This is a genomic window from Kitasatospora sp. NPDC087861, assembly GCF_044742585.1.
GTDB lineage: Bacteria > Actinomycetota > Actinomycetes > Streptomycetales > Streptomycetaceae > Kitasatospora.
This window is the reverse complement of sequence record NZ_JBIUUS010000002.1, coordinates 1-54,624: the sequence shown is the minus strand read 5'-3', so window position 1 is coordinate 54,624 and position 54,624 is coordinate 1. Positions and strand designations below refer to the sequence as shown.

Here is a 54,624-nt window from a genome sequence, read left to right as displayed (position 1 = left end):
CGTCGACCGTCCGGACGGCGCCGAAGCGGTCGTCGTCGAGGTCCACCTGGATGTCGTAACGCTGCTCGAACTCGGCGATGAGCCAGGTGAGTTCGAGCGAGCCGAGATCCTCGGGCAGGGTGTCGGCGGCGCGCTGCCCGAACGCCGCCAGCATCGCGCGGACCTCGGCCCGGTCGGGGAGGTCGGCGCCGGTCACGCCGCGCTGCCGGCGGGGGTGACGGCTGCGATCCGCTTGACGACGTCGGCGGTGAACTCGTCGAGCGTCATCAGCGCGGTGGTCTCCATCTCGTCCAGGTCGAACTTGATCCCGAACTCGTCCTCGACCTGCACCGACAGCTCGGCCAGCGCGAGCGATTCGAGGTCCAGCCCGGCCGGGCCGAGGTCGGTGTCCCCGGTGACCTCGGAGACGTCGTACTGCATCTCGGTCAGCGAGGCGAGGACGAACTCGCGGATGCGGTCCTGCATGGTGGTGGCTCCTTGTCGGGCGTGAACGTCGGGGCGCGAACGTCGGGGTGCGCGCGGTGGATCAGAGCGCGGCGGCCGTGGTGGTGGTGCGCAGGGCGGCCGGGTCGCGCAGGAGTTTTCCGGTGGCGGTACGGGGCAGGCGGGGCAGCAGGGCGAGCCGTCGCGGCCGCTTGTAGGCGGCGAGCCGGCGGGCCAGCCCGTCCTGGACGCGTGCCAGGTCGGCGTCGGGTTCGGTGGCCAGGTAGGCCTCGATCGCGCCGTCCTCGAAGACCACCACGGCCTCGCGGACCTCGGGCAGCGCGGTGAGCGCCTGCTCGACCTCGGTGAGGTCGACCTTGAGGCCGCCGATCGAGACCTGGGAGTCCAGCCGGCCGAGGACGCTGACCCGGCCGGTGGCCTGGTCGAGTTCGGCCGCGTCGCGGGTGTGCAGCCAACCGTCCGACCAGCGGGTCGGGTCGTCCAGCCCGGGGTACGGCGAGGCCGCCGCGCCGATCTGCAGCTCGCCCGCGACCAGCCGCAGCCGCATCCCGTGGACGGGTCGCTTGGCCGGGTGGAGCGCGCCGGACAGATCGGTGGCGATGACCCCGGTCTCGGTCATCCCGTACATGGTGCCGAGCGGGACGCCGTAGCGGTCGGTGAACAGCGCGGGCAGGCCCGGGCGGACCAGCTCGCCCGCCACGATCATCCGCCGCAGCTGCGGCAGCGCCGGGGGAGCGACGGCGCCGGCCAGCAGCTCGGCATGGAAGGGCACCCCGATGACGGTGGTCGGCCGGTCGCCGGCGGCGACCGCGGCGAGGATGCCCGCCGCCGTCATCCGCTCGGGCACGGTGAGCGCGACGCGGGCGTGCAGACTGTTGAGCAGTCCGCCGACCAGGCCGAGCACGTGCACGACCGAGGACAGCAGGACGACCCGCTCGCCCTCGCCGGGGAAATCCATCAGCCTGCGGTAGCAGTCGAGTTCGCGCAGCAGGTCGGCGGCCGTACGGGCGATGACCTTGGCCGGTCCGGTGGATCCGGAACTGAGCTGGATCAGCGCGTGCCCGGTGCGGGCCGGGAGCCCGTCCGGCAGTCGGACGGCCACCGGCTCCACCTCGGAGAAGCCGCGCAGAGCCGCCGCGGTCCGGTGAGCGGAGCCTACCAGCACCTGCGGGGCCAGCCGCGCCACCGCCGAGTCGACCTCGTGGTCGGTCAACCGGTGGTCGAGCAGGGCCACTTGGGCGCCGAGCCGCCAGCACGCCAGCAGCACCGCGACGAACGCCACCGAGGGTGGCAGCCGCAGCGCCGCGGTGCCGCCGGGGCCGAGTCCGGCCGCGGCGAGGTGCGCGGCCTGCTCGTCGACCAGGGCGCGCAGGGCGTCCCGATCGATCGGTGCGCCGAGATGCAGGCACTCCTCGCCTCCGGGGCCGGCCAGCAGCGACCGGTCGACCCAGGCATCCGGGGCGTCGGCGTGCGGCGGTGAGGAAGGCGGAAGTGAAGAGGGGGAAAAGCCGGTCAACACCGCTCCACAGAAGTGAGGGGATTTGACATGAACGCCGTTCACAACCAAAACGGTCAATTCCGTTGCCAGACCCTTGCACAGACGTTTGGTCAAATCAAGGTCTATACCAATGTGGCTGTTGCTCCTACGCTGCCGAACCGGGGCAGGCCCACGCGTGGCCGCCCAGGAATCGAGGATGCCCGTGGGAGAACTCACGCTGGCCGGGATCGAGCGCGCCGCACGCGCGCAACTTCCCTCGGAAATCTGGGACTTCATCGAAGGCGGCAGCGGCGCGGAACGCACCATGGCGGCGAACCGTCAGATGTTCGCACGCTATGCACTGCGCCCGCGCACGATGGTCGACGTCTCGGCCTGCTCACCCGGGCGCACCCTGCTCGGCGCGCCGCTCGGCCTGCCGGTGGGGATCGCCCCGATGGCCTACCACCGACTGGTCGACCCGGAGGGCGAGACCGCCACCGCGCGCGCCGCCGGCCGGGCCGGGGCCCTGCTGGTCGCCGGGATGTTCGCCAGCCGCACCCTGGAGGAGATCGCGGCCGCCGCCACCGGCCCGCTCTGGCTCCAGCTGTACTGGCTGCGCGAGCGTGCCGCGCTCGCCGCCCTGGTCGAACGCGCCGAGGCGGCCGGCTACTCCGCGCTCGTCCTGACCGTGGACGCCCCCCGGATCGGCCGCCGCCTGCGCGACCTGCGCAACGGCTTCGCGATCCCGCCCGCCGTCCGCGCGGTCAACCTGGACCCGGCCCTGATGTCCGCCAGCCACCGTGTGACCAGCGGGGGTTCGGGCATCGCCGAGCACGCCCGCGAACAGTTCGACCCCACCCTGACCTGGTCCGACCTGGACTGGCTGCGTGCCCGCACCCGGCTGCCGCTGGTCCTCAAGGGCGTGCTGACCGCCGAGGACGCCCGCCTCGCCGCCCAGCACGGCGTCGACGCCGTGGTGGTCTCCAACCACGGCGGGCGGCAACTCGACGGCGCCCTGCCCTCCCTGGCCGCCCTGCCCGAGGTGGTCGACGCCGTACCCGCCGACCTGCCGGTCCTGCTCGACGGCGGGGTGCGCACCGGCGCCGACATCGCCGTCGCCCTCGCCCTCGGCGCCCGCGCCGTCCTGGTCGGCCGCCCGGTGTTCTGGGGCCTGGCCACCGAGGGGGAGGCCGGCGTGCACCGCGTCCTCGACCTGCTGCGCGAGGAACTGGAACACACCATGGCCCTGTTGGGCCGCCCCCGGCTCGCGGACCTGGACCGCACCGTCCTCGCCCCCTGGCCCGGTCCGGTCGGCTGAACCGCGCACCGCCCGCAGCACGTTCCACGTTCTAGATGGAGAACACCGGATGACCGAACAGAACGACCCCTTCCCCGGCTGGGACTGGGACGACCCCGACGGCCTCGCCACCCGCCTGGACGCCTTCAGCGCGCAGGTCGCCACCTGCGACACGCTCGAAGCGCACCCCGGCGGGCTGCCGCGCGACCACGCCGGATTCCGCGAACTCGGCCTCACCGGCATCGAGTTCGCCGCCTTCCGGACCGCGCACCCGGAGGGCCTCGGCACCGACCTCGCCACCCTGCAGGGCCCCGGGGCCGCCACCGAACCCGGCACCCTCTACCGGGTCGACGGCGACCGCTGGTTCACCCAGCTCGACATCGGCCGGCCGCTGCCCTTCGCCGACGCCAGCGTCGACTGGGTCTACGCCGAGCACCTGATCGAGCACGTCACCATGCCCGTCGCGGTCGGCTGGCTGCGCGAGGCCCGCCGCGTCCTGCGCCCCGGCGGCGTGCTGCGCCTGACCACCCCGGACCTGGCCCGCTACCTGGTCGGCTACGCCACCGGCGACAACTTCCTCGCCAAGCACCGCCGCCGCCTCTCCACGCTCGGCTTCGGCCCGCCGATGCCCGCCCGCCCGGCCTTCCTGGTCAACCAGATCTTCCGCCACTACGGGCACCAGTGGATCTACGACCTGGACGAGCTGCGGCACGTCCTCACCCTCGCCGGCTTCGAACCCGGGCAGATCCGCCACTGCGCCTACCGCCAGGGCGCCCGCCCCGACGTCGCCGACCTCGACACCGCGTTCCGCACCGACGAGACCGTCTACGTCGAAGCCGACCGCTGAGCCGGGGCCCGTCCGGCACGATCGGCCGGACGGGCCACCGGCCTCCGCCACCTCCGTACCGAACGGGACCACCCATGCCCCTGCACCCCCAGGCCGAGGCCCTGCGCGCCCGGCGCGCGAGCAGCGGCGCACCGCCGCTCTACACCCTCACCCTGGCCGAGGCCCGGGCCGCCGACCTCGCCGACATCCGCGCCGCGGCCGGCCGCCCCGAGCCGGTCGCCGCCGTCGAGGAGCACCGCATCCCCGGCCCCGGCGGCGAACTCGCCCTGCGGCTCTACCGGCCCGAACCGCCCGGCCGCCCACTGCCCGCCCTGCTCTACCTCTTCGGCGGCGGCTGGGCCCTCGGCTCGCCCGACACCAGCGACGCGATCTGCCGCCGGCTGACCAACGCGGTCGGCTGCGTCACCGCCTCCGTCGGCTACCGGCTCGCCCCCGAACACCCCTTCCCCGCCGCCGTCCACGACTGCCGCGCAGCGCTCTCCTGGCTCGCCGCACACGCGGGCGAGCTCGGCGTCGACCCCGACCGGCTCGCCGTCGGCGGCGACAGTGCCGGCGGCAACCTCACCGCCGCCCTCACCCTGATCGCCCGCGACGAGGACGGCCCGGCCCTGCGCCACCAGCTGCTCGTCTACCCCAACACCGACCACGGCGCCGACACCCCCTCGCTGCGCGAGCACGACGACCCGCTGCTCTTCAACCGTCGTTCGGTGGCCTGGTACTGGGGCCACTACCTGGCCGACCCCGCCGACGGCGCCCACCCGCACGCCTCCCCGCTGCGCGCCCCCGACCTGGCCGGCCTGCCGCCCGCGACCGTCATCACCGCCGAGTACGACCCGCTGCGCGACGAGGGCGAGCAGTACGCGGAGGCGCTGCGCGCGGCCGGCGTCCCGGTGGAGACCCGCCGCTACGCCGGGATGCCGCACGGCTTCTTCGCCATGACCGGCACCCTGGACGCGGCCGCCGACGCCCAGCGCCACGCCGCCGAGCGGCTGCGCGAGGCCCTGCGGTGAGCGCGCCCGAACCCCTGCCCCTGGCCGATCTGCACGCGAGCCTGGCCGACCCGCTGCTGGACGCGATGACCTTCCTCAACGAGGTCACCACCCGCTACCCCGACGCGGTCTCCTTCGCCCCCGGCCGCCCCTACGAGGGCTTCTTCGACCCCGAGGACGTCCCCGGCTACCTGGACACCTACCTCGCCCACCTGGCGGCGCGCGGCCACGACCGGGACGCCGTACGCACCGCGCTGTTCCAGTACGGCCCCACCAAGGGGATCATCGCCGACCTGGTCGCCCGCACCCTCGCCAACGACGAGGGCCTGGCCGTGGCCCCCGAGGCCCTGGTGCTCACCGTCGGTGCCCAGGAGGGCATGCTGCTCACCCTGCGCGCGCTGTGCGCCGGCCCGGACGACGTCCTGCTGGTCAGCTCGCCCTGCTACGTCGGCGTCACCGGCGCCGCCCGGCTGCTCGACCTGACCACCCTCCCGGTCCCCGAGGGCCCGGGAGGCGGCCCCGACCCGGAGGCCGTCCGCGCCGCCGCCCGGGCCGTCCGGGCCGAGGGCCGCCGCCCGCGCGCCCTCTACGTCGTCCCGGACTTCGCCAACCCCTCGGGCACCAGCATGCCCGTCGCCGCCCGCAGCCGGCTGCTGGACGCGGCCGCCGCGGAGGGCCTGCTCGTCATCGAGGACAACCCGTACGGCTTCTTCGCCCGCGACCCGGGGGAGCGGCCGACGCTCAAGGCGCTGGACCGCCGCCGCCAGGTGGTCTACCTGGGCTCCTTCGCCAAGACCTGCTTCCCCGGCGCCCGCCTCGGCTACGTCGTGGCCGACCAGGAGGTGGCCGCCCCCGGCGGGCGGCGCACCCTGCTGGCGGACGAACTGGCCAAGCTGAAGAGCATGACGACGGTCAACACGCCCGCGCTCAGCCAGGCCGTCATCGGCGGCATGCTGCTGCGCCACGACTGCCGGCTGCGGGAGGCCAACGCGCCTGCCACGACCCACTACGCGGCCGGCCTGGACACCCTGCTGCGCGAGTTGGACCGGCACTTCCCGGCCTCCGAGCGGCGCCGTCTGGGGGTGTCCTGGAACCGGCCCGAGGGCGGCTTCTTCGCGGTGCTGACCGTCCCGTTCGCCGCCGACGACGCGGCGATGGAGCGCTGCGCCCGCGGGTACGGGGTGCTGTGGACGCCGATGGCGCCGTTCTACCCGGCGGGCGGCGGCGAGCACCGGCTCCGGCTCTCGATCAGCTCTCTGACCCAGGATCAGATCATCGACGGGGTGGCCAAGTTGGCGGCCTTCATCACCGCCTGAGCGGCGCACGGCGCGGAGCGGAGGGGCCCGGCTCACGAGCCGGGCCCCTCCGCTCCGCGCCCGTGGTGCCTCAGCGCACCCGGGTGGAGAACAGCCGGGCGGACCAGTACACCGACAGGACCGTCATCACCACGACGACCAGCAGGCCCTGCCAGACCGAGCTGTCCCCGACATGGCCGGAGAACAGCGCGCGCATGCCCTCCACCGCCCAGTAGAAGGGGTTCCACCTGGCGGTCTGCTGCAGCCAGTGCGGCGCCAGGGTGAGCGGCAGCAGCACCCCCGACAGCAGCGCGATCGGCTGCGCGATGGTGTTCACCACCGGGGCCATCGCCGCGTCGGTCGGCACCATCAGCGCGATGCCGAAGGAGATCGCCGAGGTCATCAGCGCCAGCAGCCCGAGCAGCAGGTAGGCGAGCAGCAGGTTCAGCGGGCTCACCCGCAGACCGAACGGCAGCGCGATCAGGGTGATCAGGACGGCCTGCACCAGCAGCGCCACCATCTCCCGCAGCGCGCGCCCGAGCAGCAGCGCCAGCCGGCTCACCGGGGTCACCCGGGAGCGCTCGATGATGCCGGCCTTCAGTTCGCCGAGCAGGCTGAAACCGGTGAACAGCCCGCCGAAGATGCACAGCACCGCCAACAGGCCCGGCACGTACACCTGGTAGGCGTCGGCGTAGCTGCCGGCGCCGTCGGGTGCGAGCACCTTCTTCAACAGCGGGGCGAACAGCAGCAGGTAGAACACGGGCTGGATGATCCCGACGGCGATCCAGATCGGGGTGCGGATCATCAGCAGCACCTGGCGCTGGAAGACCAGCCAGGTGTCGCGGGCGAGCTTCATGGTCTCCCCAGGAGTGGGCGGGTCAGGACTGCTGGAGCGAGCGGCCGGTGCGGGCCAGGAACACGTCGTCCAGGCTGGGCCGTTGGAGCCGGACGGTGCCGGGTGTCACGCCCGCCCCGTCCAGGGCGCGCAGCAGCTGCGGGATGGCCGCCGCACCGTCCTCCAGGTAGAGCCGCAGTCCGTCCTCGCCCTGCACCTCCAGCCGGTGCAGGTACGGCTGCGGGCGCAGTACCTCGGCCGCCCGCTTCGCGACGCCCTCGCCGGGCTCCAGTCCGACCAGCACGACGTCGCCGGAGATCTCGCGTTTGAGCGCCTCGGGCGTGCCCTCGGCCACCACCTGGCCGTGGTCGACGATCGCCACCCGGTCGCAGAGGGCGTCGGCCTCGTCGAGGTAGTGCGTGGTGACGACGACGGTCATGCCCTCGGTGCGCAGCCGGCGGATCTCCTCCCACACGTACGCCCGGCTGGCCGGGTCCAGCCCGACCGTGGGCTCGTCCAGGAACAGCACCCGTGGCTCGTGGATGACGCCGAGCGCGATGTCCACCCGGCGGCGCTGGCCGCCGGAGTACGTGGCGCACGGACGGTCGCCGAAGTCGGCCAGGTCGAAGGCCTTGAGCGCGCCCTCGGCGGCCTGGACGGCCCGCGCCTTGGCGGCGCCGTACATCCGGGCCTGGAGGACCAGCTCCTCGCGTGCGCTGACGGTGTCGGTGGTGCCGCCGCCCTGGGCGACGTAGCCGATCCGGCGGCGCACGCCGGCCGGGTCGGTGAAGAGGTCGGCCCCGGCGATGCCGGCCCGCCCGCCGTCCGGGCGGATCAGGGTGGCCAGCATGCGCAGGGTGGTGGTCTTCCCGGCGCCGTTGGGCCCGAGGAAGCCGTAGATCTCTCCTGCGGAGACGGACAGGTCGATGCCGCGGACGGCGTCGACGGTGGGGCTCTCGCCGCTCTTGCGGGAGGTCTTCTTGCGATAGGACTTGCGCAGTCCCGTGGTCTCGATCAACCGAAACTCCCGTGCGGGGATGGGCTGCCACGGCACCTGGGAAGGCGGTGCTCGGCACCTGCGAAGGCGGTGCTGCGCGCCACCCTAGGGTGAACCCCGGCCCGGAAACAATGGCCTAGACCAATGGACGTGTGATCTTCCGGTCTGCTAAAGGGGGTCTGCTCGGCGGCCCGCCGTCAGGGCGTCCGGGCGGCCCGCGGCCAGCTCCTCCAGCCGGTCCGCCGCGGCCGCCGCCCCGCCGCCCGCGCGCAGTGCCTCGCCGACCCGGACCGCGGTGCGCCGGTACCCGGTTGTGTCCAGGACGGTCCGCAGGGCCTGGGCCAGCCGCTCCGGCGTGACCCGGGCGAACGGCACCCGCAGCCCCGCCCCGGCCGTCGCCACCTGCGCCGCGACGAACGGCTGGTCGTGCCGGATCGGCGCGGTCACCAGCGGCAGGCCGTGCGTCAGCGCCTCGCCCACGGTGTTCATCCCGCCGTGGCACAGCACCGCGTCCAGCGCGCCGCGCGCCATCAGCTCCAGCACCGGCGCCCGGTCCACCGCGACGGCCTGCGGCGGCAGTTCGGGCAGCAGCTCGCGCGGGGCGGCGAACACCGGCTGGACGTCGTCCCCGCACAGCTCCAGCGCCCGGGCGGCCCGGGCGTGGAAGTCCGCGCCCAGCTCGCCGGCCAGCGTGCCCATGGTGACCAGGACCCGCCGCCGCCCCGGCAGCAGCCGGTCCCACGGGAAGTGCGGATCGGCCGGTCGGGTGGCCGGCAGCACCGGGCCGACCAGCGCGTACTGCGGGGGCGGCGAGGCGTCGCCGGTCAGCGCGGGCCCGGTGGTCGCCAGCACCAGGGCGGGGGAGAAGCGCGGGTCCAGGTACTCCTGCCCGGGCAGCTTGGCGCGCTCCCACAACCCGCGCAGTAGCCCCGTCATCCAGGCCTCCACCTGCGGCAACGCCCGGTACGGGCGGCCCAGTTCCATCGCCCCGGGGGCGAAGCTCGCCCACGGCAGGCCGTGCCGGTGGGCGACCAGCGCGCCCGCCGGGGTGTGCTGGTCGACCAGCAGGACGTCCGGCCGGAACTCCCGCACGACCGCGTCCAGCGGCTTCGCGGTGAACCGCGCGTACGGGACGATGAAGCCCTCCCAGAGCGAGCGCAGCGCGGCGAGCCCGTGCCCGCCCTGCGCCCGGAACGCCCGGGTGCCGGTGCCGAGGACACGGGCCTCGGGGCCGAGCAGCGGGCGCAGCACCGACTCGGTTCCGGTCCAGGCGACCTCGTGTCCGCGCGCGGTCAGCTCGGCGGCGATGCCCGCCGCGGGGTTGACGTGGCCGGTCAACGGCGGCATCACCAACAGGAAACGGGTCATCGCGCATCCTCCTCGGGGAGCAGTTCCTGCAGGTCGGCGACGGTCAGCGACTCCAGCGCGGCCAGGTCCAGCCCGGTGCGCAGCCCGGCCAGGTCGGCCGTCGGGCCGAAGCGGACGCGCAGGTGCTCGGCGAGCGCGGCCAGTTCGCACTCGTCGAGCAGCAGGTCGCCGTCCAGCCGGGCGTCCGGGGTCAGCAGTTCGGCCCAGCCGGGCGGCGCCCCGGCGGCCTCGGCGATCAGCGCGACCAGCTCGGGGTGCAACGGCGCGGCGGGGTGGGGCGGTTCACGGTCGGACATCAGAAGGTCTCCCACCTGCTCGACGGCACGGGGGTGAACGCGTCGGCCCCGGAGGCGGATTCGTCGGCCTTGGAGGCGATCGCGACGGAGAGGGGCCCGAGATCACTTGTGCGACCAGGCGGGCGTCGGAATACTAGCCCGCGTGACAGCACTGGAGGCAGTGGCCGTTCACCTTCCCCCGCACGCCGTGCCCATCGAGGCGGTTGGTGAGCGGATCGGCCTGACCCCACGTCAACTTCGTCTCTTCCGCCGCTTCCACGGCCTGGACCAGCTGCGTCTGGATCCGACCGGGACGCTGCCCGACCTGCTGGAAGCCGCCCTCGACAACCTGCCCGAGCTGCGCGGACGCGAGCGGCACGTCCGTTACGTGATCCACGCGCGCAGCATGCCGGTGGCGGTGCCCTACCCGCTCAACCCGCTGCACGACCTGCTGGTCGGGCGCGGACTCGCGCACGCCAACGCCTTCACGGTGACCCACCACGCGTGCGCGGTGGGCCTGCTGGCCATCGACCTGGCCGGCCGGCTGCTCGCCGCCGACCCCGACCCGGAGGCGCTGGCGCTCGTCCTGGCGGGCGAGAAGACCTTCACCAAGGACGCCCAGGTGGTGCCCGAGACCGGGATCTTCGCCGAGGGCGCGGCCGCCTGCCTGGTGCGCGCCGACGGCGAGCGCCACCGGGTGCTCTCCTTCGCGGTGCGTCAGCGCCCGGAGTTCGACGGCCGGCTGGCCGAGGACGCGGACCTGCTGGCCCGCTACCAGCGCGAGTACCCGAACGTGATGGTGGAGGCGATCGAGGCCGCCCTGGCGGAGGCCGGTCTGGACCTCTCCGACCTGGCCGCGGTGCTTCCGCACAACGTCAACCAGGCGTCGTGGCGGATGATAGCGCGCCGGATCGGCTATCCGCTCGACAAGGTGGTGCTGGACAACGTGCTGTCGGTCGGGCACAGTTTCGCTGCAGACAGCCTCATCAATCTTCACACCGCCACCACGCGGGGGCTGCTCCGCCGCGGCGACCACTACCTGATCGCCGCCGCCGGTGTCGGAGCCACCTTCTCCGCGATGGCGGTCCGGTGCTGACGACCCGCCGGTAGCCTCGTCGGCCACTCCCAGGCCGGACCACTTTCACGCCAGACCACCTTCACGCCAGAACACTCTCCCACGTACGACGGGACGGGACACCCATGTCAGAACCTGTGGTCCAGACCACTGACCCCGAGCTGCGCGAGCGGATCCGCCACGGCATCGGCGAGCTGCTGCCCCGCGTCCTCAAGCGCGAACTGCCCGAGATCCCGGAGAACGCCTGCCTCTTCGACGACCTCGGCCTCACCTCCGCCGGCACCATCGAACTCATCCTGGAGCTGGAGGAGTCGCTCGACCTCCAGGTGGACGTCGAGCAGATCACCGAGGACGACCTGCGCTCGGTCGCCAACCTGGCCGACTACGTCGCCGGGCACGTCATCCCCGAGGACTGACCGGGTGGCCGACCACGGCCTGCGGATCACCCGGGCGATCTCGAGGTGCTTCGACGGCCGCTCGGAGGCCTCGCTCGACCCGGACCTGCGGGTGTTCGTCTCCGACCTGGTCCGTCCCTACGGCCTGCCGCTGCGCGAGGACCTGCTGCGCGAGGGTGTCGGCCACTCCTACGAGGAGCTGGCCGAGGGCCTGGTACGCGAGGCGCTCGTCGACGGTGAGTCCGTCGATCTGCTGATCCTGGCCTTCGACACCCCGGACGTCCGGCCCGGAGCGCCCTCCTCGCTGGCGCTCAGCCGGTCCTGTCCGGGCGCACCGCTCGCCTTCGCGGTCTGCGACCAGGGCTCCGCGGCGGCGTTCACCGCGCTGCGCCTCGCGGCGGACTACCACCGCACCGGGGCCTGCCGTCGGGCGGTCGTGGTGCTCGCCGAGCAGACCGCGCTGCACTACGAACCGGCCGGCCAGGTGGCGCTCCCGGAGCGGCACGGCGTGGTGGTGCTGGTCTGCGAGGAAGCCCCCGGTCCTACCATGACGGTCCATCACATCCCGGGTTCCGAGCCGCCGGACGTGGTACTGCGGATTCGGGCCGAGCAGCTCGGGCCCGACGCGGCGCTGGTGCTCGGCCCCGGGCTGGGCGGCGCCGAGGGCCCGGCGGCCCAGCCGTTCACCGGGGTCTGGGCGGAACTCGCCGAGCGGCTGCCCGCATGGCAGGCGCAGGGGCGCCCCGTGCTGGTCGCCGGGCTGGACCGCCGGCTCGGCGTGCTGAGCATGCTGACCCTCGCGTAATGGCAGTCGACGAGGGGCCAGTGCATGTCAACACTCCTTGATTGCGAGGATAGTGACGATCTATCAGCCTTCTTTTGGTCTGGACCAATGTGCGAGGCCGCTGATAGCGTCCTGATCACACCCCGCTGAGTCCTTCCCGGCGAGCCGAAAGGAGCGTACGACGTGATCCCGTACCGCGAGACGCAGACCAGCCGGCGGATCGAGGTCCGGTACGCGGCCCCGGGCGGCGGCTCCGGGACGCTCACGCTCGGCCAGGACAACATGATCCGGTGCATCCGGCGTGACGCCCCCGAGCAGATCAACAAGGAGTCCGTCTGGCCCGTCCCGGACGGCACCTCGGTGTCGGCCGGGCTGGCCGCTCTGCGCCTCCTCGTCGAACGGCACGAGTCGCTGCGCACCTCCTTCCCCGCGGGCCCTGGCGCGGACGGCTTCCCGGAGCGCCAAGTGGTGCACTCGGAGGGCCGGTTCACCGTCACCGTGGTCGAGGCCGGCGGCCGTAGCGAGGTCGAACTCGACCGGTTGGCGGCGGAGGTGGGCCAGGCCGACGTCACCGTGGCGTTCGACCTGGACGCCGCCCCACGGCTTCGCCTCACCCTGGTCGCCGACGGGGAGCGGCTGCTCCGGCTGGTCGTGGTGGTCTGCCACGCGGGAGCCGACGGCGCCGCCACCGCGGTGCTGATCCAGGACTGGTTGGCCCTCGCCGCCGGACAGGACCTCCCGCCGGTCACCGCCCCGACCCCGCTGCAGATCGCGGGCGCGGAACAGGGCGCGCAGGGTCGCCGCAAATCGGCCACCGCGCTGCGGCATTGGGGGCGCATCCTCGCCACCGGCCCGCAGGTGGTCTTCGCCGACTCGCGGATCACCGGCCCGCCGCGCGACCTCTCCGCCGTCCTCGTCCGCTCCCCGGCCGCCGCCGAGGATCTCGCCACCGTCTGCCGCCGCACCGGCGCGAGCCCGTCCGTCGTCCTGCTCGCCGCCTTCGCCGCCCTGGTCGCCCACCGGGCCGGCCGCACCGACCTGGTGATCTCCGCGCTCTCCGCGAACCGCCAGCGTGCCGCCCTGGTCGACCACGTCGGCACCCTCGCGCAGGACGCCCTGATCCTGCTCGACACCGGGGCGGCCGACCTCGACCAGCTGATCGGCCGAGCCAAGTCCGCCTCGCTGAGCGCCTACTGGCACAGCACCCTGGACGCCGAGCGGGTCTGGCGGATCATCGAGGACTGTGCCCACCTGCGCGGCAGCCGCTTCCCCCGCCAGGTCGTGGTCAACGACCTGAGCCTGACCATCCCCGCCGCCATCGCCGACGCCCAACCCGCCCCGGCCGCCGACCCGGAGCTGACCCGAGTGCCCGCCCCGCCGCTGGCGGTCCGGCTGATGTTCACCATCCTACGGATCAGCGGCAGCCTCGACTTCGCCCTCATCGCCTGCCCGCAGGTGCTCGACCCGGACGAGACCGACCGGTTCGCGCGGGCGCTGCTCGCCGTGCTCGCCGCCGCGGCCCGCAGGCCGGTTCCGCTTCGCGAACTGCCCGGACTCGCGGAGGTGCCGCCCCCCGAACGAAGCGGCGAGTGGCGGCTGATCGACGGCTCCTGGACCGATCTGGCGGCCGTCCGCACCCTGCTGGAGACCGCCCTCGGTGCCCGGGCGGACATCGAACTGTCCCTGGACGACGGAGTGTTGACCGCCCGGCTGGCCGCCCGGCCGATGGTCGGGGCGGACGGACTCACCCCGGCGGTCGCGCACCGCGCGGTGGTCGCCGAACTCTCCGGCCGCGACACGGCGATGGCCCCGCACCACTACATCGTCCGGCGCGCCGGCCCCGGGGCGGAGAGCGTCACCTTCGGCAGCGGCCGCGACCCGGAGATCGCCGCCCGGCAGGCCGTGCTCACCTGAAGGGCCGTGCTCACCTGAAGGACTGTGTTCACCTGAAGGACCGTGCTCACCTGAAGGGAGGAGCGTGGGCAGGCGCGGGTGGCATCACTCCAACGGGTCCTCGCCCTCCCCTCGAACGTCCCACGAACACGCGGACGTCGCGCCCGAGGTGAGCCCCCACGGGCTCGGCACCTCCTCCTCGTCCTCGTCCCCCTGCAACGGCAGCCGGTCGATCACCGCCACCAGCCGCGGCGGAAGTTGCGGCGCCAGCCCGTGGTGGACCCGGGACAGGATGTCGCGCCGCACGTCGTCCGGCAGCAGCGGCCTGCTCATCCGCAATGGCCGTGTCCCCGGAGGGCGTTCGGCCGACGCCAGTTGGTCGGACCAGGCCCGCCAGTAGTCCGCGTCGTCGTTCTCGCCGAGCTTCAGATGGTGCAGGTGCAGGCAGTACGCGGCCGTCCCGCACCCCGACCCCGCGGCGAAGCGCCACCAGAACTCCGCGCCCTCCTCCCGCCCGGTGGCGTACAGCAGCGCGGCGAACACCTCCGCCCCCTCGGGCTGGATCCGCCGGGCGTTCACCAGCAGGTCGAGCCCCCGGGAGGCGTCCGGCGCGCCCAGCACCAGGGCCACCACCAGGCCGAGTTCGAAGGCGGCCTGCTCGTGCTCCGACGACAGGTGCGTCGGCGCCGCCGTCAGCCGGGCCTGGCGCAGTGCGGCGATGCGTTCGGCGTGCGCGCGCTCCGGTCGGGGCACGTGGAACGCCGCGCGCCCCCGGTCGCTCCCGTGCGCCCCATCGTTCCCGTGCGCCCCATCGTTCGCGTTCGCCCCGTTGAGCGGGTCGGTCTCGTCGAGCGGGTCGGTCTCGGGGTGGGCCGTCACAGCTCACCCGTGTGGTCCGGCAGTTCGCCCACCCCGAGCCGGCGCGCCAACCGATCCCGCGCGTGCCGCAGGTTGGAGTGCACCGTCGCCACCGGCCGCCCCAGGTACGCCGCGATCACCTTGACGTGCAGGCCGAGCAGGTAGCGCAGGATGACCACGTCCCGCTGCCGGTCCGGCAGTTCGAGGATCGCCGCGTACAGTCGCACCTCGTCGGCCTCGCTGTGCAGCAGCCCGTTCGCCACCTGCTTGAACGCGCCGATCACGGCCGCGAAGGTGACGGCCTCCACGGCGACCGGCTCCTCGGCGGCCACCCAGTCGGAGACGTGCCTGCTCGCCAACCGCCAGGCGTACGCGGCCGGTTCCTCGAACCGCAGGACCTGCGGCCAGCAGCGGGCCAGGTCCGCCTTCACGGCCTCGACCACCAGCGCGGCGTCCGCCTGGCCGCCTATCCTGGTCAACGCGAGCGCGTACCAGGCGGGTTCATGCGTCTCGCAGAACGCCGCGTAGGCGAGGTCCCGCCGGAGGCCGAGGTCGCCGCCGAACCCCCGGTCCGCCCCCGCCGTTCCGGTGCGTTCCACCGCCGGCCCTTCCAGGTACCCGCGCACGGGGGCGCCCCTGTCGATCGTCATCGAGCCTGCTTTCCGTGGCCGCCGACTGCTCGCCGGGCCACCCGAGGGTCGGGTTGTCTGCGCCCATCCTCATTCCCTCAGGCCTGTCACTCCAGGCTGCAAGACGAATACAGATTGTCATCTCGTGGGATCTGCCGACTTGTTGTGGCGCGGTGACGGCGATGGGCGCACGGATACGCTGGGCACCGATCGGCAGGTGCCCGCGACGGCGAGGGGGAATGCGATGAGCCTCTACGACGGGGTCGACCTGCGGCTGAACATGCCGCACTCGGCCCGGATGTACGACTACTACCTCGGCGGCTTCACCAACTTCGCCGCCGACCGCGAGGCCGCCGGACACGCCCTCGCCGTCGCACCCTGGCTGCGCGCCGCGGCCCGCGCGAACCGCTCCTTCATCCATCGCTCCACCCGCACCCTCGCCCAGGCCGGCATCGACCAGTTCCTCGACATCGGCACCGGAATCCCCACCTCGCCCAACCTCCACGAGGTCGCCCAGGGCGTCGAGCCGCGTGCCCGCGTCGTCTACGCCGACAACGACCCGATCGTGCTCTCGCACGCCCAGGCCCTGCTCACCGGCACCCCCGAGGGCCGCACCGCCTACGTCGAGGCCGACGTCACCGACCCCGCCCGCCTGCTCGCCTCGTCCGGCGTGCGCGACACCATCGACCTCACCCGCCCCGTCGGGCTCTCCCTCAACGCCCTGCTCCACTTCGTCCCCGACGGCCACGGCGCCCACGAGATCGTCGAGCACCTCAAATCCGCCCTCGCCCCCGGCAGCGCCCTGGTGATGACCCACGTCACCCCCGAATTCGCTCCGGCGGAGATCGCCCGTCTGGTCCGCATCTACGAATCCGCCGGCACCGCCGCCCAGGCCCGCACCCTCCCCGAGTTCACCCGCTTCTTCGACGGCTGGACCCTCATCGCCCCCGGCATCGTCCCGACCCCCCACTGGCGTCCTGCCCCCGCCGACCCGCCCACCACCGCCTCCGACGCCTCCGCGTACGCCGCCGTGGCCCTCAAGCCCTGACGAGCCTGACCGCCTGCCGCGCGGCCAGGTAGCCGGCCGCCGCTCTCTGTCGGCGGGCCCTGGCCGGCGCCGAGCGCCCCCTCGTCACCGCCCTTCGGCAGGCCAGGGAAGCCGGCCCGTACGCTCTGCCGTCGGCGAAGCGGTCGTGCCGTCCCACCCGTGCGACGGCATCGTCCCGGGCACAGACTGGTGGGAGATCGATGCTTCCCGCGAGGCTGGGAGAGGCATGCTGCTGGGACTCACCACCGCGTTGGTCGCCACCGTCTGCTTCGGATTCGGGGCGGTGTTCCAGGCGCGTGGCGCGCGGTCGGCGCCGCGGGCGGACCGGGTGCGGGCGGGGCTGCTGGCGGCGCTGGTGCGGTCGTGGGAGTTCCTGCTCGGCACGGCGCTGGACATCGTCGGCTTCGGCTTGAGCATCGTGGCGCTGCGCAGTCTGCCCCTGTTCCTCGTGCAGGCCGTCACCAACGCGAGCCTGGCCGTGACGGCGCTGGCTGCCGTCTGGCTGCTCGGGGCGCGGCTGCGCCGGGGGGACGTGGCGGGGATCCTCGCCGTGGTGGTCGGTCTGACGCTGCTGGCGTTGGGTTCGGGCCGGGAGGGCCGCGAGTACGCCCCGGCGGTGTTCCACTGGGCGCTGCTCGCGACCACCGCCCTGATGCTGCTGCTCACCCTCGTCCTGGTGCGCCGTGCCGGCACTGTCGCGGCGGCCGGGCTGGGGCTGCTGGCGGGGGTGGGGTTCGGGGTGACGAGCCTGGCGGTGCGGGTGCTGGACGCGTCGAGCCCGGCGGCCGTGCTCACCGACCCGGCGGCCTACGCGCTCGCGGCCGGCGGCCTGGGCGGCTACCTCGCGTACGCGCTGGCCCTGCAGCGCGGCACGGTGACGGCCGCGACCGCCGCCGGGACGGTCGCCGAGACCTTCGGCCCGGCCCTGGTCGGGGTGGCGGCGCTCGGTGACGCGGCCCGGCCGGGCTTCGAGTGGTGCGCGCTGGTGGGGTTCGCGGTGGCGGTGGGCGGCACCTTCCTGCTGGCCCGGTTCGGCGAGCTGGAGGGGGAGTCCGCGGAGGCCGCCGCGGCCCTGTGCGCCGCGAACCCGTCCGGCGCGGATGCGTTCGGCGCGAACCCGGACGCCTCGGGCCCGGGCGCCTCGCACCCGGACGCCTCGAACCCGGCCACCTCGAACCCGGCCACCTCGAACCCGGCCACCTCGAACCCGGACACCGAGGCGGAGTCGGCTGCCCCGCCCCGGTAGCCCGGACGATGCCGCCGTGCGAAGGTGACTTGCCGGACAAAACGGACGGCGACACGCCCACGGAGCGGCAGGTGCGCGATGGCGGACGAAGCCCAGCCGGGCCCTCGACACTCGGGGCCCACCGACCGCCCGGTCGTGCTCGTCACCGGTGCCTCCTCCGGCATCGGCCTGGCCACGGCCACCCGCCTGGCCGACGCCGGCTGGCGGACCCTGCTCTCCGGCACCGACCAGGCCCGCCTCGACGAGGTCGCCGCCCGCACCGGCGGCCGCGCCCTGCCCGAGGACCTGAGCAAGCCGGACGGCCCGCGCCGCCTCGCCGAGGCGGCCCTCGCGGCGGCCGGCCGGGTGGACGCACTGGTCGCGAGCGCGGGCCTGGGCTGGCGCGGACCGTTCGTCGACACCCCCGCGGACGTCCTGGACCGGATGGTCGAGGTCAACTTCGCGGCCCCGCTGCGGCTGGTCCGCCTCCTCCTGCCGGGCATGCTGGAGCGCCGCCGCGGCCGGATCGTGCTGCTCGGCTCGATGGCCGGCCAGGTGGGCGTGCGCGACGAGTCGGGCTACGCGGCGACCAAGGGCGGGCTGGCGATGTTCGCGGAGAGCCTCTGGTACGAGCTGCGCGGCACCGGGGTCGGGGTGCGCCTGGTGCTGCCGGGCCCGGTGGACACCCCGTTCTTCGAACGGCGCGGGACGCCCTACCAGCGCGAGCGGCCGCGCCCCGTCCCGGCGGAGCGGGTCGCCGACACCGTGGTCGCGACCATCACCACTGAGCGCGACCGGCTGTACGTGCCGCACTGGCTCGGCCTCCCGGCCCGGATCCACGGCGTGGCGCCGGGCGTGTTCCGGCGGATGGCCGCTCGCTTCGGGTGAACACGGCCACCTGGGCGCTCACGGTGGCGGCCGCGGCCGAGTTCGCGCACCTGGCCCCCGCGGCGGTGCGCCTTCCGGTGCTGCGCCGCACGCTGGCCCGTCGGACGGCCGGCCTCGGCGCCGACCCGCACCACGTCGCGCTGACCTTCGACGACGGCCCCGATCCGCGCAGCACCCCGTACGTCCTGGACGCGTTGGACGGGCTCGGCGGTGTGCGCGCCACGTTCTTCCTGCTGGGCTCGATGCTGGAGCGCGCTCCCGCCCTCGGCCGGGAGCTGGTGCTGCGCGGGCACGAGGTGGCCGTCCACGGCTGGTACCACCGGCAGCAGTGGTACCCGGCCCCGGTCCGCGACCTGCGCGAGGTGCGCCGCACCACCGAGGCGGTGACCGAGCTGTGCGGGGCCCGCCCGCACTGGTACCGCCCGCCGTACGGCGTGCTGACCGCCGGCCCGGCCCTGGCCGCCCGCAGCCTGGGCCTGCGCAGCGTCCTGTGGACGGCCTGGGGCCGGGACTGGACGGCGGAGGCGACCGGTGCGTCCGTCTACGCGACCGCCCGCCCCGGCCTCACCGGCGGTGCGACCCTGCTCCTGCACGACTCCGACTGCACGTCGGCCCCCGACTCGTGGCGCGCCACCCTCGCCGCGCTTCCCCTGATCGCCGCCCACTGCCGCACCCGGGCCCTCACTCTCGGCCCGCTCCGCGACCACGCCGTCCCCTGGCCGTCCTGAACCCCCGGTCCGTCCGTTGCCGCGCCGCGCACCGCCGTAGCCCCCGCCCGATGCCCGCCGGCTACGCCAACCCCGCCTGCTCCAGGGCGCCGGTGAACCCGGTGCGCCAGCGCTCCGGGGTGGCGCCGGGGGAGGGCGCGGGCTCGGGGCGGGCGAGGGCGGCGAGGGCGTTGCGGACCACCTCGGCGGGGTGGGCGGAGGCGACGTCGGCGTGGCCGAGTTCCAGCTCGTGCTGGAGGTTGTCGCGGCCGTGGCCCTGGACGACGTCGAGCAGCAGCAGCCGCCGCCCGAGGGCGCGGGCCTCGCTGCAGGTGTCGCCGGAGCTGGTGACGACGAGGTCGGCGGCGGCCATCAGCGCGGGTATCCGGTCGGTGTGGCCGAAGGGGTGCAGTCGAGGCTCCCGGCGGGCGGCGGCCCGCAGCCTGCGTTCCAGTTCCCGGTTGCGCCCGGCGACGGCGAGCACGTGCGCCCCGGCGGCGGCGAGCGCGGCGGCGGTGCGGGCGAGCGGCCCGAGCCCCCAGGCGCCGGACATCAGCAGCACGCACGCGGCACCCGCCGGGACGCCCAGGTCGGCGCGAGCCTCGGCCCGGCCGGGCGGCCGGTAGAACGGCTCCCGCAGCGGCGCGGGCAGGACGGTGACGGCGGCGTCCGGCCGGTAGCGGCGGACGGCGCAGGCGGCGACCTCGGAGGTGACCAGGAAGAGGTCGGTGCCCTCCTGCACCCAGAGCCGGTGCGGCGTCACGTCGGTGCAGAACACGAAGTGCCGGAAGTCCCTGTTCGGCAGCCGGTTGACGGCCGAGGTGGCGGTGGCGAACACCGAGACCACCAGCTGCGGCCGCTGCGCCGCGACCAGCTCCCGCAGGGCCGGGACGAGCCGGGTACGGGCCGCCGCGTCGGCGAGCAGCGCGAGCCGGGCGCCCGGCCGCAACGCCGAGAAGTGGAAGGCGTCGTACACGCCGGGCAGGTCGAGCAGCCGCCGGAAGACGGCTTCCCCGGCGGCGCCCGAGCGCTGCCCGAGCAGCGCCATCGCGTCCACGGTGCCGGTGGTCCAGCCGCGGGCCCGCAGGGTGTCCGCGCAGGCCTGGGCCATCACGTCGTGGCCCTGGCCGAGGGAGCCGGAGACGAGCAGCGCGTGCGGCATCGGGCGGCCCGGTCAGGAGGCGGCGGGGGCGGCGGTGTCGGCCCGGTACCAGTCCGCGTACCGCCGCACGCCGTCCGTGAAGTTGGTGTGCGGAGACCAGCCGAGCAGCCGTTTGGCCTGGGCGCAGGAGATCCGCCGCCCGGCGTAGTCGGCTTTGCGGCCGTCGATGTGCTCGATGCTGACGGGCCCCAGCAGCGTGTCGACGGTGTCCGCGATGTCGCGCACCGAGACGGCGGTCGAGCCCTCCAGGGCGAAGGTCCGGTCCTCGGCGGCGGGGGAGAGGGCCCGGACGTGGGCGTCGGCGAGGTCCTCGACGTAGACGAAGTTGCGGCTCTGCCGGCCGTCGCCGGCGATGGTGATCGGCCGTCCGGCGAGCGCCGCCTGGACGAACCGGGCGACGACCAGTTCGTCCCGCATCCGGGGCCCGTACGGGATGCCGTAGCGCAGGATGGTGAAGTGCTGCCCGTACAGCTCGCGGTAGCTGTGCACCAGCAGCTCGGCGGCGAGCTTGGTGGCGACGTAGAGGTGGCCGCTGTGTTCCAGCTCGATCGGCACATGCTCGTCCAACTCCTGTTCCCCGCCGCCGAGTTGATCGTCGGTGAGGGCGGCGCCGTAGACCCAGACGGTGCTCGCCAGCACGGTGCGGCTCAGCCCGCTGCGCCGGGCGGCCTCCAGGACGGCCTCGGTGCCGTCGATGTTGGTCCGCACGGCCCGCACCGGGTCGGCGGAGACCTGTTCGACGTCGGCCATCGCGGCGAGGTGGTACACCACTTCGCTGCCGGCCAGCGCGGAGGTGAGCGCCGCCAGGTCGAGGACGTCGAGCCGGGCGTGCTCGGCGTCGGGGTTGAGGTACTTGTCGGTGGTGTCCACCGCGAGGACGTCGTGGCCGGCCGCGAGCAGGTGGTCCACGACGTGTGAGCCGATGAATCCGCATCCCCCGGTGACGGCTATCCGCACGTTCTCTCTCCTTGCCGAGCTCCTGCTCGTGCTTCTGGTCGAGCTTCCGGTGGTCGAGCTGCCGGTGGTCGTGCTTCCGGTCGTGCCTCCGGCCGGGCTGACCCGGTCGGGCGTGCCCGGCCGGGCGGACCCGGCTATCCGACGAGTCGCCGGTGCACCGCCGAGACGGCCTCGATGACCTGCTCCGTCTCGTCCTCGGTCATGTCGGAGTGCACCGGCAGGCAGACCTGCCGCGCGCAGACGTCCTCGGCGACCGGCAGTGCCTCGCGCCGGTAGGGGGCGAGGACGGGCTGCAGGTGCAGCGGCAGGTCGTACACCTCGCCGGACAGCCGCACGCCGTACTCCTCGGCGACCGCCCGCTTGAACGCGGCGCGCTCCACCCCGGGCGGCAGCAGCGCCAGGTACTTGTAGTAGTTGCTCCGGCAGCCGGGCGGTTCGAGCACCGGCTCCAGGCCGTCCAGCCCGGCCAGCGCCGCGTCGTAGCGGCGGGCGACGGCCCGGCGGGTCTCGATGAACTCCTTGAGCCGGCGCAGGTGCACGGCGCCGACGGCGGCGCTGAGCTCGCTCATCCGCCAGGCGTAGCCGAGCCGGACGTGGTGGTTGGTGGTGAAGGAGCCCTTGCCCTGGTCGCGGTAGGTGCGGGCCTCGTCGCGCAGCTCGGGCGACTCGGTGACGATCAGGCCGCCCTCGCCGCTGGTGATGACCTTGGTCGGGTAGAACGAGAAGGCCCCGGCCAGGCCGAACGTCCCGGCCGAGCGCCCGTCGAGGCTGCTGCCGTGGGCGTGCGCGGCGTCCTCGACCAGCGGGATGCCGCGGTCGTCGCAGATCGCGCGCAGCGCGCCGACCTGCGGGGTGACCAGGCCGCCGATGTGGACGAGTACGACGGCTGCGGTATCCGGGGTGAGGGCCGCCTCCATCGTCTCGGGGGAGAGCGCCAGGGTGTCCGGGTCGACGTCGGCGATCACCGGACGCCCGCCGGCGTGCAGCACGGCGCCGGCGGTCGCATAGAAGGTGACGGCCGGGACGACGACGTCGCGGCCCCGGACGTCGACGGTGCGCAGGATCACCTCCAGCGCCGCGGTGCCGCTGCTCACCGCGACGGCGTGCGAGGCGCCGTGCTCGGCGGCGAAGGCCTGCTCGAAGCGCTCGGTCCACGGGCCCAGGGTGAGCGCGCCGGTGGCGAGCATCTCCGTCACCGCGTCGGCGACGGCCGCGCGGTCGGATTCGTCGAACACGATGCGGGCGGCGGGAACGCCCATGGGCACCTCCGGCGGCGGGGCTGGGTCGGCGGCGATCGGGTCGGACCGGCCCGAACCATGCGAAAAGGGTCGGGCCCACGCTACGTCGCCCGGCAGCCCGCGGCCCGTCGTCGCCGCCCGCCCGGGTGACGGCGCCGGGCCCCGTCGAGCCTGCCGGGGCCGCCCGCGGAAGTACCCCGGGCTGCTCCCGCCGCAGGTCATGCGCTCCGCCGTTCGGGGGGGCCGTACTGCGTCCGCAGTACGCAAACGGCCTGCGCAGGGACGACGACGGAGCAGGGTCCGGCGATCAAGGATGGGTCATGCTGCGGGCGGTCCGCGTCGAAAGGCGCCGGCCCGGCCGCGGCGCGCACGCTGACCGAGATCCGAAGGAGTCCACTCTCCCGTGGCCACGTTCCTGTACCGCCTGGGCCGCTTGGCCTTCGCACGACGCCGGCTGGTGACCTTGCTCTGGGTCGCCGTGCTGGCCGTCTGCGGAGTCCTCGCGGCCAAGGCGCCCGCCGCACCCGACGACGGCTTCGCGATGCCCGGCACGGAGGCGCAGAAGGCCTTCGACCTGATGAACGAGCGCTTCCCCGGCGGCCACGCCGACGGCGCCTCGGCCCGCCTGGTGTTCGTCGCCCCGTCCGGGCAGAAGATCACCGCCGCGCCCAACGAGCAGGCGGTGGAGCGGACGGTCGCCGAACTCGCCCACGGCGAGGAGGTCACCGGCGCGGTCAGCCCGTTCAAGGCCGGCGCCGTTTCCAAGGACGGCACCACCGCGTACGCGACCGTCAGCTACTCCGTCAAGGCGGGCGAGCTGTCCAAGGGCGCCACCGACGCCCTGGAGCAGGCCGCCCAGCACGGGCGGGACGCCGGTCTGAAGGTCGAGGTCGGTGGCAACGCGCTGATGGCCAAGCCCGAGGCCGGCGGCAGCAGCGAGATGGTCGGCATGGCGCTGTCCGCGGTCGTCCTGGTGATCACCTTCGGCTCGCTCGTCGCCGCCGGGCTGCCGCTGCTCACCGCCGTGATCGGGGTCGGCCTCGGCATGGCCCTGATCACCGCGCTCGGCAGCACGCTCGGCCTGTCCTCCACCACCGGCACCCTCGCGATGATGCTCGGCCTCGCGGTCGGCATCGACTACGCCGTGTTCATCGTCTCCCGCTACCGGGCCGAGCTCGCCGAGGGCCGCACCCCGCAGGAGGCGGCCGGCCGGGCCGTCGGCACCGCCGGGTCCGCCGTGGTGTTCGCCGGGCTCACCGTGGTGATCGCCCTGGCCGGGCTCTCCGTGGTCGGCATCCCGATCCTCGCCAAGATGGGCATGGCGGCGGCCGGCACCGTGGTCATCGCCGTCCTGGTCGCGCTCACCCTGGTGCCCGCGCTGCTCGGCTTCATCGGTCGTCGGGTGCTGCCCCGCAAGGCCCGCAACGGCGCCGTCCAGCCGAAGAAGGAGAACGGCGGCTCCCGCTGGGCCCGGTTCGTGCTGCGCCGCCCGCTCGCCGTGCTGCTCGGCGCCGTGATCGGCCTCGGCGTGCTCGCGGCCCCCGCGCTCGACCTGCGGCTCGGCCTGCCCGGTGACGAGTCCAAGCCCACCTCCACCACCCAGCGCCGGGCCTACGACCTGCTGTCCGAGGGCTTCGGCCCCGGCTTCAACGGGCCGCTGACTGTCATGGTGGACGCCAAGGGCACGCCCGATCCGAAGGCCGCCGCGGGCGAGGTCGCCAAGACCGTCTCCGGGCTGCCCGGCGTGGTCTCCGTCACCCCGCCGATGTTCAACAAGGCGGGGGACACCGCCCTGCTGAACGCCGTCCCGGCCACCGGCCCGAGCGCCGCCGAGACCAAGGACCTGGTCCAGACGATCCGCGGCCACGCCGCCGGCCTCAAGACGGCCACCGGGGCGACGATCCTGGTCAGCGGCACGACGGCGATGAACATCGACGTCTCGCAGAAGCTCACCGACGCGCTGGTGCCCTACCTCGCCGTGGTCGTCGGCCTCGCCGTCGTCCTGCTGCTGGTGGTGTTCCGCTCCGTGCTCGTCCCGCTGAAGGCGGCGCTCGGCTTCCTGCTCTCGGTGGCCGCCGCGCTCGGCGCCGTGGTCGCGGTCTTCCAGTGGGGCTGGCTCGCCAACCTGATCGGCGTCGAACAGACCGGTCCGGTGATGAGCATGATGCCGATCTTCATGGTCGGCGTGGTCTTCGGCCTCGCCATGGACTACGAGGTGTTCCTGGTCACCCGGATCCGCGAGGGCTTCGTCCACGGCGAGCAGCCCCGCGAGGCCATCGTCACCGGCTTCCGGCACAACGCCCGGGTGGTCACGGCCGCCGCCTTCATCATGATCGCGGTCTTCGCGGGCTTCATCGGCATGGGCGAACCGATGATCAAGATGATGGGCCTGGGCCTCGCCGCGGCCGTCGCCTTCGACGCCTTCGTGGTCCGGATGACCATCGTGCCGGCCGTCCTCGCGCTGCTCGGCCGCCACGCCTGGTGGCTGCCGCGCTGGCTGGACCGGCTGATACCGGACATCGACGTCGAGGGCAGCAAGCTGCAGACCGCCGCCCCCGAACCGGCCCCGGTCCGGGAGTCAGTCGGCGTGTAAGGCCGGTCCCGCGGACCAGCCCGGGCCCGTCCCGATCCACGGGGCGGGCCCCGGCCCGGACACGGGTTCGAGCCCCTACCGTTACCGTTGCTGTCGGGGCCTGCCACGCGCACGGCGGCCCCGACCCGGCCCACCCCGCCCGGCAGGGCGCGGTTCGGCACGAACTGGCAGAACCCGGCGAGGGTGCCGCCAGGGCACCCCCGACCCGGAGAGCACCCCCATGACCGACACCTGGCAGCGGCTGCGCTGCGACCACCCCCGGCTGCTCGACGCCGTCGGTGGCGTCGTGCTGGTCGCGATGACCTTCGCCGGTGCCAACGTCGACCAGGCCGGCCACGTCATCCCCTTCCGGCTGCTCAGCGGCGCTATCGCGCTGGTCTCCGCCGTCGCCGTGTTCGCCCACCGCCGCTACCCGCGCCTGGTGGTCGTCATCACGCTGATCTGCACGATGGCACTCGTCGCCCTCACCCCCCGGCTCACCCCCGGGCTGGCCACCCCGCTGCTGCTCGCCCTCTACTTCCTCGCCGTCCGCACCGACCGCTCCACCGCCCTGCGCGCCTCGATCGCCTCCGCCGTCCTGCTCACCGGCACGTCGCTGATCGGCGACGGCGGCGGCCCGATCGGCGAACGGATCGGCGTCCTCGCCTGGGCCCTGCTGCCCGGCGCCCTCGGCGACTCCATCCGCAACCGCCGAGCCCACCTCGCGGCCATCGAGGAACGCGCCGAACGCGCCGAACGCACTCGCGAGGAGGAGGCCCGCCGCCGGGTCGCCGACGAGCGGATCCGGATCGCCCGCGACCTGCACGACGTCGTCGCCCACCACATCGCCCTCGCCAACGCCCAGGCCGGCATCGCCGTCTACCTCATGGACCGCCACCCCACCCAGGCCCGCGAGGTGCTCAGCCACATCACCGACGCCACCGGCTCCGCGCTCCAGGAGCTGCGCGCCACCGTCGGCCTGCTGCGCCGCGCCGAGGAGCCCGCCCCGCTCGAACCGACCCCCGGCCTCGACCGGCTCCCCGATCTGATCAACTCCTTCGAACGCACCGGCCTGCCGGTCCGGCTCACCGTCGAGGGCGAGGCCCGCGCGCTGTCGCCCGGCGTCGACCTCACCGCCTACCGGATCGTCCAGGAGTCCCTGACCAACGTGGCCAAGCACGCCCGCGGCGCCGACGCCGAGATCACCCTCGCCTACAGCGGCAGCCGGGTCGCCGTCAGCGTCGCCAACGGCCGCCCCCCGGCCGGCGCCCGCCCCCGACAGGCCCTTCTGCCCCACCCCGCCCCCGGCGAGGGCGGCTTCGGGCTGATCGGCATGCGCGAACGGGCCGGCGCGGTCGGCGGCCGGTTCACCGCCGACCGCCGCCCCGACGGGGGCTTCCTGGTCACGGCCGAACTTCCGCTGCGCACCGGCGCCCGAGACGACAAGGACCACGCTTGACTTCCTCCCCCGGCTGAAGGCCGGGGGCTGCCCGTTGTCCCGCTCCGCAGGAGTTTCGTTTCCTCCCCCGACTAAAGCCGAGGGTATCCACGAAAGGAATCCGATGACCATCCGGGTACTGCTCGCCGACGACCAGGCGCTGCTGCGCGGCGCCTTCCGGGTCCTGATCGACGCCGAGGACGACATGGAGGTGGTCGGCGAGGCCGCCGACGGCCGCCAGGCCGTCGAACTCGCCCGCGCCACCCGTCCCGACATCGTCCTGATGGACATCCGGATGCCCGGTGCCGACGGCCTCGGCGCGACGGCCGCCATCTGCGGGGACGAGGAACTGGCCGGCACCCGGGTGTTGATCCTCACCACCTTCGAGATCGACGAGTACGTGGCCCAGGCGCTGCGCGCGGGCGCGGGCGGCTTCCTCGGCAAGGGGGCGGACCCGGCGGAACTGCTCGCCGCCGTCCGCACCGTCGCCGCCGGGGACGCCCTGCTCTCTCCCGCCGCCACCCGGGCCGTCATCGACCAGTTCCTCGCCCAGCCCGATCCGGCGGCCGGCGCGAACGCCTCGGCGGAGCGCCTGTCCGTGCTCACCGCCCGCGAGCGCGAGGTGATGTCCATGGCCGCCACCGGGCTCACCAACGAGGAGATCGCCGAGCGGATGTTCGTCAGCCCCTTCACCGTCCGGACCCACGTCCACCGCGCGATGGCCAAGCTGGATGCCCGCGACCGGGCCCAACTCGTCGCCATCGCCTACCAGTCCGGCCTGGTCCCGCCCGGCCGTCCGGCCTGACCGAACGGGACCGGTTTGACCGAATGGGACCGGCTTGACCGAACCGGCCCGGCCGTGCGGTCGGCCCGGGTCGTGCCCGCGTGCCCGCCTCGCGCCGTCCGAGGCGGTAGCAGCCCTGGGCAACCGTCAAACTCCGGCCATATATCGAGGATCTGAATTCCAGCCTGCCCGAAAACGACCTCCGAACTGGTGTATCAGCGAGTAGTCTGCCGATGACTCAGAATGAGGAGGAGTGTTCGTGGAAACGAAGGACACGGCAGGCGAGGTGCGGATTCTCCAGCCGTTGCCCGGGCGCACGGCCGACGGATCGCAGGCGTTCGACCTGCGGTTGACACGTTTGCTCCGCCTGCTCGGGGTCGACGCCGCGCACGGGCCGGACTTTCCGAGTGCGGCCCGGTGGGAGGTCCACAAGGCGCTCTCCGGGCGCACCGAACTGCCCGAGGAGTACTTCGAGGCACTGCTGGAGGCGGCGGTCTACGACCCCAACCCGAGCTTCAACCGGCGCTTCGTCGAGCCCGCCCTGCTCGCCTTCGGCCAGCGCCGGGTGCGGCTGACCCTGCTCGGCTACCTGCACACCGGCACCGACGCGGAACGGGCCGGCGCCGCCCGGGCCTGGTACTGGACGTCCCTGTCGGTCGGGGACGGCCGCAACACGGCCGCCGCCGACGAGGGGTCGATCGTCCGGGACGCCTGGTACGAGGCCGCGCTGCGCGAGTTCGTCGCCAACGAGGACCTGGACGTCCGGCGCTGCATCCTCCCCGGGCTGCCCCTCGTGCCGCGCGCCTACCCGCCGCAACTGCACGACCTGGTGGAGGCCGCGGTGGCCATCGCGCGCTCGCATCCCGACGAGTACATCCGTCACCGCGCCGAGATCCAGGTCGGTCTCTGACCGCCCCCGGCCCCGCCAGACCCCGGCGGGGCCGGGAAAGCGCGGACCCCGGTCGGCGGGCCGTGGGACGAACGCGTCGGCGCCTCCTGGCGGCGGACCAGGTCAGCCCGTCTTGACGGTGATCTCGCCGATGTTCGTCCCGAGGTCCAGCCGGTACTTCCCGTTCGGGTCGCTCTGGACGCCGATGTGCTTCTCGCCCAGGTCGGTCGAGGCGGTGACGTGGTAGGAGGAGGTCGGCACGGTCACGTTGATCTCGCCGTTCGAGGTCTTCGCCGTGATGTTCTGGGCCTTGCCGGGGGTGAGCTTGATCCCGCCGTTGTCGGTCTTGGCGCTGACCCGGTCGCCCTTGAGCGAGGTGCCCTTGATCTCGCCGTTGTCGGTGCGCACGTCGACCGGCCCGGCCACGTCGTCGAGCATGATGTCGCCGGAACTGGTGTGCACCGAGACCTCGCCGACCTGCGAGAGCTTGACCCCGCCCGAGGACGTCCCGCCGCTGATCGGCAGCCCCGGCGGAAGCTCGACGGTGTAGTCCACCGAGCAGTTGCGCCCGCAGCCGCTCAGCACCAGCACGCCGCCGTCCACCCGGGTGGTCGCGCCGGGCTTGCCGCTGCGGTACTCGATGTCGCGGTGGACGGCGGCCTGGGTGGCGCCGGCCTTCCCGTGGACGGTGACGTCCCCGGCGGAGGTGTCCAGCTTGATGGCGGTGATCTTGTCCGAGACGGTCGCGTCGTCGCTGAACCTGGTCCCGACCGGGTTGCAGGCGCTGAGCGCCCCGGCGGCGAGCCCGGCGACCACGAGTGCCCCTGCGTAGCGGCGGTACCTGCCCATGTTCGTCCCCCATGTCCTGCGCGTCTGCCGCGCGATGGCCCGTGCTGGCCCCTGTCCGGGGCCGTCCCGACGACAGTAACCGCGCGTGGTGGCCCTGGTCGGTGGTATTAACCCCCCAAAGAACGGTTCACCCGCACCCCGCGCGGCGCCGAACTCACCATCGACGGCCAGGCCTTCCTGCCCCGCGCCCGCCCGTCGGCGGTGGCGTCCAGCTCGCGCAGGCTGGTGACGATGGCGTCCACCTTCAGCAGCTCCTCGGCGGTGACAAGGTTCACGCTCATGAGGTTTCTTCCTTGCGGAAGCGACCGGTGCGGAAGCGGCCGTTTCCGCACCGGTTCCGCTTTGATGTCTCCGATCCTCTGCGCGCCCGGTCAACGACCGATAAACACCCTGCCGATCTGGCACCCCGCCCCGCTCACCACCCCCGACGCCGCCGTGCACCGGCCAGGGCATTCTCCGGCGCCGGAACCGGCAAGCTCACCGCCGCGCTGGTCGCCTCGGGCGCCGACGTCATCGCGGTGGAGCCCGACCCGGCGATGCTGACGGGCGTGCCGCGCGTCCGGCGGCTGGGAGAGGGCGATACGCGAGTCGACGTGCGTCTCGTCGACCCGGCAGGGCGGCCCTCCGGCGCGATGTGGCCGCGGTCCGGCCCGGGTTGCTTGAACAGCCTCCCGCCGGGCCGGGATCCGCTCACCCCTGCCGGGCGGGCGGAGACCCGGCCGTGGCGGCCAGACGGCGGGTCAGTACGCGCGTGGTGCTGCCGTCGTCCTCGCTGATGTCCCGGACGTGCTCGAAGCCGATCCTGTCCAGCAAGGTCAGCGAGGCGTTGTTCGATGCCGCTACGGTGGCGTGCACCTCGGTCAACCCGAGAGTGCCGAAGCCGTAGGCCACGAGGGCCTGGGCCAACTCCGTACCCAGGCCCGATCCCCACGCCGCCGGGGTGAGCGCGTAGACGAGCTCGTGGCCCACGACCGCATCGGTGGGCTTGATCTCGGCATGCCCGATCAACGCACCGTCCCTGCGAACAGCCCAGACATCGAACAGGTCCTGGGCGTAGACCTTCGTGAAGATCCGCCCGAACAGGGCCCGGTCCGCCTCCTCGGAAGCAGGGCCGTCACCCATCCACCGCGACACCCTCACATCCTGGAACAGGGCCACGAAGTCCTCTTCGTCCTCGGGTACGTAGGGGGCGAGGAGCAGGCGCCGGGTGTGCAGAGTCGGGGGCATGGACGGCGACGCTACCCATCCGGCGTCACGCCCGGCAAGCCACTTTCACCGGCGCGGACCCCGCCGGGCGCAGCCCCGGCCGCCATCGCACCGGCGACACCGTCCGCGCCGGAGGAATCGCCGATCGGCGCCGATGGGCCATTGCCTGGTCGACCAGGAAATCAGTAGACCGGTCGGTATATTCAATCCGTCGGAGGCGTCAGGGCTTGCGGCCGACCGCGCCGTACATGCTGACGCGGTCGGCGCCGGGGGCGGGGGTGGTGTCGGGGCGCCAGAGAGGGACGGTGGTGACGCCGGGGTCGAGGATGTCGAGGCCGTCGAAGAAGGTGCGGACCTCGTCGCGGGTGCGGCCGACGAGGGGTGCGGCGGCCTTGTCGTAGATGCCGGTGACGCGGTCGCGGATCTCGGCGGAGATGAAGTCGGCGGTGCCGTGCGAGAGGACCAGATGGCTGCCGGAGGGGAGCGCGTCCAGCAGGGTGCCGACCGCCTGGTGCGGCTTGTCCTCGTCGCGCAGGAAGTGCAGGACGGCGGCGAGGACGAGGCCGATCGGTCGGGAGAAGTCGAGCAGCCCTTCGGCCTCGACGACGGCGAGCACGGCGGACGGTTCGCGGAGGTCGGCCCGGAGGACGGCGGTCCGCCCCGGTCCCGCGCCGGACATCAGGGCACGCGCGTGGCTGAGCACGATCGGGTCGTTGTCGACGTAGACGACCCGGGTGCCCGGGCTGGCGGCCCGGGCGATCTCGTGGGTGTTGCCGGCGGTGGGGATGCCGGTGCCGATGTCGAGGAACTGGTCGATGCCGAGATCGGCGACGCAGCGTACCGCGCGGGTGAGGAAGCCTCGATTGGCCCGCGCGGTGGAGCGAAACTCGGGGTTGGCGGCGAGTGCCTTCTCGGCTGCGGCACGGTCGGCGGGGAAGTTGTCCTTCCCGCCGAGGTAGTAGTCGTACATCCGGGCCGGGTGCGGGATGTCGGGTCGCAGGTCGGCGGGGATCCCGGGTTCGCCGGGCTCCCACATGCTCTTGTGTCCCACGGTTGCCGCCCCCATCTGCTGACGATCGGATGATCTGCTTGTGACGCCCTCGGGCGACAGCGTAAAGCGCAGGTCACGGCCCGCGTGCCGGTTGGTCGGGTCGCCCCTGTATGTCCCTTTTCGGCCGGTCGACCGCCGCCCGGTCAACCTCTGGCCGTCCGTCCCGCCGTTCGTCGTGCGCCCCCGCGCGTCCCGGCGGAGGATGGGAGGTCCCGGCGGTGAACCGGTGCCGGAGGACATTGACGGCGAATTCAGATGCCGGACGGGAGACGGGAGGTCGATGCCGTGGTGATCGCTATGGCAGACATCCGCGAGTGGCGCGGCCATCCGGTGGTCGACGAGAAGAGCCACCGCATCGGCTCGCTGGAGTCCGTCTACGTGGAGACGGCCACCGACCAGCCGTCCTTCGCCACCGTCACGGTCGGCCTGGCGGGCAGGCGACGCCTGGTGTTCGTCCCGCTCGACGGGGCGGTGGTCGGACCGGGCTACGTCCGGGTGGCCTTCCCGAAGAGCCAGGTCAAGCAGGCCCCCGCGATCGGCACCGACGATGTCCTGCCCGTCGAGGACGAACCCGCCGTGTTCGCACACTACGGGCTGCCGTACGAGACCGGCGCCGGCGGTGAGCGCCGCCTCGCCCGCCGTTGAGCCCTGCCTGCCTGCCTGCCTGCCTGTGCGACTGCCCGACTGCCCACAGGCCTGCCCGCCTGCCCGCCTGCCTGTGCGACTGCCCCAGGGCGAGCATCGCCCCGCCCTGGAATGGATACCCCACCGGGTACAGTTGTCACTCGACAGTCGATGCGAAAGGCGGCCCGGACATGCAGGTGGACGAGGAGTCGGTCGGCGCGGTCCTGAACCGGCTGCGCCGCGCCCAGGGTCAGTTGGCCGGGGTGATCGCGATGATCGAGGCGGGGCGTGACTGCAAGGACGTGGTCACCCAGCTCGCCGCCGTGTCGCGCGCCCTCGACCGGGCCGGGTTCAAGATCGTGGCCAGTGGCATGCGCCAGTGCATGGCCGCCGCCGACGAGGACGCCGCGCCGATGAGCGAGGCCGAGCTGGAGAAGCTGTTCCTCGCCCTGGCCTGACCGTCGGGCAGCAGGGCCGCAAGGCGGCAGGGCAGTAGCGCAGCAAGGCAGTGCGGGAGCACGACGGTAGGGCAGCAGCAGGGCAGCACCAGGGCCGCGGCGGATCTCCGCCGCGGCCCTTTCCGGCGTTCCGGGAGGGGGATTCCCCGCCGCCGGTCACGGAGTTCCCGAACCGCCCGATGTTCCGTCACGCATCGTTCATGTTCCGGTCGCTGACCTTCGGATGAATGAGGGCCGCCCGCAGTTGTACAGCCAACTGCGGGGCCAACCCTCCCCAGCCTCCGTGACCAGCCGCGCGCGGACCCGGCGCCGACCCCCGGCGGACCGGGCCCCGGGCGGCGGACAGGAAAACCGTGGCCGCAGGCAGCGCCCTGACCCTCACCTCCTCCGCCAACCCCACCGAAGGCGACCGGCTCACCTTCCACTGGAGCACCGACGCCCCCGACGACAAGAACTGGGTCGGCATCTACGACGGCGACCGCCGTCCCGGCACCGGCTCCTCCCTCCTCTGGAAGTACACCCCCGCCGCCTCCGGCGATCTCCAGCTCGACACCTCGGCGCTGACCGGCGGCCCGTACACCGCTTACCTGCTCGCCAAGGACGGCTACGGCATCCTCGCCCAGAGCGCCCCGTTCAGCTTCCGCGCCAAGCCCGCCGTCGTCCGTCCGCACAGCGCCGTGGACGCCGTCACCACCACCCCCGTCGCCCCCGGCACGGCGGTGTCCGTCAAGCTCGGCGGGCTCTGGTCCCGCCCGGCGGGCAACCCGGCCGGGACGGCTGCCTTCCGCAAGGTCAGCGGGCCGTCCTGGCTGACCGTCGCCGCCGACGGGACGCTCACCGGCACCGCACCCGCGGCGGGCAAGAGCCCCGAGGTGGCCGTCGTCGGCGTCAAGGACAGTGCGGGCGCCACCGACACCGTCACCGTCCTCGTCCCCGTCGTCGATCCGGCCGCGCCGCCGCGCCTCAAGGCCGCCAGCTGGAACCTGCACAACGCGGGCGCCGGCTACACCGACGCGCTGGAGAAGCAGCTGCGCGTCGTCCTCACCCAGGGCCTGGACGTGCTCGCCCTGCAGGAGACCGCCGGCGAGCGGGCGAAGACCCTCGCCGACGCCCTGGGCTGGTACGCCTACCAGAGCCCCGGCAGCGTCGGCATCCTGAGCCGCCACCCGCTCGTCGACGTCACCCCGGTGACCGCCGACCTGCCCGCCGCCGGGGTCACCCTGCAGCTGCCCGGTGGCCGCACCGTCCGCTTCTGGGCCGCGCACCTCGACGAGGCGGACTACGGCCCGTACGCGCTCCAGGACGGTCGGACCGCCGCCCAGACGGAGACCGCCGAGACCGCTTCGCTCCGGCTGAAGCAGGCCAAGGCGCTGGCCGCCGCGGTGCGCGCGGACATCGCCCGGCACACCCCGGTGGTGCTCGCCGGCGCCCTCTCCTCGCCGTCCCACCTGGACTGGACGGCCGCCACCGCCGCCGCGCACGGCGGTGTCGGGGCGCTCAACTGGCCGGTCAGCCTCGCTCTTCAGGGCGCCGGGCTGACCGACAGCTTCCGCGAGGAGAACCGCGACCCGGTCGAGTTCCCGGGCGCCACCTGGTCGCCCACCCGCCGGCAGCGCGGAACCAAGCCCGAGCCGCAGGACCGCATCGACTACGTCCAGTACGCCGGCCCGCTGAAGCTGGTCGAGGCGCACACCCTGGTCGCCGACTGGCCGCAGCCCGAGCCGAACGACGCCGCCAACGAGTGGCCCTCCGACACCGCCGCCGCCGTCGCCACCTTCCAGCTCTGAGAGGCCAGTTCACGATGCCCGAGCTCTCCCGCCGCACCTTCGTCGGCGCCACCGCGGCCGTCGGCGCCACCGCCCTGACCGGCCTGGCCGCAGGCCCCGCCGAGGCCGCCTCCGCCGACGCCGCCCCCGGCCGGCTCACCGGCACCATCAAGGACGTCAAGCACGTCGTCGTGCTGATGCAGGAGAACCGCAGTTTCGACCACTACTTCGGTACGCTCAGCGGCGTCCGCGGCTTCGGCGACAAGCAGGCGCTCCAGTTCCCGGACGGCGCCGACGTGTTCCGCCAGCCGGACAGCCGCCGCAGCGACGGCGGCGCCATGCTGCCGTACCGGATGGACACCTCGAAGTACAACGCGCAGAACGCCGGGGGGCTGGCCCACGACTGGGCGACCGGCCACCAGGCGATCAACAACGGTGCGATGAACAAGTGGATCGCCGCCAAGGGCGAGCGCACCATGGGCTACTTCACCCGGGACGACATCCCCTACCAGTACGCCCTGGCCGACGCGTTCACCCTTTGCGACGCCTACTTCACCTCCCTCGCCGGGCCGACCGACCCCAACCGCCTCTACCTGTGGACCGGCACCTCCGGCCCCGGCCGCGACGGCACCACCGGGCCCTGGATCGACAACACCCCGGTCACCGACAACCCCGTCGCGGACTGGACCACCTACGCCGAGCGCCTGGAGCAGGCCGGCGTCAGCTGGCGGGTCTACCACAACCCCAGCAAGGACGACCGCACCGGCGACTACGACGACAACGCCCTCTCCTACTTCAAGCAGTTCCACAACTTCCCGCCCACCGACCCGCGTTACATCAACGCGATGACGAAGTTCGACCCGACCGACTTCGACCGCCACTGCAAGGACGGCACCCTGCCGACCATCTCCTGGCTGGTCGCCCCGTACCTGTTCTCCGAGCACCCGGACGCCGGCCCGGCGTACGGGGCGCACTGGGTCAACCAGGCGCTCCAGTCGCTGATGTCCAACCCGGAGGTGTGGCAGCACACCGTCTTCCTGGTCATGTACGACGAGAACGACGGCTACTTCGACCACATGGTCCCGCCCACCCCCGAGCCCGGCACTCCCGAGGAGTTCACCCAGGGCCGCGCCATCGGCCTCGGCAACCGCGTCCCCCTCTGGGTCGTCTCGCCCTGGTCGCGCGGCGGTTGGGTCAACTCCCAGGTCTTCGACCACACCTCGGTGCTGCGCTTCATGGAGCTGGTCACCGGCGTCGCCGAGCCCAACATCTCGGCCTGGCGCCGGGCCGTCTGCGGCGACCTCACCAGCTGCTTCGACTTCGCCGCGCCGACCACGTCGATCCCGTCGCTGCCCGACACCACCGCCCTGATGGCCAAGGCCGACGCGGGCGCCAAACTGCCCGGCGTCGCCCTCCCGGCCGTCGGCGCCCAGTCGATGCCCGTTCAGGAACGGGGCGAGCGCCCGCACCGCCCGCTGCCCTACCAGCCGTGGGCCGACGTGGACGTGGACCGCAAGACCGGGAAGGTCGTCTGCACCCTGAGCAACGACGGTTCGGTGGCCTTCCCGTACACCGTCTACCCCAACATCGCGTTCCCGTTCGCGGGCACCCCGTACACCGTCGCCCCCGGCGCCACCGCCCAGTACGTCTGGGACGCCGCCGCCACCAACGGCCGCTACGACTTCACCGTCCACGGCCCGGACGGCTTCGTGCGCCGCTTCGCCGGCACCGTGGTGCGTGACGGCCGGGACGGCCAGAACGACGTCGCTGTACCGATCGTCACCGCCGACCTGCGCGGCAGCCGGCTGACCCTCCAGCTCGTCAACGACGGCCTGACCGACCTCGCCTTCACGGCCGCCCCCAACGACTTCGCGGGCACCGCGCAGACCGTCTGGGTCCGCCCCGGCAAGCAGGTCAACCTGGCCTGGCCGCTGGACAAGCAGGGCCGCTACGACGTCGTCGTCACCGCCCACACCGGTCGCCGCTTCACCCAGCGCTACGCGGGCTGGGTCCACTAGCGCCCCCGGGCCGCGGCCCGGGGCGCCGATCCGGTGACCCCCGGCCGTGGCTCGGCGGCCCGGGCGGCGCCCGGGGCTACCGTCGGGCGCATGCAGAAAATCAGCACCTTCCTCTGGTTCGACGACCAGGCCGAAGAGGCCGCCGCCTTCTACACCTCACTGTTCCCCAACTCCCGCATCACCCAGGTCAACCGCTACGGCGAGGCCGGTCCCGGCGCCGCCGGCTCGGTGATGACGGTGGTCTTCGAGCTCGCCGGCCGGCCGTACGTGGCGCTCAACGGCGGCCCCGAGTTCACCTTCTCCGAGGCGATCTCGCTCCAGGTGGACTGCGCCGACCAGCAGGAGGTCGACGAACTCTGGGCCAAGCTCACCGCCGACGGCGGCCAGGAGGGCCCGTGCGGCTGGCTCAAGGACCGCTACGGCCTCTCCTGGCAGATCGTGCCGCGCGTGCTCAACGAGCTGATCACCGACCCGGACCGGGCCAAGGCCGACCGGGTGACCGCAGCGATGCTGCGGATGCAGAAGATCGACGTCCGGCAGCTGCTCGACGCGGCCAGGGGCTGAGGCCATGGCCGCGCCCGCCGTCCGCAGCACGCTCTACCTCCGTGCCACCCCCGCGCGGGTCTGGCACGCCCTCACCAACGCCGACGAGTCCGGCCTCTACTGGGGGCACCGCAACGTCTCCACCTGGTTGCCCGGCGCGCCCTGGGAGCACCAGCGCGCCGACGGCTCCGGGATCGCCGACGTGATCGGCGTCGTCGAGGCCGCCGACCGCCCGCACCGGCTGGTCACCACCTGGGCCGGGCCGCAGGAGCGGCGCCCGGGCGGGCCCTCCCGGGTCACCTTCGAGATCCAGGGCTGGCGCGAACTCACCCGGCTCACCGTCACGCACGACGACCTCGCCGACGAGGCCGAGCGGGCGGACGCCGAGCGGGGCTGGTCGGCGGTGCTGTCCAACCTGAAGACCTACCTGGAGACCGGCCACCCGCTCCCGCAGGAGCCCTGGTCGATGCCCTGACGCCGATGCCCTGAGGTCGGGGCTCCGACCTCGCTGTCGAGCCGACCGCGGTGCCCTGACGCCGACGCCGTGACGTCCGATGATCCGACCATGCGATGCGGTCAGCGCCCGGCCCCCGCCGCCGGGCGCCCCCGCCTCGGCCGGGCCCGGCGCCGCCGCTCGCCACGGACGAACCGGCGCACTCCGGCGAACCGCGAGAACCGCTCCCGGCTCTCCACCGAGGCCCGGTCCAGCTCCTCCATCAGGCGCCGGCTGCGGTGCTCCAGGTCCAGCTCGTCCAGGATCCGGTCCACCTCGGCCAGTATCGAACCGTGCAGCTGCCACGCTTCCGGGTGCTCCCGCACCTGCTGGAGCAGAGCCTGGGCGACGTTCTCCCGGCAGGTCCAGGCCGCGGCCAGCTCGGCGGTCAGCCGCCGCTCCGCCTCCTCGGCGTTGCGGCTCACCTGGGTGGTCACCAGCACCGCGAAGCTGACCATGGCCCCGCCGACGTGCGCCAGCAGTTCTTCCAGGCCCACCGCGACGTCCGCCGGGAACAGCCGCTCGCCGGGCCCGCGCCGCTTGGCGAGGTCGGTCAGCGAGCGGGCCAGCACCCGGATCACCACCACGCAGATCTCCAGGGTGTCCAGCCCGGTGCGCAGTACCAGCCGGGACAGCAGCCCCTCGCTGATCCGCGGATTGAGCCGCAGGCTGTCCTCCGCCTGGCGCAGCGCCGCGTCCACGTCGACGATGGCCTGGTCGAGCCGGCGGGCCTCGTGCAGCCGCTCGGCGGCCCGGGCGACCGGGGTCGGCCCGTCCAACTCCTCGGCGATGTCCAGCAGCAGGTGGCGGGCCCGCCGGGCGAGGTCCTCGATCGACTCCCCGGCGGTGTCCACCCAGACCGGTGGCGCGAACACCAGGTTGAACAGCAGGCCGACGGCGGCGCCGATCAGCGTCTCCAGCACCCGGTCCCAGGCCTGCGAGGCGAGCCCGGAGACGCCCAGGATCAGCATCGCGCTGATCGCGACCTCCTGGACGAACTCCTCGACCCGGACGAACCGGCCGACGACCAGCGAGGCCAGGATGATCAGCCCGAGGCTCCACCAGGAGAGCCCCACCACGGCGCTGAAGCCGGTCGCGATCAGCACGCCGACCACCACCGAGTTGACCCGGCGGATGCTGGTCTTGAGCGTCGAGTAGACGGTGACCTGCACCACCAGCAGCGCGGTGAGCGGAGCCGTCAGCGGGACCGGCTCATTGCTGAGCCGGGTGGCCGCCGCGTACGAGATGGTGGCGGCCACGGTGGCCCGCACGGTCTGGACGACGAAGGGTTCTCGGGTGCCACGGCGGATCAGGGCCGTGAGTGACTCCGGGAGAAGGGCCATGTCGCCCTTCTTTCCCCGCAGCCGCCGTTCACACCGCCGGACGGCCCGACGGGCACCCGTATGCCGGTTCCGGGCGGAGGAACCGCCACCCGTCGTGCGTTACGCGTCGTGGCGGTTCAGCCGCAGCTTCCAGGGCGCCAGCGCGGACTCGACCTGCACCCCGATGCTCATCTTCGAGGCGCCCTCGATCCGCTCCTCGAAGCGGATCGGCACCTCGCGGATCGTCAGGCCGCGCTTGACGACCCGGTAGTTCATCTCGACCTGGAACGAGTAGCCGCTGCTCTGCACGGTCGGCAGGTCGATGGCCCGCAGGGTGCTCGCCCGCCAGGCCTTGAAACCGGCGGTGGCGTCCCGGACGCCCAGGCCGAGGATGGTGTTGACGTAGAGGTTGGCCCAGGCGGAGAGGGCCTTGCGGTGCCACGGCCACTCCGCGGCGGTCGACCCGCCGGGCACGTAGCGGGAGCCGAGCACGACGGCGGTGTCGTCGTCGGCCAGGGCCTGCACCATCGCGGGTATCGCCGAGGCCGGGTGCGACAGGTCGGCGTCCATCTGCACCACGATGTCGGCGTCCTCGTCCAGGGCCCGGGCCATGCCGGCCAGGTAGGCGCGGCCGAGGCCGTTCTTCTCGGTGCGGTGCAGCACGCCGACCGTGCCGCCGGAGTCCGCGGCGAGCTTGTCCGCGATCTCGCCGGTGCCGTCCGGCGAGTTGTCGTCGACCACCAGCAGGTGCAGGTTCGGTACCGGGAGGTCTGCGAGCAGCCCCGCGAGGACCGGAAGGTTCTCCCGCTCGTTGTACGTGGGGACGACGACAACGACCTTCGGGGAGGCCTCGACCATGTTCTGTTTCCCTCGTGCCCTGTCCGGCCGGCACCCGTGCCACGCCGGACGGTTGTCCTAGACGACCTGCTGTGTAGTGAGACCGTGTGAGTGTATCGGTGCGGCAGAGCGCCCCTCGCCCCGGGCGTTCGACCCGGAGGCTGCGACCCCGGGCAACCGCCAGGGAGGCAGGACCACCTGGACCCCTGACCGAGCGACCGGGCCCGCTACGCCCCGCCGTAGACGGCCGCGAGGTTGTCCCGGGCCGGGTGGGTGCGGCCGGCCGGGCCGGCGGCGAAGGTGCGCAGCACGTTCTCGGTGACCTTGCGGACCAGGTCGCCGGCCCGGGCGTCGATCCCGTGGTCGGCGCTGCCGCCGCCAGGCCCGTTCGCGTCCAGGGCCTCCACCCAGCGCATCGTCCCGGTGGCGAACACCCCGGCGCCGCTCGGCACGGTGGAGTACGCGGTGTCGGCGTGCGAGGCGCGGCCCTCGCAGACCACGGGGGAGTGCGCGATCACCTCGATCGGGCGCGGGGTGGGGAAGGCGGTGTCGACCCGGTCGTACTCGACGCCGACCAGGTGCGGGAAGGACGCCCCGACGGTGACGCCGGTGCCCTCGAACGCCCAGTGCTCGGGCGAGCCGACCACGTACGGGGCGTCCACCGGGTAACCGTCGTAGATCACGCCGAGCATCGCGCTCTCCGGGTCCGCGTTCGGGCCGGCCCGGAAGTCGGTGGTCGCCGGGGCGCCGGCCTGGTGGCCCGGGTCCTGCGCCCAGGCGTCCTTGTAGCAGACCACCGTCCGGTCCGGCCCCAGCTCCGAGGGCTCGAAGCGGACCCGGCGGAAGCAGCAGTTGGCGCCCAGGATCGCCAGGTTGGTACCGGCGTCCCGGGCCGCGACCACCTGGGCGCGCTGCTCGGGGGACCAGTACTCGTCGTGGCCGAGCGACAGGACGGCGCTCGCACCGCGCAGCAACCCGGGCTCGCGGGCCACGTCGATCCCGGTGGTGTAGGCGAGCGGCAGACCGAGCCGCTCGGCGAGCGCGACCAGCGGCGCCTCGTACACCAGGAAGAGCCCGGCGCCGTGGTCGTAGTCGTACGGCCGGTCGAAGACGACCCGGAGCGAACGGGTGGCCAGCCCGCCGGTGGGGCCGTTGTACAGGCTGTACCCGCCCCACTCGTTGTACGCCTGCCAGGTCGCGGGGGCGCTCATCACCACCGTCCTGCCCGCCGTGGCGGCGGAGCGGACGGTGAGCGGGACGTAGCGCTGGCCGGAGCCGTCCTCGGCGTCCAGGCGCAGGAGGTAGGCGCCCTCGGGCCAGCCGGCGGTGTCCACGGCGAGGGTGCGCTGCCAGCCGGTCAGCACGGTGCGGGTCACGGGGTCCACGTGCGGTGCGGGCTGCCTGCCGCCCGGGACGTGGTCGCGGCGCCAGACCAGGCGGGCGCGGGCGCCGTCGTACCAGCCGAGGCGGTACGCGGAGACGGTGAAGGCGGCGGCCGGGGTGGAGACGTGCAGGCCGAACGGCTCGCCGGGCAGCACGCTGACCCGGTCGGCGAAGCCCTCGATCGCGTCGGAGGGGCCGGGGTCGGTGATCTCCCAGCCGGGCGCGCCGGGGAGGGCGCGCTCCGCCGCCGGGCCGACGTGCTGGGCGCTGGTCGGACCGCCGGCGTCGGGGGAGGGGTGCGGGGCGGGGTTGCCGCAGGAGGTGACGGCCGCCGCCATCAGGCCCAGGACCAGGATCCCCCGTCGGCTCGGTTCCGCCACCGCGGCCTCCCTGGTGTCCGTCGCTGTCGGATATGGGCACGTGCGTCAATTCGCGCGGACATCCTCACCCATTCCGGGGGCCGGCGGGGCCCGCCGCGCCGGACCGCTGGTACGGCGGGGCGCCGCCCGCCACCGCGGAGGGCCGTCCGGGGCACCCTGGCGTGTCCGGACGCACGGTTGCCCGGCTGCGTGGATCCGGTCCCCTAGCCTGACCAGGCCCGCCGTCCGGCGGCCTTGGGGGCCCGGAAGCCGCGCGCGGCCGGCCGACTCGTGGACAGGGGTGCACGTGGCTTTGTCGGGTTCGGCCGATCCAGGGGTGGCACCCGCGACCCGCGCCACGAGGTTCCGGGCCTGGCTGCTGGAAGGCCTGTCGGACATGGCCAAGCAGCACCCCGGCCCGCACGCGCAGGCACCGCACGTGAAGGGCCAGCGCTGGTGGCGGGTGATGTGCCTGACCGGCCTCGACTACTTCTCCACGCTCGGCTACCAGCCGGGCATCGCGGCGCTGGCCGCGGGCCTGCTGTCGCCGATCGCGACCATCGTGCTGGTGCTCGTCACCCTGTTCGGCGCGCTTCCGGTCTACCGGCGGGTCGCCCAGGAGAGCCCGCACGGCGAGGGCTCGATCGCCATGCTGGAGCGGCTGCTGTCGTTCTGGCAGGGCAAGCTGTTCGTGCTGACCCTGCTCGGCTTCGCGGCCACCGACTTCATGATCACCATCACGCTGTCCGCCGCCGACGCGACCGCGCACCTGGTGGAGAACCCGCATCTGCACAGCGTGCTGACCGGCAGGCAGGTGCTGATCACGCTGATCCTGATCGCGCTGCTCGGCGGGGTCTTCCTCAAGGGCTTCGGCGAGGCGATCGGCCTGGCCGTCGTCCTGGTCGCGGTCTATCTCGCGCTGAACGTCGTGGTGGTGGCCAACGGTCTCTGGCACGTGGCGAAGGCCCCGCACGTCGTCGGCGACTGGACCGACGCGCTCACGGCCGAACACGGCAACGCGATCGCGATGATCGGCGTCGCACTGATCGTCTTCCCGAAACTCGCGCTCGGCCTGTCCGGCTTCGAGACCGGCGTCGCCGTGATGCCGCACATCGAGGGCGACCCGGAGGACATTGAGGCGAAGCCCACCGGCCGGATCCGCGGCGCCCGCAAGCTGCTCACCACCGCGGCCGCGATCATGAGCTGCTTCCTGATCACCACCAGCCTCATCACCACCCTGCTGATCCCCGCCGACGCCTTCAAAGCAGGTGGCCAGGCCAACGGGCGGGCGCTCGCCTACCTCGCCCACGAGAACCTCGGCAACACCTTCGGGAGCATCTACGACCTGTCCACGATCGCCATCCTCTGGTTCGCCGGCGCCTCCGCCATGGCCGGACTGCTCAACCTGATGCCGCGCTACCTGCCCCGCTACGGCATGGCCCCGCACTGGGCCCGCGCGGTGCGCCCCACCGTGATCGTGCTGACCCTGATCGCCTTCCTGGTCACCTGGCTGTTCGACGCGAGTGTGGACGCCCAGGGCGGTGCGTACGCCACGGGTGTGCTGGTGCTGATCAGCTCGGCCGCCATCGCGGTCACCATCGCCGCCCACAAGGCGGGGCAGCGCCGGCGGAGGGTCGGCTTCGCGGTGATCGCCGCCGTCTTCCTCTACACCACGGCCGTGAACATCGCCGAGCGGCCGGACGGCGTCAAGATCGGCGCCTGCTTCATCGCCGGGATCATGCTGGTCTCGTTCCTCTCCCGACTCAAGCGCGCCTTCGAACTGCGCGTCACCGACGTGGTGCTGGACGACGTCGCGGAGCGGTTCGTCCGGGACTACACGTACCGCCCGCTGCGGCTGATCGCCAACGAGCCGAACAGCCGGGACCTCGCGGAGTACCGCGACAAGATCCGCCAGATCCGGACCGACAACGACATCCCGGCCGAGGACGACCTGGTGTTCGTCGAGGTCACCGTGCTGGACCCGTCCGACTTCGAGGCCGAACTGACCGTGTGCGGCGAGGTGCTGCACGACCGCTACCGGGTGCTGACGCTGCAGAGCTCCAGCGTGCCCAACGCGCTCGCCGCTCTGCTGCTGCGGGTACGGGACCTCACCGGGCACCAGCCGCACATCTACTTCGAGTGGACCGAGGGCAACCCCTTCGCCCAGTTCCTCAGGTTCTTCCTCTTCGGCCAGGGCGAGATCGCCCCCGTCACCCGCGAGGTGCTGCGCGAGGCCGAACCCGACCGCAGCCGCCGTCCGGCCGTCCACGTCGGTTGACCGGACCCGCCCCACCGGCCGGTCGTCCGCCGGTCGCCGCCCCCGCCAGGGTCCGTGCACCGGGTCCTGGCGGAAGTGTTGCGGCCGGCCCTGACAGCGCGGGTCAGCGGTTCTGGCGTGACTTGGTCCAGGCCGGTGCGACGAAGGCCACCAGGGCGATGGCGAAGCCGAGTTGGAGGATGTGACGGATCCAGTCGATGCCCGAGGTGTGGCGGACACCGATCCACCCGGAGACGGCGTTGCCGAGCCAGGCCCCGGCGGCGCCGAGCAGCATGGTCAGCCACCAGGGGATCGACTGCGGTCCGCGCAGGATCAGCTTGGCGAGCGCGCCCAGCACGAAGCCGATGAGCAGAATCCACAGGATCTGGAACATCGCAGTCCACCTTCCGGGCGCGGCCGGAGACACCGGTGCGCCGTATCGCCGAAGACGCGGTTCGTCCCATGATCGCCCGGATCGGCCGAACGGGCACGTCGGCGGGTGAAGAAGCAGTTCAGCGGCGCGACCGGCGGGCTACGCGGTGCCCGTCCGGCGGTCGATCAGTGCGGCCAGGCCGTCCAGGATCCGCTCCAGGCCGAAGTCCAGCGCCTGGTCGCGCCCGCCCTCGTCGGCCATGGCGGCGGCCAGGGCGGGGTAGCGGTCGGCGTGCCGGTGCACCATCAGGCCGAAGGCGGTGAGGAGTTCGGCCTCGGGGGAGCCGTCCGGCCCGGCGGCGCGGGAGTGCTCGGCGATGCCGCGGACGTGCCCGGCGAGCAGGACGGCGGCGTCCATCCGCTCGGGGCCGGTCAGTCCGTGGCCGTCGAGGGCGGCCACCACCCGCTCCAGCCAGGAGAGTTCCTTGGGGCCGAGGACCCGGGGGCCGACGGTGGCGTCCAGCAGCCACGGGTGGCGGGCGAATGATTCTGCCAACTGGTGAGACCAGGCGGTGAGTTGACCCCGCCAGTCGAGGGCGCCCCGGTCCTGCGGGGGTGCGCCGACGGAGGCCTCGACCATCAGCGCGACCAGCTCGGCCTTGCCGGGCACGTAGCGGTAGAGCGACATCTTGGTGAAGTCGAGCAGCCCGGCGACCTTCTGCATCGAGACCGCGCCCAGGCCCTCGGCGTCCGCGATCTCGACGCCCGCCGCCGCGATCCGCTCCAGGCTGAGGGCCGGCTTCGGCCCCCGGGTCGGCCTGGCCGCGGGGCCCCAGAGCAGCCGCACCGTGTCGTTCGCCGCCTCGCTCACATTCCGCTCCCGTCCTGGGGTTGCCTGTCCGACCCAACTGTGTCTACCGTACACAGCACCGAACAGTGTCCATCGGACACAGTTTATCGATCCTCTCGGACGGAGTGGTTCCATGAGCACCAAGGTCCTGATCTCGGGCGCGAGCATCGCCGGCCCCGCCCTGGCCCACTGGCTGGGCCGGTACGGCTTCGAGGTCACCGTGGTCGAACTCGCCCCCGCGCTGCGCGGCGGCGGCCAGAACGTCGACTTCCGCGGCCGCACCCACCTCTCCGTGCTGGAGCGGATGGGCGTCCTCGACGAACTGCGCACGCTCGACACCGGCGGCAGCCCGATGACCTTCCTGGGCGCCGACGGCCGCCGACTCCTGCACCTGCCCGCCGAGTTCGCGGGCGGCGAACTGGAGATCCCGCGCGGCGAGCTCGCCCAACTGCTGTACCGGCACAGCCTCTCCCGCGCCGAGTACGTCTTCGGCGACTCGATCACCGCCCTGGAGGAGACCCCGGGCGGCGTGCGGGTCGCCTTCCGGCACGGCGCGCCGCGCGAGTTCGACCTGGTGATCGGCGCCGACGGGTTGCACTCGAACGTCCGCCGGCTCGCCTTCGGCCCCGAGCAGCGCTACGTCCGCCACCTCGGCTACTACGCGGCCACCTGGCAGCTGCCGGGCGGCCTCGGCCTGCCGCCCGGTTCGGTCGGCCTCAACGTCCCCGGGCGGCTCGTCTCGGTCGGCGCCGACCACCGCGACCCGACCCGGGCGGGCGCCTTCTGCCTCTTCGCCTCACCCGAACTGCGCTACGACCGCCATGACGTGGAGCAGCAGAAGGCGCTGGTGCGGGACGCCTTCGCGGGCCTCGGCTGGGAGGTGCCCCGCCTGCTGGAGAGCCTGCGCGGCGCCCCCGAGCTGTACTTCGACTCGATCAGCCGCGCCGACGTCCCCACCTGGTCCAGCGGCCGGATCGCCCTGCTCGGCGACGCGGCCTGCGGCGCCACCATCGGCGGCATGGGCACCGGTACCGCCGTGGTGGCCGCGTACGTCCTGGCGGGCGAGCTGGCCCGGGCCCGCGGGGACCACCGCACCGCCTTCGCCCGGTACGAGGGGCTGCTGCGCCGCTACGCCCAGGGGTGCCAGAAGGGCGGGGACCGCACGGGCCCGTTCCTGGCGCCGCGCACCGCCACCGGCCTGCGGGTGCGCAACGGACTGTTGAACCGGCGCTGGGTCCTGGACCGGATGCTGGCGCTGGGCAAGCAGGTCTCCAGCGTCGAACTGCCGGACTACGCGAGTGAGTCGGCCGGCCGGTTCAGTGCGGCGGGCTGATCCGGGCGCCGCCGTCCAGGACCGCCTCCACCTGGACGGCCGCCCGCGCCGGGCGCTCGACGGCGAGCGTGTGGTCCGGGGCGGTTCGGTCGGCGGACCAGTCCGGGCCCTTGACGGTGAGCCGGGTGACCCGCCGACTGCCCGCCGCGAGCAGGAACTCCGTCCCCTGCGGGGAACGCCACCACACCGAGCCGACGACGTCCTGCTCGAAGCGGCTGCACGCCCGCCCCGGGCCGCCGCCGGTGCGCTGCGGGCCACGGGCGGTCGGCAGCAGGACGGCGGTCGCGGCGCTGCCCTCGCCGGTCCAGCGGTCGGCGCGCAGGCAGACCCAGGACGCCGAGCCCGCGTTCTGCGGTAGCGGCTGGACGGCGAAGGCCCACAGGTTGAGCTGCTTGACGCCGGGCGTGCCGTCCGGGACGGCACAGCCCGCGCGGCCTCGGCCCGGGCCACCGGGCGCGCCCCGGCGCCCTGCGCCGGCGATGCCGCGCCCACCGTCCGTCCCGCCAACGGGCCCTCCCCGGAAACCGTGCGTGCTGTCGTGGTGGCTGGCCCAACGCGTTGATCATGTGATGGTTGCGCCGTCCGGGCGGGTGGCGGGTGGCGGGTCGACCGGGCCCGGTGGCGGGCCGGTCCGCGCCGGACCGGGGGACGGATGTCGGGTCCGCGTTCGGAGGGCAGGGCCCATGGTCCCGGCTGTTCAGCCCGTTGGCCCCTGGCGATCACCGCCGCCGGGGCGCGATGCTGCCGGTACCGGCCGGGACGATCCGCGCGCGGCCGGACCAGTGTCGTGGACGAGGTGAACCGGCGTGCGGCATGCCACCGTCGAATCAGTGATGACCAGCCCCGTGGTCCGGGTCGCGCCCGAGACCGGCTTCCGGGAGATCGTGGCCCTGCTGACCGAGTACGACATCACCGGGGTGCCGGTGGTGGACGCCGATGGACGGCCTCTGGGCGTCGTCTCCGAGGCCGACCTCCTGCGCACGCTGGCCGCGCAGGAGGACCCGGGCACCCTGCTGCCCGCCCCCGAGTCGGCGCCGGCCGGCCCGGGCGGCGCCGTCACCGCGGCCGACCTGATGACCACGCAGCCGGTCTGCACCACCCCCGGCACCAGCATCGTCGCGGCGGCCCGGCTGATGAGTCGGCACGGGCTGAAGCGGCTGCCGGTGCTGGACGAGGGTCGGCGGGTGATCGGCATGGTGAGCCGGGGGGACCTGCTGCGGGTGTTCCTGCGCGAGGACGTGGTGATCCGGCGGGAGATCGTCGAGGAGGTGCTCGGCCGGATCGACGGCGTGAGCCCGGCCGAGATCGGCGTCGAGGTCGACCAGGGCCGGGTGGTGCTCAGCGGCACGGTGCCGGAGGCGCACCTGGTGCCGATCGTGCTCAACCTGTGCCGTTCGGTGGACGGGGTGGTCTCGGTCACCGACCGGCTCGACGCGGGCGGGGCGGCCGCGCAGGTCGGTTGATCGGTTGATCGGCCGGTCCTACGGGCTGACCGCCGCCCGGCTCGGACCCGGACGGACCGCTTCGCATACTGCGGAACGTATCGGGTACATCACCCTGTGTGCCCGACGGGTCGGACTGTCGAGGCGCCGGAGTATTGGGGAGGCGGCCGTGGCAGTCGTGTTCGACGCGGACTTCACTTCGACCAGGCAGTGGGTCGCCGGGCGCACCAGCGCCTATCCCCGGATGGGGCCGACCAACCGGAGCGACCACAAACTCGACTACCTCGGCCGCGCCTACTGCCCGGGAGGCGTGTTCAGCGCCACCCGCCGACCCGTCGGCGGGCTCTGGACCTGCAGCCTGCTCACCACCGAGGGCAGTCCGGACGGCTTCCAGGTCCGCACCGGGGACGAGCTGTCGGCACGGGTCACGCTGCCCGTCGAGCTGGGCGCCTGGCCGGCGATCTGGACCTGGCGGGACGGTGGCAACGAGGTCGACGCCTTCGAGTACCACCCCGACCACCCGGACCTGCTGGAGATCTCCAACCACGTCCGGGGAGGGTTCCGGTACTGGCACGGCGCCGACGCGGGGATCGCGCCGGGGGCAACCTTCGGCCTGCGGGTGGTGCTCGGCGCCAACTCGGTGGACTGGTACGTCGAGGACGAGCTGGTCTACGCGGACCTGCACGGAGTCGGCCCCGGCTGGCACGCGTACCTGATCGTCAACCTGTCGGTCTCGGACGGGACGTACCACGACCGGCCGCCGCTGGGCGGGCCGGACCGGCTCAGCTGGGTCTGCCACAGCCTTCAGGTCGAGCGCTGAGCGCCCGCCTCACGGGGCGAAGGTGGCGGTGATCGGGCCGCGCGGGCCCGAGCGCTGGAACCAGACGGTCCGGCGGCGCGCGCCGATGTGCGCGGGGTGGGCCACGTACAGGTCGTCGCGCGGGGCGCGCTCGTTGCCGGGGGCCAGGGCGGCGTCCACGGCGCGGTCGGCGATCGCGTGCAGCAGGGCGGTGGCGGTGGCGTCGGACGCGGGCGGCGCGATGGCGAGGGCGGTGAGCTCGGCCCAGAGCGCGGTGGAGACGTAGCCGATCGGGGAGTGGCCGAGCGCCGGGAGGGGGCGGCGGTCCTCGTGGCGCCGCAGCACCCCGGCCGCGACGAGCTGCTCGGGCGAGCGGTCGCCGGCCCGCGGGTGGTGGTCCATGGACGAAAACGCTACCCCGGCGGGCCGGTCGCGGAGCGTCGGAACGTTTTCTCAGGCTTCCTTCAGAGCGCTTCGGCCCGGTGGCGGCGCACGATGGTGGTGAAGCGCCGATCACCCGGCGGGCCCCGGCTGCGGGGCCGGAGCAGGAGGTCCTGATGAGGTACTGGCACGGACACGGCCACGTCCTGAGCGGCTGGGGCATCGGGGTGATGGCGATCGGGGCGCTGCTGCTCCTGGCGCTGCTGGTGCTCGTCGTCATCGCCCTGTTCCGGTACGTGTCGCGTTCACCGCGGGCGGTGCCGCACGGTCCGGCGACTCCGGGTGCGGCGTGGCCCGGCGCGGGCGGGCCGCAGGGGCCGGTGGCCGGGCCGACGCCCGAGCAGCTGCTCGCGGAGCGGTTCGCGCGCGGCGAGATCGACGCGGAGGAGTACCGGCACAGACTCGACACGCTCCGCTCGGTGAACGGGCCGGGTGAGGGCTGACTCGGGGTAACGGCGGGCCCGCCGCACGGGTGGTGTGCGGCGGGCCCCGGTCGCGGGTCGGCCGGCGTGCTAGGACAGGCCCTAGGCGGAGGTGCCGGGCCGCGGAGTGGACGTGGGATGGGTCCCCGCATCGGAGTTGTCGTTCTGGTCCGTGGTCGCGGCCCAGCTGGCCAGCAGGTTCAGGGCGTCGTGTGCGGGTGTGGCGGGTTCGGCGCTGTAGGCCATGATGGTCAGTCCGGTGTCGGCGGGGAGTTCCAGGGCTTCGTAGCCGAGGGTGAGTTCGCCGACGACGGGGTGGTGGAGGCGTTTGACGCCGTTGCGGTGCCGGAGGACGTTGTGGGTGGCCCAGCGGGTGCGGAACAGGTCGCTCCGGGTGGAGAGTTCTCCGACCAGGTCGATCAGGGCCTTGTCGTGGGGGTCGCGTCCGGCTTCGGCGCGCAGGATCGCGACGGTGCCGGCAGCCATGCGTTCCCAGTCGAGGTAGTAGTCGGTGGCCGCGGGGTCCAGGAACATGAAGCGGGCCACGTTGGGCGGCCGGCGCGGGGGCGCGAGGATCGGGTTGAGCAGGGCTCTGCCGAGTTGGTTGGTGGCCAGGATGTCCAGACGGCGGTTGCGTACGTAGGCCGGGGTGGTGGACATGGCGTCCAGGATGCGCTGGATGCTGGGGCGCACGTGGGGCTTGGGGGTGCGCGGGGGCGTCCGGGTGCCGGTGTTGGCGGCGGCGGCCAGGTCGAACAGGTGGGCGCGCTCGGCCTCGTCGAGGTGAAGGGCGCGGGAGAGGGCTTCCAGGACGCTGTCGGAGACGCCGCGCGCGTGGCCGCGTTCGAGCTTGATGTAGTAGTCGGCGCTGACGCCGGCCAGTAGCGCGACCTCCTCGCGGCGCAAACCGGTCACCCGGCGGTTTCCGTTGGCAGGCAGACCGGCCTGTTCGGGGGTGATTCTGGCGCGGCGGGAGGTGAGGAAGTCGCGGAACTCGGTGCGGGCGTCCATGCCGACCACGATAGGTCCGGTTCTGCGTGCGTGAGAGGCCCTGGCAGTACCTGTAACAGCAGGAACCCCCTGGTGGGAGGCGGCAAGCGGCAGTTCGTGCCACGGTGGGGCGGGAAGCCGGCCGCCTTCCGGAGCACGTGCCCGAGTCCGCATCACCGAAGAGGAGCAAGCCATGGAGTACACGCGGTTGGGAACGTCAGGGCTCACGATCAGCCGGATCGCCTTGGGCTGCATGAGCTTCGGCGACCCCGCCAAGAGGACGACCTGGGCGCTCGACGACCATGCGGCCGAGCCCGTCTTCCGGCAGGCCGTCGAGCTCGGCATCACGTTCTGGGACACCGCGAACATCTACGGCCTGGGCACCTCGGAGGAGGTCGTCGGGCGGGCGCTGCGCAAGTACACCCAGCGCGAGGACATCGTGCTGGCCACCAAGCTGTGGGCGCCGATGCACCAGGGCCCGGGCGGGGCGGGTCTGTCCCGCAAGGCCGTCATGGAGCAGATCGACGCCTCGCTGCGGCGCCTGGACACCGACTTCGTCGACCTCTACCAGATCCACCGCTTCGACCCGCAGACGCCGGTCGAGGAGACGATGGAGGCGCTGCACGATGTGGTCAAGGCGGGCAAGGCCCGCTACATCGGTGCTTCGTCGATGTGGGCCTGGCAGTTCGCCACGATGCAGCATGCCGCGCAGGCCCACGGGTGGATCCGGTTCGTCTCCATGCAGGACCAGTACAGCCTGATCCACCGCGAGGAGGAACGCGAGATGTTCGGCCTGCTCGCCCACCAGGGTGTGGGAAGCATCCCGTGGAGCCCGCTGGGCGGGGGACTGGTCACCCGGCCCTGGGGCGAACGCTCCACGCGGCGCGCGGAGATCAACCGGACAGTCGACCAGCAGGACCGACCGATCTTCCTCGACAGCGACCGGGCCATCGTCGAGGCCGTCCAGCGCATCGCTCTGGCCCGCGGCGTGTCGATGGCGCAGGTTGCCATGGCCTGGGTGTTGAAGAACCCGGTGGTCTCCGCCCCGATCGTGGGCGCGACCAAGCCGCACCACCTCGCGGACGCCGTCGCCGCGCTCGACCTCAAGCTCACCACTGAGGAGATCGACGCCCTCGAAGAGCCCTACGTCGTGCGCCGGCCCACGTTCTTCTGACCCCGCCCCCGCCATTGGTCGCGCAGGTCGGCCGACGGCTCGTCGACCGGCGCCCCGGTCGACGAGCCGCTGCGTCGGCACGGTCAAGGGGCCCCGAGCGCCTGTCCGGCCCACGAGCTGCTCGATCCGTTCGACGTGTTCGGCTGGTCCGGCTTATTCGACGACCAGATCGACCGGGATGTTGCCGCGGGTGGCGCGGGAGTACGGGCAGACCTCGTGGGCCTGCTTGACCAGCTGCTCGCCGGTCTCGCCCGCGAGCGCCTCGGGCAGCTCGACGCGCAGCACGACGGCGAGGCCGAAGCCGGCGCCGTCCTTGCCGATGGACACCTCGGCGGTGACCGAGATCTCGCCGGTGTCGACCCGGGCCTGGCGGCCGACCAGGCCGAGGGCGCTGGCGAAGCAGGCCGCGTAGCCGGCCGCGAACAGCTGCTCGGGGTTGGTGCCCTGGCCGTTGCCGCCGAGCGCGGGCGGCATCGCGAGCGCGAGGTCCAGCTGCCCGTCGGAGCTGACGGTACGGCCCTCCCGGCCGTTGGCGGTGGCGGCTGCGGTGTAGAGCGCGTCCATGATCCGTTCCCTTCGTGTCCTGCGGCGGCCGCCCGGGCCGCCCTCTGGAGACAAGTAGAGCACGCAATTCAATTGCGCACAACTAAGTGGCGTGAACGCGATCGGTACCATGGGGCCATGACCACGCTTCCCGGCATGGCGGACGAGGAACTGCTCCGCCTCGACCAGCAGATCTGCTTCTCGCTGAACGCGGCCTCCCGCGCCTTCGGTGGCGTCTACCGGGTGCTGCTCCGCGACCTCGGACTCACCTATCCCCAGTACCTCGTCCTGCTCGTGCTCTGGGAGGACGGCGACCTGCCCGTCAAGCGGATCGGCGAGCGCCTGCGACTGGACTCCGGCACGCTCTCCCCGCTGCTCAAGCGGCTGGAGGCGGCCGGGCTGGTGCGACGGGAGCGCAGCCCGGAGGACGAGCGGTCGGTCACCGTCAGCCTCACCGCCGAAGGCTCGGCGCTGCGCGAGCGGGCAGGGCAGGTGCCGCGCCGGCTGCTCACCGCGACCGGGCTGCCGGTGGAGGACCTGGCCGCGCTGCGCACGCTGCTGGAGCGGGTGACCGTCGCGCTGGACTCGGCGGTGGTGGAACCGGCGCCGTAGTGGTGCCACGGCGGTGCCGTAGCGGCTTTACGGCGGCCTCGTGGTGGCGCCGGCCTTGTCAAGTCGGCGGTCCGCGACCTGTGATGTGGGTCACGTGCGGCTGGATTCCGGACGCCCGCCGTGGTCGAACCGGCAGGTCAGCGCCGCTGTTCGAAACTGAACGGAAGCGGTCGCCAATTGTCCGCCCGATCCGGTCAACAACCCGCGCCGCCCGGACGGTTACACCACGAGCCCCCAGGGGCCGTCGGCGTGCCACCCGGTGGGCCGGCCAGCTGACCCACGAAAGGGGGGCGCGTGTGCTGAACACCCCCGGGCCGGGCGAGGCGCGGGGCCTGCGGGCGGACCCGCTCGGCGACCTGCCGGCCGACTTCGAGGCCTTCTTCACTCGCGAGAACCCCGGCTACCTCCGGTACGCCCAGCAGCGTCTGCGACACCGCGAGGACGCGCAGGACGCCGTCCAGAACGCGGGTGCCACGCTCTACAAGAACTGGCGCCGCGCCCTGGCCAGCGCCGACCCGCAGGCCTTCGCGTTCAAGATCGTCAAGGACGCGGTGGTGGACCTCCTGCGCGAGCGCCGCCGCGCCGAACGCAAACGGCAGCGCGTCCTCGCGCAGCGCCGCCCTGACACCAGCCAGGACGAACTGGACCAGCTCGCCGAACTCGACGCCCTGGACTGGGCCATGGAGGAGCTCGCGCGCGCCGCACCGGTCCAGGCCGACGTCGTCCGGCTGCGCCAGGCGGGCCTGTCCTACCCGGACGTCGGCCGCACCCTCGGCATCGCGCACACCACCGCCCGCACCTACTACAGCCTCGGGCGGCGCCACCTGGAGTACCTGCTGGAACAGCCGGATGACGGGCAGGCGCCGTGAAGGTCACCGAACTGCTGCGGGCGGACGCCGCCCTGCTGGAGCGCGAGTTCCGCGACCACGACCCGGCGGCCTTCACCCGTCGGCTGGCCGAGCGGCTCGCCGCGGCCCGCCGGCCGGCTCCGCTCACCCGCGAACGGCCGGCCCGCCCGCCTGCCACCGCCCGTCCGCCGCACGCCTTCGGCGAGTCCCCGTGGGTCGGCGGCCGGGCCGAACTCCGGCGCGACCTGCGGCACTTGTGCGTCACCGTGGCGGGTGCGGTGGAACCGGGCGAACTGGCCCTGGACCTCGAACTCGCCGAGAAGACGGCCTTCCGGACCCTCGGCTGCCTGCTCTACGGCATGGGCCGGACCGCCGACGGCGTCTTCTGGTGGCGGATCGCGGCCCAGTACGGCGACCAACTGGCCGTGCACTGCCTGGCCGTCCACTACGCCTCCGAGGGCGAGGCCCGGGATGCGGCGCGCTGGGCCGCCCAGGCCCAGGACCTCAGTGCCCCCGGCCACCTGCCCGCGCTGGCCCCGGACACCGGGCCGGGCGGCGCCGCGCAGCTGGCGCGGGAGCTGGAGTGCTACGACGGCGAGATCCTGCTGACGCTCAGGGACGTGCTGGCGGTCCGGCCGGGGGCGGACGGCGGGCGGCTGGGCGTGCGGTCGGTGCGGGGGAGAGGGGTGGTGCGCATCCGGTGAGCGGGGCGGTCAGGAGCGGTGGCCGTCCGTCGGTGGAACTGCTCGGGCTCAGGGTGGGGTTCGGGCTCGGGTTCAGGCTCAGAGCCTGTCGGGTGGCCGGTTGATTACGCTGCGATGAGGTCCTCGACGGTGTTGGCTTGGGCGGTCTTGCGGTGGGATTCATGGCTCCACCGCGATGGTTGCCCGGCGAGCCGGACGAGCATCAGGCGGATCATCGCCACCTTGATCAGGGCCTCGGAGGTAGCGGTCAGCCGTTCGTAGTCGCGGGCCAGCCGACGGTTTCGGACCAGCCAGCCGAAACTTCGCTCCACCACCCAGCGGCGGGGCAGGACCTTGAAGCCCTTGACGTCGTCGGTCCGCTTCACGATCTCCACGACGATGTCCAACGCGTCGTGAGCCCATGAAAGCAGCGTGGAATCAACGGAGTTGGCGTATCCGCCGTCGGCCCACACCAGACTGATCGTGCGGAAGCCGGAGGCGAGCCGGGCCAGGACGATTCGGCCTCCGGCCCGGTCCTGCACGGACGCGGAGGTGACGGCGACGACCAGCAGCAGGCCCATCG

General features: G+C 73.5%; 57 protein-coding genes (1 of these 57 only partly in view). 31 read left to right on the top strand and 26 right to left on the bottom strand.

The features are described from left to right. From ACIOJE_RS03035 to ACIOJE_RS03025, 3 genes are all read right to left on the bottom strand, one after another. Positions 1–196, bottom strand: partial view of an acyl carrier protein gene (locus ACIOJE_RS03035; protein ID WP_280680622.1) — the 5' portion only. Its footprint begins 59 nt before the window's first position; only the first 196 of its 255 coding nucleotides appear in the window; its start codon is at positions 194–196; the stop codon falls past the left edge of the window. Next, on the bottom strand, positions 193–465 hold the full coding sequence (locus ACIOJE_RS03030) for an acyl carrier protein (protein ID WP_280680621.1): 273 nt from the start codon (positions 463–465) through the stop codon (positions 193–195). Before ACIOJE_RS03030 ends, ACIOJE_RS03035 begins: the two co-directional genes overlap by 4 nt. Before the next feature lie 61 nt (positions 466–526). Then, positions 527–1,963 carry a class I adenylate-forming enzyme family protein gene (locus ACIOJE_RS03025; protein ID WP_400772904.1) on the bottom strand — a complete coding sequence of 479 codons (1,437 nt, stop codon included), beginning with the start codon at positions 1,961–1,963 and terminating at the stop codon, positions 527–529. Between the two features lie 175 nt (positions 1,964–2,138). Between ACIOJE_RS03025 and ACIOJE_RS03020 the strand changes: the two genes are divergently transcribed. The 4 genes from ACIOJE_RS03020 to ACIOJE_RS03005 all read left to right on the top strand — a co-directional run bounded on the left by ACIOJE_RS03020 (position 2,139) and on the right by ACIOJE_RS03005 (position 6,370). Then, positions 2,139–3,239: an alpha-hydroxy acid oxidase gene (locus tag ACIOJE_RS03020; protein WP_400772903.1), complete on the top strand. Its 1,101-nt coding sequence runs from the start codon at positions 2,139–2,141 to the stop codon at positions 3,237–3,239. A gap of 49 nt (positions 3,240–3,288) precedes the next feature. After that, positions 3,289–4,065, top strand: coding sequence for a class I SAM-dependent methyltransferase (locus ACIOJE_RS03015; RefSeq protein ID WP_400772901.1), 777 nt, complete (start codon positions 3,289–3,291; stop codon positions 4,063–4,065). A gap of 74 nt (positions 4,066–4,139) precedes the next feature. Next, positions 4,140–5,075: an alpha/beta hydrolase gene (locus ACIOJE_RS03010; protein WP_400772899.1), complete on the top strand. Its 936-nt coding sequence runs from the start codon at positions 4,140–4,142 to the stop codon at positions 5,073–5,075. After that, on the top strand, positions 5,072–6,370 hold the full coding sequence (locus ACIOJE_RS03005; RefSeq protein ID WP_400772897.1) for a PLP-dependent aminotransferase family protein: 1,299 nt from the start codon (positions 5,072–5,074) through the stop codon (positions 6,368–6,370). Before ACIOJE_RS03010 ends, ACIOJE_RS03005 begins: the two co-directional genes overlap by 4 nt. A gap of 70 nt (positions 6,371–6,440) precedes the next feature. On the opposite strand, the gene ACIOJE_RS03000 is transcribed toward ACIOJE_RS03005, so the two are convergent. From ACIOJE_RS03000 to ACIOJE_RS02985, 4 genes are all read right to left on the bottom strand, one after another. Then, complete coding sequence (locus ACIOJE_RS03000; RefSeq protein ID WP_280680615.1) at positions 6,441–7,205, bottom strand: ABC transporter permease; 765 nt, start codon at positions 7,203–7,205, stop codon at positions 6,441–6,443. A 22-nt stretch (positions 7,206–7,227) separates the two neighbouring features. Then, positions 7,228–8,202, bottom strand: coding sequence for an ATP-binding cassette domain-containing protein (locus ACIOJE_RS02995; protein ID WP_280680614.1), 975 nt, complete (start codon positions 8,200–8,202; stop codon positions 7,228–7,230). A 147-nt stretch (positions 8,203–8,349) separates the two neighbouring features. Further along, the gene (locus tag ACIOJE_RS02990; protein ID WP_400772896.1) at positions 8,350–9,549 is read right to left on the bottom strand and encodes a glycosyltransferase; all 1,200 of its coding nucleotides are present in this window, start codon (positions 9,547–9,549) and stop codon (positions 8,350–8,352) included. Further along, positions 9,546–9,845, bottom strand: coding sequence for a hypothetical protein (locus tag ACIOJE_RS02985; protein ID WP_400772894.1), 300 nt, complete (start codon positions 9,843–9,845; stop codon positions 9,546–9,548). The genes ACIOJE_RS02990 and ACIOJE_RS02985 overlap by 4 nt, the downstream gene beginning before the upstream one ends. Positions 9,846–9,987: 142 nt before the next feature. Here ACIOJE_RS02985 and ACIOJE_RS02980 point away from each other — a divergent pair, with 142 nt between their 5' ends. From ACIOJE_RS02980 to ACIOJE_RS02965, 4 genes are all read left to right on the top strand, one after another. Then, a complete protein-coding gene (locus ACIOJE_RS02980; RefSeq protein WP_400772892.1) occupies positions 9,988–10,920 on the top strand; it encodes a 3-oxoacyl-[acyl-carrier-protein] synthase III C-terminal domain-containing protein in 933 nt (310 codons plus the stop codon). A 104-nt stretch (positions 10,921–11,024) separates the two neighbouring features. Further along, a complete protein-coding gene (locus ACIOJE_RS02975) occupies positions 11,025–11,315 on the top strand; it encodes a phosphopantetheine-binding protein (RefSeq protein WP_280680610.1) in 291 nt (96 codons plus the stop codon). A 4-nt stretch (positions 11,316–11,319) separates the two neighbouring features. Continuing rightward, positions 11,320–12,099, top strand: coding sequence for a hypothetical protein (locus ACIOJE_RS02970; RefSeq protein WP_400772891.1), 780 nt, complete (start codon positions 11,320–11,322; stop codon positions 12,097–12,099). Positions 12,100–12,261: 162 nt separating this feature from the next. Next, a complete protein-coding gene (locus ACIOJE_RS02965; protein WP_400772889.1) occupies positions 12,262–13,992 on the top strand; it encodes a condensation domain-containing protein in 1,731 nt (576 codons plus the stop codon). Between the two features lie 84 nt (positions 13,993–14,076). Here the strand turns inward: ACIOJE_RS02965 and ACIOJE_RS02960 are convergent, their stop codons facing one another. Both ACIOJE_RS02960 and ACIOJE_RS02955 read right to left on the bottom strand, forming a co-directional pair. Further along, positions 14,077–14,850: a hypothetical protein gene (locus tag ACIOJE_RS02960; RefSeq protein ID WP_400772887.1), complete on the bottom strand. Its 774-nt coding sequence runs from the start codon at positions 14,848–14,850 to the stop codon at positions 14,077–14,079. Continuing rightward, positions 14,847–15,479, bottom strand: a complete 633-nt coding sequence (locus ACIOJE_RS02955) for an RNA polymerase sigma factor (protein WP_400772886.1) — start codon at positions 15,477–15,479, stop codon at positions 14,847–14,849. The genes ACIOJE_RS02960 and ACIOJE_RS02955 overlap by 4 nt, the downstream gene beginning before the upstream one ends. 223 nt (positions 15,480–15,702) lie before the next feature. On the opposite strand from ACIOJE_RS02955, the gene ACIOJE_RS02950 reads away from it, so the two are divergent. The 4 genes from ACIOJE_RS02950 (at position 15,703) to ACIOJE_RS02935 (ending at position 19,347) form a co-directional block, all read left to right on the top strand. Then, a complete protein-coding gene (locus ACIOJE_RS02950; RefSeq protein WP_400772884.1) occupies positions 15,703–16,506 on the top strand; it encodes an SAM-dependent methyltransferase in 804 nt (267 codons plus the stop codon). 226 nt (positions 16,507–16,732) lie between these two features. Then, entirely contained in the window at positions 16,733–17,752 is a 1,020-nt protein-coding gene (locus ACIOJE_RS02945; RefSeq protein WP_400772883.1) for a hypothetical protein, read from the top strand. A 78-nt stretch (positions 17,753–17,830) separates the two neighbouring features. Then, on the top strand, positions 17,831–18,619 hold the full coding sequence (locus ACIOJE_RS02940) for an SDR family NAD(P)-dependent oxidoreductase (protein WP_400772881.1): 789 nt from the start codon (positions 17,831–17,833) through the stop codon (positions 18,617–18,619). Beyond that, positions 18,616–19,347, top strand: a complete 732-nt coding sequence (locus tag ACIOJE_RS02935; protein WP_400772879.1) for a polysaccharide deacetylase family protein — start codon at positions 18,616–18,618, stop codon at positions 19,345–19,347. The genes ACIOJE_RS02940 and ACIOJE_RS02935 overlap by 4 nt, the downstream gene beginning before the upstream one ends. Before the next feature lie 61 nt (positions 19,348–19,408). Here the strand turns inward: ACIOJE_RS02935 and ACIOJE_RS02930 are convergent, their stop codons facing one another. The 3 genes from ACIOJE_RS02930 to ACIOJE_RS02920 form a co-directional block, all read right to left on the bottom strand. After that, entirely contained in the window at positions 19,409–20,488 is a 1,080-nt protein-coding gene (locus tag ACIOJE_RS02930) for a hypothetical protein (protein WP_400772878.1), read from the bottom strand. A 12-nt stretch (positions 20,489–20,500) separates the two neighbouring features. Next, positions 20,501–21,445: an NAD(P)-dependent oxidoreductase gene (locus tag ACIOJE_RS02925; protein ID WP_280680600.1), complete on the bottom strand. Its 945-nt coding sequence runs from the start codon at positions 21,443–21,445 to the stop codon at positions 20,501–20,503. A gap of 134 nt (positions 21,446–21,579) precedes the next feature. Further along, positions 21,580–22,704: a DegT/DnrJ/EryC1/StrS family aminotransferase gene (locus ACIOJE_RS02920; protein WP_400772876.1), complete on the bottom strand. Its 1,125-nt coding sequence runs from the start codon at positions 22,702–22,704 to the stop codon at positions 21,580–21,582. Positions 22,705–23,086: 382 nt separating this feature from the next. On the opposite strand from ACIOJE_RS02920, the gene ACIOJE_RS02915 reads away from it, so the two are divergent. The 4 genes from ACIOJE_RS02915 to ACIOJE_RS02900 all read left to right on the top strand — a co-directional run bounded on the left by ACIOJE_RS02915 (position 23,087) and on the right by ACIOJE_RS02900 (position 28,387). Continuing rightward, on the top strand, positions 23,087–25,276 hold the full coding sequence (locus tag ACIOJE_RS02915) for an MMPL family transporter (protein ID WP_400772874.1): 2,190 nt from the start codon (positions 23,087–23,089) through the stop codon (positions 25,274–25,276). A 220-nt stretch (positions 25,277–25,496) separates the two neighbouring features. Then, the gene (locus ACIOJE_RS02910; RefSeq protein WP_400772872.1) at positions 25,497–26,714 is read left to right on the top strand and encodes a sensor histidine kinase; all 1,218 of its coding nucleotides are present in this window, start codon (positions 25,497–25,499) and stop codon (positions 26,712–26,714) included. 103 nt (positions 26,715–26,817) lie between these two features. After that, the gene (locus ACIOJE_RS02905) at positions 26,818–27,498 is read left to right on the top strand and encodes a response regulator (protein WP_400772870.1); all 681 of its coding nucleotides are present in this window, start codon (positions 26,818–26,820) and stop codon (positions 27,496–27,498) included. 238 nt (positions 27,499–27,736) lie between these two features. Further along, on the top strand, positions 27,737–28,387 hold the full coding sequence (locus tag ACIOJE_RS02900) for a hypothetical protein (protein ID WP_280680595.1): 651 nt from the start codon (positions 27,737–27,739) through the stop codon (positions 28,385–28,387). Positions 28,388–28,489: 102 nt separating this feature from the next. Here the strand turns inward: ACIOJE_RS02900 and ACIOJE_RS02895 are convergent, their stop codons facing one another. The 4 genes from ACIOJE_RS02895 to ACIOJE_RS02880 form a co-directional block, all read right to left on the bottom strand. Continuing rightward, positions 28,490–29,215 carry a DUF4097 family beta strand repeat-containing protein gene (locus ACIOJE_RS02895; RefSeq protein WP_400772868.1) on the bottom strand — a complete coding sequence of 242 codons (726 nt, stop codon included), beginning with the start codon at positions 29,213–29,215 and terminating at the stop codon, positions 28,490–28,492. Between the two features lie 107 nt (positions 29,216–29,322). Continuing rightward, positions 29,323–29,496: a hypothetical protein gene (locus tag ACIOJE_RS02890; protein ID WP_400772866.1), complete on the bottom strand. Its 174-nt coding sequence runs from the start codon at positions 29,494–29,496 to the stop codon at positions 29,323–29,325. 409 nt (positions 29,497–29,905) lie between these two features. Further along, a complete protein-coding gene (locus ACIOJE_RS02885; RefSeq protein WP_400772865.1) occupies positions 29,906–30,442 on the bottom strand; it encodes a GNAT family N-acetyltransferase in 537 nt (178 codons plus the stop codon). A 199-nt stretch (positions 30,443–30,641) separates the two neighbouring features. Next, a complete protein-coding gene (locus ACIOJE_RS02880) occupies positions 30,642–31,457 on the bottom strand; it encodes an SAM-dependent methyltransferase (RefSeq protein ID WP_280680835.1) in 816 nt (271 codons plus the stop codon). 312 nt (positions 31,458–31,769) lie between these two features. Between ACIOJE_RS02880 and ACIOJE_RS02875 the strand changes: the two genes are divergently transcribed. From ACIOJE_RS02875 to ACIOJE_RS02850, 6 genes are all read left to right on the top strand, one after another. After that, complete coding sequence (locus ACIOJE_RS02875) at positions 31,770–32,117, top strand: PRC-barrel domain-containing protein (protein WP_400772863.1); 348 nt, start codon at positions 31,770–31,772, stop codon at positions 32,115–32,117. A 170-nt stretch (positions 32,118–32,287) separates the two neighbouring features. Then, the gene (locus tag ACIOJE_RS02870; protein WP_280680590.1) at positions 32,288–32,554 is read left to right on the top strand and encodes a metal-sensitive transcriptional regulator; all 267 of its coding nucleotides are present in this window, start codon (positions 32,288–32,290) and stop codon (positions 32,552–32,554) included. Positions 32,555–32,907: 353 nt separating this feature from the next. Then, positions 32,908–34,341: an endonuclease/exonuclease/phosphatase family protein gene (locus ACIOJE_RS02865; RefSeq protein WP_400772861.1), complete on the top strand. Its 1,434-nt coding sequence runs from the start codon at positions 32,908–32,910 to the stop codon at positions 34,339–34,341. 14 nt (positions 34,342–34,355) lie between these two features. Continuing rightward, positions 34,356–36,338: a phosphocholine-specific phospholipase C gene (locus ACIOJE_RS02860; protein WP_400772859.1), complete on the top strand. Its 1,983-nt coding sequence runs from the start codon at positions 34,356–34,358 to the stop codon at positions 36,336–36,338. Positions 36,339–36,428: 90 nt separating this feature from the next. After that, the gene (locus ACIOJE_RS02855; protein WP_280680587.1) at positions 36,429–36,902 is read left to right on the top strand and encodes a VOC family protein; all 474 of its coding nucleotides are present in this window, start codon (positions 36,429–36,431) and stop codon (positions 36,900–36,902) included. A gap of 4 nt (positions 36,903–36,906) precedes the next feature. After that, on the top strand, positions 36,907–37,356 hold the full coding sequence (locus ACIOJE_RS02850; RefSeq protein WP_280680586.1) for an SRPBCC domain-containing protein: 450 nt from the start codon (positions 36,907–36,909) through the stop codon (positions 37,354–37,356). 101 nt (positions 37,357–37,457) lie between these two features. On the opposite strand, the gene ACIOJE_RS02845 is transcribed toward ACIOJE_RS02850, so the two are convergent. The 3 genes from ACIOJE_RS02845 to ACIOJE_RS02835 all read right to left on the bottom strand — a co-directional run bounded on the left by ACIOJE_RS02845 (position 37,458) and on the right by ACIOJE_RS02835 (position 41,296). After that, a complete protein-coding gene (locus ACIOJE_RS02845) occupies positions 37,458–38,717 on the bottom strand; it encodes an aromatic acid exporter family protein (protein ID WP_280680585.1) in 1,260 nt (419 codons plus the stop codon). 99 nt (positions 38,718–38,816) lie between these two features. Then, positions 38,817–39,554: a polyprenol monophosphomannose synthase gene (locus ACIOJE_RS02840; protein WP_400772856.1), complete on the bottom strand. Its 738-nt coding sequence runs from the start codon at positions 39,552–39,554 to the stop codon at positions 38,817–38,819. 206 nt (positions 39,555–39,760) lie between these two features. After that, complete coding sequence (locus ACIOJE_RS02835; RefSeq protein WP_400772854.1) at positions 39,761–41,296, bottom strand: N,N-dimethylformamidase beta subunit family domain-containing protein; 1,536 nt, start codon at positions 41,294–41,296, stop codon at positions 39,761–39,763. 376 nt (positions 41,297–41,672) lie between these two features. Between ACIOJE_RS02835 and ACIOJE_RS02830 the strand changes: the two genes are divergently transcribed. Then, the gene (locus ACIOJE_RS02830) at positions 41,673–43,553 is read left to right on the top strand and encodes an amino acid transporter (RefSeq protein ID WP_280680829.1); all 1,881 of its coding nucleotides are present in this window, start codon (positions 41,673–41,675) and stop codon (positions 43,551–43,553) included. A 103-nt stretch (positions 43,554–43,656) separates the two neighbouring features. Here the strand turns inward: ACIOJE_RS02830 and ACIOJE_RS02825 are convergent, their stop codons facing one another. Both ACIOJE_RS02825 and ACIOJE_RS02820 read right to left on the bottom strand, forming a co-directional pair. After that, the gene (locus ACIOJE_RS02825) at positions 43,657–43,926 is read right to left on the bottom strand and encodes a GlsB/YeaQ/YmgE family stress response membrane protein (RefSeq protein ID WP_400772852.1); all 270 of its coding nucleotides are present in this window, start codon (positions 43,924–43,926) and stop codon (positions 43,657–43,659) included. A gap of 138 nt (positions 43,927–44,064) precedes the next feature. Next, on the bottom strand, positions 44,065–44,775 hold the full coding sequence (locus ACIOJE_RS02820) for a TetR/AcrR family transcriptional regulator (RefSeq protein WP_400772850.1): 711 nt from the start codon (positions 44,773–44,775) through the stop codon (positions 44,065–44,067). Between the two features lie 112 nt (positions 44,776–44,887). Here ACIOJE_RS02820 and ACIOJE_RS02815 point away from each other — a divergent pair, with 112 nt between their 5' ends. After that, the gene (locus ACIOJE_RS02815) at positions 44,888–46,087 is read left to right on the top strand and encodes an FAD-dependent monooxygenase (RefSeq protein ID WP_400772848.1); all 1,200 of its coding nucleotides are present in this window, start codon (positions 44,888–44,890) and stop codon (positions 46,085–46,087) included. Here ACIOJE_RS02815 and ACIOJE_RS02810 read toward each other — a convergent pair. Continuing rightward, entirely contained in the window at positions 46,071–46,274 is a 204-nt protein-coding gene (locus tag ACIOJE_RS02810; protein ID WP_400772846.1) for a hypothetical protein, read from the bottom strand. The genes ACIOJE_RS02815 and ACIOJE_RS02810 overlap by 17 nt on opposite strands. A gap of 646 nt (positions 46,275–46,920) precedes the next feature. Between ACIOJE_RS02810 and ACIOJE_RS02805 the strand changes: the two genes are divergently transcribed. Both ACIOJE_RS02805 and ACIOJE_RS02800 read left to right on the top strand, forming a co-directional pair. Beyond that, the gene (locus tag ACIOJE_RS02805; RefSeq protein ID WP_280680579.1) at positions 46,921–47,550 is read left to right on the top strand and encodes a CBS domain-containing protein; all 630 of its coding nucleotides are present in this window, start codon (positions 46,921–46,923) and stop codon (positions 47,548–47,550) included. A gap of 148 nt (positions 47,551–47,698) precedes the next feature. After that, positions 47,699–48,349: a beta-glucanase gene (locus tag ACIOJE_RS02800; RefSeq protein WP_280680578.1), complete on the top strand. Its 651-nt coding sequence runs from the start codon at positions 47,699–47,701 to the stop codon at positions 48,347–48,349. Between the two features lie 9 nt (positions 48,350–48,358). Here ACIOJE_RS02800 and ACIOJE_RS02795 read toward each other — a convergent pair whose 3' ends face one another. Then, complete coding sequence (locus ACIOJE_RS02795; protein WP_400772843.1) at positions 48,359–48,730, bottom strand: hypothetical protein; 372 nt, start codon at positions 48,728–48,730, stop codon at positions 48,359–48,361. Positions 48,731–48,885: 155 nt separating this feature from the next. Here ACIOJE_RS02795 and ACIOJE_RS02790 point away from each other — a divergent pair, with 155 nt between their 5' ends. Further along, a complete protein-coding gene (locus ACIOJE_RS02790; RefSeq protein WP_280680576.1) occupies positions 48,886–49,212 on the top strand; it encodes an SHOCT domain-containing protein in 327 nt (108 codons plus the stop codon). 81 nt (positions 49,213–49,293) lie between these two features. On the opposite strand, the gene ACIOJE_RS02785 is transcribed toward ACIOJE_RS02790, so the two are convergent. Further along, positions 49,294–50,202, bottom strand: a complete 909-nt coding sequence (locus ACIOJE_RS02785; protein ID WP_400772841.1) for a helix-turn-helix transcriptional regulator — start codon at positions 50,200–50,202, stop codon at positions 49,294–49,296. A 172-nt stretch (positions 50,203–50,374) separates the two neighbouring features. Here ACIOJE_RS02785 and ACIOJE_RS02780 point away from each other — a divergent pair, with 172 nt between their 5' ends. Continuing rightward, on the top strand, positions 50,375–51,355 hold the full coding sequence (locus ACIOJE_RS02780) for an aldo/keto reductase (protein WP_400772839.1): 981 nt from the start codon (positions 50,375–50,377) through the stop codon (positions 51,353–51,355). Between the two features lie 153 nt (positions 51,356–51,508). On the opposite strand, the gene ACIOJE_RS02775 is transcribed toward ACIOJE_RS02780, so the two are convergent. Further along, the gene (locus ACIOJE_RS02775) at positions 51,509–51,919 is read right to left on the bottom strand and encodes an organic hydroperoxide resistance protein (RefSeq protein WP_400772837.1); all 411 of its coding nucleotides are present in this window, start codon (positions 51,917–51,919) and stop codon (positions 51,509–51,511) included. Between the two features lie 117 nt (positions 51,920–52,036). Here ACIOJE_RS02775 and ACIOJE_RS02770 point away from each other — a divergent pair, with 117 nt between their 5' ends. The 3 genes from ACIOJE_RS02770 (at position 52,037) to ACIOJE_RS02760 (ending at position 54,062) form a co-directional block, all read left to right on the top strand. Further along, positions 52,037–52,510: a MarR family transcriptional regulator gene (locus ACIOJE_RS02770; RefSeq protein ID WP_280680572.1), complete on the top strand. Its 474-nt coding sequence runs from the start codon at positions 52,037–52,039 to the stop codon at positions 52,508–52,510. A gap of 296 nt (positions 52,511–52,806) precedes the next feature. Next, positions 52,807–53,379: an RNA polymerase sigma factor gene (locus ACIOJE_RS02765; protein WP_400772835.1), complete on the top strand. Its 573-nt coding sequence runs from the start codon at positions 52,807–52,809 to the stop codon at positions 53,377–53,379. Further along, positions 53,376–54,062: a hypothetical protein gene (locus ACIOJE_RS02760; protein WP_280680570.1), complete on the top strand. Its 687-nt coding sequence runs from the start codon at positions 53,376–53,378 to the stop codon at positions 54,060–54,062. The genes ACIOJE_RS02765 and ACIOJE_RS02760 overlap by 4 nt, the downstream gene beginning before the upstream one ends. A 104-nt stretch (positions 54,063–54,166) precedes the next feature. Here the strand turns inward: ACIOJE_RS02760 and ACIOJE_RS02755 are convergent. Further along, the coding region (locus ACIOJE_RS02755; RefSeq protein ID WP_400772833.1) for a transposase at positions 54,167–54,624 on the bottom strand (458 nt) is incomplete at its 5' end.

What these genes read in the sequence shown, in the direction of transcription:
- ACIOJE_RS03030 (WP_280680621.1), bottom strand. Translation starts at nt 465, where the DNA reads ATGCAGGACCGCATCCGCGAGTTCGTCCTCGCCTCGCTGACCGAGATG.
- ACIOJE_RS03020 (WP_400772903.1), top strand. Translation starts at nt 2,139, where the DNA reads ATGCCCGTGGGAGAACTCACGCTGGCCGGGATCGAGCGCGCCGCACGC.
- ACIOJE_RS03015 (WP_400772901.1), top strand. Translation starts at nt 3,289, where the DNA reads ATGACCGAACAGAACGACCCCTTCCCCGGCTGGGACTGGGACGACCCC.
- ACIOJE_RS03010 (WP_400772899.1), top strand. Translation starts at nt 4,140, where the DNA reads ATGCCCCTGCACCCCCAGGCCGAGGCCCTGCGCGCCCGGCGCGCGAGC.
- ACIOJE_RS03000 (WP_280680615.1), bottom strand. Translation starts at nt 7,205, where the DNA reads ATGAAGCTCGCCCGCGACACCTGGCTGGTCTTCCAGCGCCAGGTGCTG.
- ACIOJE_RS02990 (WP_400772896.1), bottom strand. Translation starts at nt 9,549, where the DNA reads ATGACCCGTTTCCTGTTGGTGATGCCGCCGTTGACCGGCCACGTCAAC.
- ACIOJE_RS02985 (WP_400772894.1), bottom strand. Translation starts at nt 9,845, where the DNA reads ATGTCCGACCGTGAACCGCCCCACCCCGCCGCGCCGTTGCACCCCGAG.
- ACIOJE_RS02975 (WP_280680610.1), top strand. Translation starts at nt 11,025, where the DNA reads ATGTCAGAACCTGTGGTCCAGACCACTGACCCCGAGCTGCGCGAGCGG.
- ACIOJE_RS02955 (WP_400772886.1), bottom strand. Translation starts at nt 15,479, where the DNA reads ATGACGATCGACAGGGGCGCCCCCGTGCGCGGGTACCTGGAAGGGCCG.
- ACIOJE_RS02950 (WP_400772884.1), top strand. Translation starts at nt 15,703, where the DNA reads ATGAGCCTCTACGACGGGGTCGACCTGCGGCTGAACATGCCGCACTCG.
- ACIOJE_RS02945 (WP_400772883.1), top strand. Translation starts at nt 16,733, where the DNA reads ATGCTGCTGGGACTCACCACCGCGTTGGTCGCCACCGTCTGCTTCGGA.
- ACIOJE_RS02940 (WP_400772881.1), top strand. Translation starts at nt 17,831, where the DNA reads ATGGCGGACGAAGCCCAGCCGGGCCCTCGACACTCGGGGCCCACCGAC.
- ACIOJE_RS02930 (WP_400772878.1), bottom strand. Translation starts at nt 20,488, where the DNA reads ATGCCGCACGCGCTGCTCGTCTCCGGCTCCCTCGGCCAGGGCCACGAC.
- ACIOJE_RS02920 (WP_400772876.1), bottom strand. Translation starts at nt 22,704, where the DNA reads ATGGGCGTTCCCGCCGCCCGCATCGTGTTCGACGAATCCGACCGCGCG.
- ACIOJE_RS02910 (WP_400772872.1), top strand. Translation starts at nt 25,497, where the DNA reads ATGACCGACACCTGGCAGCGGCTGCGCTGCGACCACCCCCGGCTGCTC.
- ACIOJE_RS02905 (WP_400772870.1), top strand. Translation starts at nt 26,818, where the DNA reads ATGACCATCCGGGTACTGCTCGCCGACGACCAGGCGCTGCTGCGCGGC.
- ACIOJE_RS02895 (WP_400772868.1), bottom strand. Translation starts at nt 29,215, where the DNA reads ATGGGCAGGTACCGCCGCTACGCAGGGGCACTCGTGGTCGCCGGGCTC.
- ACIOJE_RS02890 (WP_400772866.1), bottom strand. Translation starts at nt 29,496, where the DNA reads ATGAGCGTGAACCTTGTCACCGCCGAGGAGCTGCTGAAGGTGGACGCC.
- ACIOJE_RS02885 (WP_400772865.1), bottom strand. Translation starts at nt 30,442, where the DNA reads ATGCCCCCGACTCTGCACACCCGGCGCCTGCTCCTCGCCCCCTACGTA.
- ACIOJE_RS02880 (WP_280680835.1), bottom strand. Translation starts at nt 31,457, where the DNA reads ATGTGGGAGCCCGGCGAACCCGGGATCCCCGCCGACCTGCGACCCGAC.
- ACIOJE_RS02875 (WP_400772863.1), top strand. Translation starts at nt 31,770, where the DNA reads ATGGCAGACATCCGCGAGTGGCGCGGCCATCCGGTGGTCGACGAGAAG.
- ACIOJE_RS02870 (WP_280680590.1), top strand. Translation starts at nt 32,288, where the DNA reads ATGCAGGTGGACGAGGAGTCGGTCGGCGCGGTCCTGAACCGGCTGCGC.
- ACIOJE_RS02860 (WP_400772859.1), top strand. Translation starts at nt 34,356, where the DNA reads ATGCCCGAGCTCTCCCGCCGCACCTTCGTCGGCGCCACCGCGGCCGTC.
- ACIOJE_RS02855 (WP_280680587.1), top strand. Translation starts at nt 36,429, where the DNA reads ATGCAGAAAATCAGCACCTTCCTCTGGTTCGACGACCAGGCCGAAGAG.
- ACIOJE_RS02850 (WP_280680586.1), top strand. Translation starts at nt 36,907, where the DNA reads ATGGCCGCGCCCGCCGTCCGCAGCACGCTCTACCTCCGTGCCACCCCC.
- ACIOJE_RS02845 (WP_280680585.1), bottom strand. Translation starts at nt 38,717, where the DNA reads ATGGCCCTTCTCCCGGAGTCACTCACGGCCCTGATCCGCCGTGGCACC.
- ACIOJE_RS02840 (WP_400772856.1), bottom strand. Translation starts at nt 39,554, where the DNA reads ATGGTCGAGGCCTCCCCGAAGGTCGTTGTCGTCGTCCCCACGTACAAC.
- ACIOJE_RS02830 (WP_280680829.1), top strand. Translation starts at nt 41,673, where the DNA reads ATGGCCAAGCAGCACCCCGGCCCGCACGCGCAGGCACCGCACGTGAAG.
- ACIOJE_RS02825 (WP_400772852.1), bottom strand. Translation starts at nt 43,926, where the DNA reads ATGTTCCAGATCCTGTGGATTCTGCTCATCGGCTTCGTGCTGGGCGCG.
- ACIOJE_RS02815 (WP_400772848.1), top strand. Translation starts at nt 44,888, where the DNA reads ATGAGCACCAAGGTCCTGATCTCGGGCGCGAGCATCGCCGGCCCCGCC.
- ACIOJE_RS02805 (WP_280680579.1), top strand. Translation starts at nt 46,921, where the DNA reads ATGACCAGCCCCGTGGTCCGGGTCGCGCCCGAGACCGGCTTCCGGGAG.
- ACIOJE_RS02795 (WP_400772843.1), bottom strand. Translation starts at nt 48,730, where the DNA reads ATGGACCACCACCCGCGGGCCGGCGACCGCTCGCCCGAGCAGCTCGTC.
- ACIOJE_RS02790 (WP_280680576.1), top strand. Translation starts at nt 48,886, where the DNA reads ATGAGGTACTGGCACGGACACGGCCACGTCCTGAGCGGCTGGGGCATC.
- ACIOJE_RS02785 (WP_400772841.1), bottom strand. Translation starts at nt 50,202, where the DNA reads ATGGACGCCCGCACCGAGTTCCGCGACTTCCTCACCTCCCGCCGCGCC.
- ACIOJE_RS02780 (WP_400772839.1), top strand. Translation starts at nt 50,375, where the DNA reads ATGGAGTACACGCGGTTGGGAACGTCAGGGCTCACGATCAGCCGGATC.
- ACIOJE_RS02775 (WP_400772837.1), bottom strand. Translation starts at nt 51,919, where the DNA reads ATGGACGCGCTCTACACCGCAGCCGCCACCGCCAACGGCCGGGAGGGC.
- ACIOJE_RS02770 (WP_280680572.1), top strand. Translation starts at nt 52,037, where the DNA reads ATGACCACGCTTCCCGGCATGGCGGACGAGGAACTGCTCCGCCTCGAC.